At 62.8% G+C, this 44,140-nt stretch carries 39 protein-coding genes and 1 pseudogene; 25 read left to right on the forward strand and 15 right to left on the reverse strand.

Translation table 11 applies throughout. From position 1 onward, the window contains the following. Nucleotides 1–317: 317 nt before the first annotated feature. The 4 genes from AC1RJY_RS14560 to AC1RJY_RS14575 form a co-directional block, all read right to left on the reverse strand. Nucleotides 318–1,112 carry an amino acid ABC transporter ATP-binding protein gene (locus AC1RJY_RS14560; RefSeq protein WP_014922492.1) on the reverse strand — a complete coding sequence of 265 codons (795 nt, stop codon included), beginning with the start codon at nucleotides 1,110–1,112 and terminating at the stop codon, nucleotides 318–320. Nucleotides 1,113–1,123: 11 nt separating this feature from the next. Beyond that, nucleotides 1,124–1,915 (reverse strand): amino acid ABC transporter permease, encoded by a 792-nt coding sequence (locus tag AC1RJY_RS14565; protein ID WP_011775740.1) that lies wholly within the window; start codon nucleotides 1,913–1,915, stop codon nucleotides 1,124–1,126. 104 nt (nucleotides 1,916–2,019) lie between these two features. Then, the gene (locus AC1RJY_RS14570) at nucleotides 2,020–2,817 is read right to left on the reverse strand and encodes an ABC transporter substrate-binding protein (RefSeq protein WP_011775739.1); all 798 of its coding nucleotides are present in this window, start codon (nucleotides 2,815–2,817) and stop codon (nucleotides 2,020–2,022) included. A gap of 158 nt (nucleotides 2,818–2,975) precedes the next feature. Further along, nucleotides 2,976–4,331 carry an isochorismate synthase gene (locus AC1RJY_RS14575; RefSeq protein WP_011775738.1) on the reverse strand — a complete coding sequence of 452 codons (1,356 nt, stop codon included), beginning with the start codon at nucleotides 4,329–4,331 and terminating at the stop codon, nucleotides 2,976–2,978. Nucleotides 4,332–4,422: 91 nt separating this feature from the next. Between AC1RJY_RS14575 and AC1RJY_RS14580 the strand changes: the two genes are divergently transcribed. The 5 genes and pseudogenes from AC1RJY_RS14580 to AC1RJY_RS14600 all read left to right on the forward strand — a co-directional run bounded on the left by AC1RJY_RS14580 (nucleotide 4,423) and on the right by AC1RJY_RS14600 (nucleotide 8,998). Continuing rightward, nucleotides 4,423–5,184 (forward strand): demethylmenaquinone methyltransferase, encoded by a 762-nt coding sequence (locus AC1RJY_RS14580; protein WP_011775737.1) that lies wholly within the window; start codon nucleotides 4,423–4,425, stop codon nucleotides 5,182–5,184. A 29-nt stretch (nucleotides 5,185–5,213) separates the two neighbouring features. Continuing rightward, the gene (locus tag AC1RJY_RS14585; RefSeq protein WP_210063477.1) at nucleotides 5,214–6,557 is read left to right on the forward strand and encodes a geranylgeranyl reductase family protein; all 1,344 of its coding nucleotides are present in this window, start codon (nucleotides 5,214–5,216) and stop codon (nucleotides 6,555–6,557) included. Between the two features lie 9 nt (nucleotides 6,558–6,566). Then, nucleotides 6,567–7,670, forward strand: coding sequence for a polyprenyl synthetase family protein (locus AC1RJY_RS14590; RefSeq protein ID WP_011775735.1), 1,104 nt, complete (start codon nucleotides 6,567–6,569; stop codon nucleotides 7,668–7,670). Nucleotides 7,671–8,116: 446 nt separating this feature from the next. Continuing rightward, nucleotides 8,117–8,260 (forward strand): annotated as a pseudogene (locus AC1RJY_RS14595) (hypothetical protein); the annotation flags it as partial. Between the two features lie 276 nt (nucleotides 8,261–8,536). Beyond that, nucleotides 8,537–8,998, forward strand: coding sequence for an endonuclease domain-containing protein (locus AC1RJY_RS14600; RefSeq protein WP_498602684.1), 462 nt, complete (start codon nucleotides 8,537–8,539; stop codon nucleotides 8,996–8,998). 77 nt (nucleotides 8,999–9,075) lie between these two features. Here the strand turns inward: AC1RJY_RS14600 and AC1RJY_RS14605 are convergent, their stop codons facing one another. Both AC1RJY_RS14605 and AC1RJY_RS14610 read right to left on the reverse strand, forming a co-directional pair. Beyond that, nucleotides 9,076–9,498, reverse strand: a complete 423-nt coding sequence (locus AC1RJY_RS14605) for a hypothetical protein (RefSeq protein ID WP_210063478.1) — start codon at nucleotides 9,496–9,498, stop codon at nucleotides 9,076–9,078. A gap of 13 nt (nucleotides 9,499–9,511) precedes the next feature. Continuing rightward, nucleotides 9,512–10,183: a trimeric intracellular cation channel family protein gene (locus AC1RJY_RS14610; RefSeq protein ID WP_011775732.1), complete on the reverse strand. Its 672-nt coding sequence runs from the start codon at nucleotides 10,181–10,183 to the stop codon at nucleotides 9,512–9,514. Between AC1RJY_RS14610 and AC1RJY_RS14615 the strand changes: the two genes are divergently transcribed. Continuing rightward, complete coding sequence (locus tag AC1RJY_RS14615) at nucleotides 10,184–10,948, forward strand: sirohydrochlorin chelatase (RefSeq protein WP_210063480.1); 765 nt, start codon at nucleotides 10,184–10,186, stop codon at nucleotides 10,946–10,948. A 9-nt stretch (nucleotides 10,949–10,957) separates the two neighbouring features. On the opposite strand, the gene AC1RJY_RS14620 is transcribed toward AC1RJY_RS14615, so the two are convergent. From AC1RJY_RS14620 to AC1RJY_RS14635, 4 genes are all read right to left on the reverse strand, one after another. Beyond that, nucleotides 10,958–11,434, reverse strand: a complete 477-nt coding sequence (locus AC1RJY_RS14620) for a hypothetical protein (protein WP_498602606.1) — start codon at nucleotides 11,432–11,434, stop codon at nucleotides 10,958–10,960. 10 nt (nucleotides 11,435–11,444) lie between these two features. Beyond that, the gene (locus tag AC1RJY_RS14625) at nucleotides 11,445–11,921 is read right to left on the reverse strand and encodes a hypothetical protein (RefSeq protein ID WP_043470544.1); all 477 of its coding nucleotides are present in this window, start codon (nucleotides 11,919–11,921) and stop codon (nucleotides 11,445–11,447) included. Continuing rightward, nucleotides 11,918–14,029, reverse strand: a complete 2,112-nt coding sequence (locus AC1RJY_RS14630) for a DNA/RNA non-specific endonuclease (RefSeq protein WP_498602607.1) — start codon at nucleotides 14,027–14,029, stop codon at nucleotides 11,918–11,920. The genes AC1RJY_RS14625 and AC1RJY_RS14630 overlap by 4 nt, the downstream gene beginning before the upstream one ends. Nucleotides 14,030–14,109: 80 nt before the next feature. Then, nucleotides 14,110–14,502, reverse strand: coding sequence for a DUF6507 family protein (locus tag AC1RJY_RS14635; RefSeq protein WP_498602608.1), 393 nt, complete (start codon nucleotides 14,500–14,502; stop codon nucleotides 14,110–14,112). 253 nt (nucleotides 14,503–14,755) lie between these two features. On the opposite strand from AC1RJY_RS14635, the gene AC1RJY_RS14640 reads away from it, so the two are divergent. From AC1RJY_RS14640 to AC1RJY_RS14680, 9 genes are all read left to right on the forward strand, one after another. Beyond that, a complete protein-coding gene (locus tag AC1RJY_RS14640) occupies nucleotides 14,756–16,492 on the forward strand; it encodes a nitrite/sulfite reductase (protein WP_498602609.1) in 1,737 nt (578 codons plus the stop codon). After that, the gene (locus AC1RJY_RS14645) at nucleotides 16,489–17,241 is read left to right on the forward strand and encodes a phosphoadenylyl-sulfate reductase (RefSeq protein WP_498602610.1); all 753 of its coding nucleotides are present in this window, start codon (nucleotides 16,489–16,491) and stop codon (nucleotides 17,239–17,241) included. Before AC1RJY_RS14640 ends, AC1RJY_RS14645 begins: the two co-directional genes overlap by 4 nt. Next, nucleotides 17,238–18,197 carry a sulfate adenylyltransferase subunit CysD gene (gene cysD / locus AC1RJY_RS14650; RefSeq protein WP_014922478.1) on the forward strand — a complete coding sequence of 320 codons (960 nt, stop codon included), beginning with the start codon at nucleotides 17,238–17,240 and terminating at the stop codon, nucleotides 18,195–18,197. Before AC1RJY_RS14645 ends, cysD begins: the two co-directional genes overlap by 4 nt. After that, the gene (locus AC1RJY_RS14655; protein ID WP_011775726.1) at nucleotides 18,198–19,601 is read left to right on the forward strand and encodes a sulfate adenylyltransferase subunit 1; all 1,404 of its coding nucleotides are present in this window, start codon (nucleotides 18,198–18,200) and stop codon (nucleotides 19,599–19,601) included. A gap of 99 nt (nucleotides 19,602–19,700) precedes the next feature. Continuing rightward, nucleotides 19,701–20,654, forward strand: coding sequence for a homocysteine S-methyltransferase (gene mmuM, locus AC1RJY_RS14660; RefSeq protein ID WP_498602611.1), 954 nt, complete (start codon nucleotides 19,701–19,703; stop codon nucleotides 20,652–20,654). 154 nt (nucleotides 20,655–20,808) lie between these two features. Continuing rightward, entirely contained in the window at nucleotides 20,809–21,960 is a 1,152-nt protein-coding gene (locus AC1RJY_RS14665; protein WP_498602612.1) for an ABC transporter substrate-binding protein, read from the forward strand. Nucleotides 21,961–22,056: 96 nt separating this feature from the next. Next, nucleotides 22,057–22,788, forward strand: a complete 732-nt coding sequence (locus tag AC1RJY_RS14670) for an ABC transporter ATP-binding protein (protein WP_014922475.1) — start codon at nucleotides 22,057–22,059, stop codon at nucleotides 22,786–22,788. After that, nucleotides 22,778–23,722 (forward strand): ABC transporter permease, encoded by a 945-nt coding sequence (locus AC1RJY_RS14675; protein WP_011775722.1) that lies wholly within the window; start codon nucleotides 22,778–22,780, stop codon nucleotides 23,720–23,722. Before AC1RJY_RS14670 ends, AC1RJY_RS14675 begins: the two co-directional genes overlap by 11 nt. Before the next feature lie 286 nt (nucleotides 23,723–24,008). Then, entirely contained in the window at nucleotides 24,009–24,575 is a 567-nt protein-coding gene (locus tag AC1RJY_RS14680; protein ID WP_498602613.1) for a hypothetical protein, read from the forward strand. A gap of 156 nt (nucleotides 24,576–24,731) precedes the next feature. Here the strand turns inward: AC1RJY_RS14680 and AC1RJY_RS14685 are convergent, their stop codons facing one another. Then, entirely contained in the window at nucleotides 24,732–25,334 is a 603-nt protein-coding gene (locus AC1RJY_RS14685; RefSeq protein WP_286176132.1) for a DUF305 domain-containing protein, read from the reverse strand. 714 nt (nucleotides 25,335–26,048) lie between these two features. Here AC1RJY_RS14685 and AC1RJY_RS14690 point away from each other — a divergent pair. From AC1RJY_RS14690 to AC1RJY_RS14725, 8 genes are all read left to right on the forward strand, one after another. Then, entirely contained in the window at nucleotides 26,049–26,606 is a 558-nt protein-coding gene (locus AC1RJY_RS14690; RefSeq protein WP_498602614.1) for a dihydrofolate reductase family protein, read from the forward strand. 35 nt (nucleotides 26,607–26,641) lie between these two features. Next, a complete protein-coding gene (locus AC1RJY_RS14695; protein WP_014922471.1) occupies nucleotides 26,642–27,706 on the forward strand; it encodes an LLM class flavin-dependent oxidoreductase in 1,065 nt (354 codons plus the stop codon). Nucleotides 27,707–28,025: 319 nt separating this feature from the next. Next, the gene (locus tag AC1RJY_RS14700; RefSeq protein WP_498602615.1) at nucleotides 28,026–28,607 is read left to right on the forward strand and encodes a GIY-YIG nuclease family protein; all 582 of its coding nucleotides are present in this window, start codon (nucleotides 28,026–28,028) and stop codon (nucleotides 28,605–28,607) included. A gap of 214 nt (nucleotides 28,608–28,821) precedes the next feature. Then, nucleotides 28,822–29,733, forward strand: coding sequence for a glutaminase (locus AC1RJY_RS14705; protein ID WP_043471420.1), 912 nt, complete (start codon nucleotides 28,822–28,824; stop codon nucleotides 29,731–29,733). Nucleotides 29,734–29,748: 15 nt separating this feature from the next. Next, nucleotides 29,749–30,582, forward strand: a complete 834-nt coding sequence (locus AC1RJY_RS14710) for a DNA alkylation repair protein (RefSeq protein ID WP_210063492.1) — start codon at nucleotides 29,749–29,751, stop codon at nucleotides 30,580–30,582. 90 nt (nucleotides 30,583–30,672) lie between these two features. Next, a complete protein-coding gene (cobA, locus tag AC1RJY_RS14715; protein WP_498602616.1) occupies nucleotides 30,673–31,950 on the forward strand; it encodes a uroporphyrinogen-III C-methyltransferase in 1,278 nt (425 codons plus the stop codon). 20 nt (nucleotides 31,951–31,970) lie between these two features. After that, entirely contained in the window at nucleotides 31,971–33,437 is a 1,467-nt protein-coding gene (locus AC1RJY_RS14720; protein WP_011775711.1) for an FAD-dependent oxidoreductase, read from the forward strand. A gap of 87 nt (nucleotides 33,438–33,524) precedes the next feature. Beyond that, nucleotides 33,525–34,904 (forward strand): rhodanese-like domain-containing protein, encoded by a 1,380-nt coding sequence (locus AC1RJY_RS14725; protein ID WP_498602617.1) that lies wholly within the window; start codon nucleotides 33,525–33,527, stop codon nucleotides 34,902–34,904. Nucleotides 34,905–34,979: 75 nt separating this feature from the next. Here AC1RJY_RS14725 and AC1RJY_RS14730 read toward each other — a convergent pair whose 3' ends face one another. From AC1RJY_RS14730 to AC1RJY_RS14740, 3 genes are all read right to left on the reverse strand, one after another. Beyond that, complete coding sequence (locus AC1RJY_RS14730; RefSeq protein WP_011775709.1) at nucleotides 34,980–35,660, reverse strand: FadR/GntR family transcriptional regulator; 681 nt, start codon at nucleotides 35,658–35,660, stop codon at nucleotides 34,980–34,982. Continuing rightward, nucleotides 35,657–36,943, reverse strand: coding sequence for an MFS transporter (locus AC1RJY_RS14735; protein ID WP_498602618.1), 1,287 nt, complete (start codon nucleotides 36,941–36,943; stop codon nucleotides 35,657–35,659). Before AC1RJY_RS14735 ends, AC1RJY_RS14730 begins: the two co-directional genes overlap by 4 nt. A 76-nt stretch (nucleotides 36,944–37,019) precedes the next feature. After that, a complete protein-coding gene (locus tag AC1RJY_RS14740; RefSeq protein WP_043806246.1) occupies nucleotides 37,020–38,462 on the reverse strand; it encodes a PucR family transcriptional regulator in 1,443 nt (480 codons plus the stop codon). Nucleotides 38,463–38,605: 143 nt separating this feature from the next. On the opposite strand from AC1RJY_RS14740, the gene AC1RJY_RS14745 reads away from it, so the two are divergent. Together AC1RJY_RS14745 and gabT are read left to right on the forward strand one after the other, a co-directional pair. After that, nucleotides 38,606–40,036, forward strand: a complete 1,431-nt coding sequence (locus tag AC1RJY_RS14745) for a gamma-aminobutyraldehyde dehydrogenase (RefSeq protein WP_043471414.1) — start codon at nucleotides 38,606–38,608, stop codon at nucleotides 40,034–40,036. 59 nt (nucleotides 40,037–40,095) lie between these two features. Continuing rightward, nucleotides 40,096–41,466, forward strand: a complete 1,371-nt coding sequence (gene gabT / locus AC1RJY_RS14750; protein ID WP_011775705.1) for a 4-aminobutyrate--2-oxoglutarate transaminase — start codon at nucleotides 40,096–40,098, stop codon at nucleotides 41,464–41,466. Between the two features lie 148 nt (nucleotides 41,467–41,614). Here gabT and AC1RJY_RS14755 read toward each other — a convergent pair whose 3' ends face one another. Then, complete coding sequence (locus AC1RJY_RS14755) at nucleotides 41,615–44,032, reverse strand: polysaccharide lyase 8 family protein (RefSeq protein ID WP_498602619.1); 2,418 nt, start codon at nucleotides 44,030–44,032, stop codon at nucleotides 41,615–41,617. Between the last annotated feature and the right edge of the window lie 108 nt (nucleotides 44,033–44,140).

The raw sequence follows: 44,140 nt of genomic DNA on the forward strand, positions 1-44,140 counted from the left end.
TTGCCGCTGTTTGCACCCGTTCCCGCTGGTGCGAATGGCGCGAAGGGGTGCGCCGTGGTTGAACGAGGGGTGCGCCGGGCGTGTGCGGGTGCGGGGTGGTGCGGGGCGTGTGTTGTGTGTTGGTCGCACCCGTTGCCGCTGTTCGCACCCGTTGCCGCTGGTGCGAATGGCGCGAAGGGGTGCGCCGGGCGCGAAAGGGTGCGCCGGGCGCGCGAAAGGGCGTCGAACGCAAAAACGGGAGGGTGACACCCCCATATGGGTGTCACCCTCCCGTTTCGGTGGCGCTAACGACTGTGCGCGGCTAGTGCCACAAAGGGTTACTCGTCCACCACGTCGATGTGCGTGGGGTCGAGGACGCGGCGCAGGAATTCCTTGGTGCGCGGCTGGGTGGGAGCGCTGATGACGTTCTCCGCAGGCCCTTCTTCCACCACAACGCCGGCGTCCATGAACACCACGCGGTCGGCAACTTCGCGGGCGAAGCCCATCTCGTGCGTGACCACCAACATGGTCATGCCTTCCTGGGCCAGCTTGCGCATGACGGCGAGGACATCGCCCACGGTTTCGGGGTCGAGGGCAGACGTCGGCTCATCGAAGAGCATGAGCTGCGGGTCCATGGACAGTGCCCGGGCAATGGCGACGCGCTGCTGCTGGCCACCGGAGAGCTGGTCCGGGTAACGGTCTGCCAAATGGCCCAGGCCGACGCGTTCCAGGTTGCGGCGCGCGACGTCCCCGGCCTCTGACTTGGACCGCTTGAGCACCTTCATCTGGGAGATGGTGCAGTTGTCCAGGACGCTGAGGTGCGGGAAAAGGTTGAAGTGCTGGAACACCATGCCGACGCTCTGGCGCATCCGGTTGAGGTCCACATCGGGGTCAGTGGCCTCGAACTTGCCCACGTTGATGGTTCCTGCGTTGGGCTGCTCCAGCAGATTGACGCAGCGCAGGAGGGTGGACTTGCCCGAACCCGAAGGTCCGATCAAGCAAACAACCTGGCCCGGTTCGACCGTCAGCGAGATGCCTTTGAGAACTTCGTTGCTGCCGTAGGACTTGCGCAGATCCTTGATATTGACGCCGGCGGCGCGAACGGTGGCCGTGCTCCCATTGGAGTTATTCATGACTGTCCTGCCTATCGCTTGGTCCGCGCGGAGCGGCTTTCGAACTTCCGTGCCAGGAGGCTCAAGGGGATGGTGATGACCAGGTAGAAGGCACCGGCCACAAGCAGCGGCGTGAGGCCTGCGCCGAGGCTGGAGATGCCGTCGCGGCCAAACTTGGTGAGCTCGTACTGGGAGGCGGTGAGGCCCAGGACGTAGATCAGCGAGGAGTCCTTGGTGAGCAGGATGATCTCGTTGGTCAGTGGGGGAAGAACGATCTTGAACGCCTGGGGGATGACGATTGACACCATTGCCCGCCAGTGAGGCATGCCCAGCGAACGCGCGGCTTCCATCTGGCCCTTGGGCACGGCCTGGAGGCCGGCGCGCAGGGTTTCAGCGATGTAAGCGGCGGCAACCATACCCAGTGAAACCATCACGATGATGTTGACGTCCCACTGGATTCCGAAGGCCAAGGGAACACCGTAGCCGAACGCGATGAAGACCAGCAGTGCCGGAACGCCGCGGAAGAACTCGATGTAGCCCGTGGCAAGCCAGCGGTACAGCGGGAAGGAGGAAAGCTTCATCAGGGCGAGCAGGAGGCCGCCGGAGAGGCCCACCACAAAGCCCAGGAAAGTGTAGATAAGGGTGTTCTTGAGGCCCACCAGGAAGATATCCGGGAACATGGGGCCGATCTTGGCGAAGTTGAAGACGCTGGTGCCAACCGTCTTCCAGTCCACGGCAATAATCACGGCGGCCACGGCCACAACAAAGATTCCGGCCTGGACGTACAAACTGACTTTGGCTCGTTGACGTGCAGTCATTGCCATGGGGTTCTCACATTCATGTTGCGCAGGTGGGGCCCCGAAAGGACCGTTTCAACAGATCGTTTCGGGGCCCGCCTGCGTGGATCTTGGAGGAGCCGGGGCTCGGACTACTTGGTGGCTTCGCCGAACCAGGTGGTCTCGAATTTCTTCAGCGTGCCGTCGTCGGTGATGCGCTTCAGCGTGGCGTTCACGGCATCCGCCATGGCGGTGTTGCCCTTCTTGATGGAGATGCCCAGCTTCTCGCCCGTTGCGTAGTCTTCAACGCGCTTGAGGTTGGAGTCGTCCTTGATGGCGTAGCCAAGTACGGACTGGTTGCCGACGGCGGCGTCAATGGTGCCAGCCTTGAGGGCCTGGACCAGGAGGCCGGAGTCTTCGAACTGCTGGGCGTCGATTCCCTTGTCCTTGGCGTACTGGGCGCCGGTGGTGGCCTGCTGGACGCCAACCTTCTTGCCCTTTGCGCCATCGAGGTTGTCGATGCCGGAGGCGGACGTGGCCACGAGGGTCAGGTCGTCGTCCAAGTACGGGGTGGAGAAGTCCATGACGTTCTTGCGGACGTCCGTGATGGAGATCGAGGAGATGGAGACGTCGCAACCGGTCAGTGCGGTGCCGGTCTCGATTGCTTCGAAGGAGCTGTCCACTACGTTGAGTTCGGCCTTGACGTCCTTGGCGAGCTCGGCGGCGATGTCCATGTCGAAGCCAACGATCTTGCCGTCCTTCTGGAATTCGAAGGGCTCGTAGGGAACGTCCGAGCATACGGTGAGCTTGCCGGCGTTGATGAGCTTGAGGCCCGACTCAGAGGACGCGGCCGGGGTGGAGGAACCACCACAGGCGGTCAGGGCCAGTGCGCCTGCTGCGAGCACGGCGGCAATCTTGGTGCCGGACAGAACCGAACGGGAGATCTGCATGTTGTTTACCTTTTGTTGCGGTGGATGCTGAACTGAGTCGGTTTTAGTGTAGCGCCGAACGTGAGATGTGCATCACAGGAAACGAAGTTTCACTATTGGATAACAAGTTTACCCACTTATCAACCCCGCAAGCAGCGGCCCTGTCTGGAATCCCAGATTCAGCGCTTGATGCCCAGCGCTTCAAGCATCGGCCTGAATTTGGCCCACGTTTCGGCCAATTCCGCCTCGGGCTGTGAGCCCTCAACGATGCCGCAACCTGCGTACAGGCGCACCGTGTTGGCGTCTTCGATGACCGCGCCACGCAGTGCGATGCCCCATTCGCCGTTCCCCGCAGCATCGAGCCAGCCGACTGGCCCGGCGTAGGGTCCGCGATCCAGATGTTCCAGTTTGCGGATCAAAGCCCCGGCCACCAAGGTGGGCGTTCCGCAGACCGCCGCGGTGGGATGCAAAGCATTGATCAAGGCCAGGCACGTGGGCACGTGACCCTCGATGTCCGCGAGCTCAGCCTTCACATCGGAGGCCAGATGCCACACATTGGGCAGCTCAAGGATGAAGGGCTCGCTATGGGAATTCATCGCTTCGGAGAAAGGAGCCAGTTGCCGCGTCAGAGAATCAATGGCGATCTCATGTTCGTGCCGCTGCTTCTCCGAACCGGCCAGGACTCGTTCCGCATATTCCATGGGGGAGCCGTCCATACCGTCCGCATCACGGCGATCCAAGGTTCCTGCCAACACACGCGCTTGTGCGGTGCGCCCCTCCACCTGAATCAGCATTTCCGGTGTGGCACCCACCAGTCCGTCGACGCCGTAGGTCCAGCATTCGCGGTACCTTGCGGCGAGCTGACGAAGCACCTCCGCGGCGTTGACGCCCTCGGGAAGGTTGGCCACGACGTCCCGCGCCAACACGAGCTTCTCCAGCTTCCCGGCGCGGATTTCCTCCACACCGTTGGACACGGCCTGCATCCAAGCGGCCTCACTCAAGGAGCCACGGCTGAGGTGACCGGCGGAACCGTCCGCCGCAATAGCGTCCGGTGAGAGTCCGACGTCGGGCCCTCCGCTCGCTGAACCGTCGCCGTTAGGCTCGGGCTCGGTCAGCCAGCGGTCCACCGAGGCGAGAACGCTTGCCTCGGTGAGGGGGCCGTCGTCGAACGTTAGCTGGGTGGCCCAGGCGCGGCCGTCGCGGATGCCAACCACAAGCTCGGGGAGGATCAGGCGGGAAACGTGGGGGGAGGTTTTGGAGAAGGCGAACGAGCCGAAAGCCACCGGACCAGTGCCTGGAACATCCACATGATCCGTGATTTCCGCCTCAAGAATGAGGTGCCGCCACCAAATGTCGGCTTCAAGGAATCGTTCGGGGCCTGTGGTGTTGAAGCGGGTCAGTTCGCCATAGCCCACCAGGCCGGCCTCGCGGCGGGACCAGCAGAGGACGTCGTCCCGCACCAGAAACGACGGCAGCCCCCCGGAGGATGATTCGACATCGAGGGGGACTGTCAAGGTACGGAGCGTGCTCGTCATGATGGAACAACAGTACTCCCGCGCGCAGCCAGAATCTGAGCCGACTTCTACAGCGCAGCAAAGTCGGCTGAATGTCTGAGACAATTACAGGGTGAACCGAGCATCCTTGGAAAAGCGTCCGGACGAAGTTGCGACGATGTTTGATGATGTCGCCCCAAAATACGATGTCGTCAATGATGTCCTGTCCATGGGGCAGACGCGGCGTTGGCGCCGGATCGTGGTTGATGCCATGGATGTGAAGGTAGGCCAGAAGGTCCTGGACCTCGCCGCCGGAACGGGAACTTCCAGCGAACCCTACGCCGACGCGGGCGTGGACGTAGTGGCCTGCGACTTCTCCCTGGGCATGCTCAAGGTGGGCAAGCGCCGCCGCCCGGACATCGACTTCATTGCCGGTGACGCAACCAACCTGCCGTTCGCTGACAACAGCTTCGACGCTTCCACCATTTCCTTCGGCCTCCGCAACGTGGTGGAACCCCGCAAGGCCCTTGAGGAAATGCTGCGCGTCACCAAGCCCGGCGGCCGCCTGGTCATTGCCGAGTTCTCGCACCCCGTGGTTCCCCTGTGGCGCAACCTCTACACCGAGTACCTGATGCGCGCCCTCCCCGCCATCGCCACCAAGGTGTCCTCCAACCCGGACGCCTACGTGTACCTTGCCGAGTCCATCCGCGCCTGGCCGGACCAGGACCACCTGGCCCAGTGGCTCAGCGATGCCGGCTGGACGGACATCACTTACCGCAATCTCAGTGGCGGCATCGTTGCCGTGCACCGTGCGCAGAAGCCCGACGAGCACCGCGAAAGTGTTCCAGTGGCAAAGCTTCGCCGCCAGATCAAGCCGCGCCACCAGGCCGGCTGACCTCGTACTGCCTGCTTATTTAGGACGACGTGAAAGTACTGATTGTTGGCGCGGGCCCGGCAGGGTCCACCGCCGCGTATTACCTCGCCCAAGCGGGCGTCGATGTCACGGTGCTGGAAAAGACCTCTTTTCCCCGTGAAAAAGTCTGTGGCGATGGGCTTACTCCGCGCGCTGTCCGCGAAATTCAGAAGCTCGGACTGCCCCACGCTGTTTCGGAAGGGTGGAGGCGCAACAAGGGCCTTCGCCTCATTGCCGGTGGTCGCACCATCGAGCTGCCCTGGCCCGAGGTAGCCGACTTTCCCACGTACGGACTGATCCGGACCCGCCTCGGTTTCGACGAGGATCTGGCCCGTCACGCCCAGTCCGCGGGCGCCGTCGTGCTTGAACGCCACAGTGTCACCTCCGCGTTGACTGCGGACGACGGCCGCGTCATTGGCGCCCGGGCTTCCATCCTGGACGAGTCCGGGCGAAAGACGGGCGAAACGCGCGACTTCCACGCCGACGTCGTGCTCGCTGCGGACGGCAATTCGACGCGAACCGCTGTGTCGCTGGGCATGCACAAGCGCGACGACCGTCCGTTGGGCGTCGCCGTCCGTACTTACTTCACGTCGCCGCGTCACGACGACGACTGGATGGAAGGCTGGCTGGAACTTCCCGGCAAGTCCGGTAAGCCGCTGCCCGGATACGGGTGGGTGTTCGGCGTCGGTGACGGCACGTCCAATGTTGGCCTGGGCATCCTGAACTCGTCCAAGGAGTTCGGCAAGCTCGACTACAAGCAGGTCCTGCGCGAATGGACCGCCGGCATGCCTGCCGAGTGGGGATTCACGCCGGAAAACCAGGTGGGGGAGATCCGCGGCGCCGCGCTGCCCATGGGCTTCAACCGCACGCCGCACTACTCGCCCGGACTGCTCCTGCTGGGCGACGCCGGCGGCATGGTGTCCCCGTTCAACGGCGAGGGCATTTCCTACGCTATGGAATCGGCCCGGTTCGCGGCCGAGTTCCTGATTGACGCTTCGTCGCGCTCGGCTTCCGCCGGTTGGTCCACGCACGACGCCGATGCCCACCTTTCGCGGTATGCGGACTATGTTCGGGACCAGTGGGGATCGCACTTCACGCTTGGCCGTCTATTCGCTTCCTTGATTGGGAAGCCCGCCGTGATGAAACTGGCACTGCGCACGGGTATGCCCATTCCTGTCCTTATGCGTTTTGTGGTTCGAATGCTCGCGAACCTCACGGATCCGTCCGCGAAAGGCTTCGAAGACCGCGTGATCCGGGTCCTCGAGATGCTGGTTCCGGCCACCTCCAACACTTCCCCTGCCAGCGCCCTTACGCCGGTAGGCACCGACTCCGCGGTTTCCGCAACAACTAGTTAGGGTTAACCCGTGACGAACTCTGCCGAACACAGCTGGACGCATGCCGGACACGGCTTGCCGCAGACTGTTGAGCCTGCTCCCAACACCACTGCGATCGCAACGGGGCTCCAGCTGCCCGCCGGTTTTGCCGCCATTGCCGGTGATGCCGAGCTCGGCCCTGCCATCACCACCAACCTTGCCCGGGTGGAAAAGAAGCTCCGCGAAGCCATCTCCAACTCGGACCCCCTGGCTGACGCGACGTCGCGCCACCTGGTGGAAGCTGGTGGTAAGCGCATCCGTCCGCTGCTCACCCTGCTGTGCGCCCACCTTGGTGATGCTTCACGCCCCGAAGTTGTTCAGGCCGCTGTTGTAGTGGAACTGACACACCTTGCCACGCTGTACCACGACGATGTGATGGACTCCGCTCCGTTCCGCCGCGGCGCTCCCACTGCCCACGAAGTATGGGGCAACTCGGTGGCCATCCTTACCGGCGACCTCATCTTTGCCCGCGCCTCTATCCTGGTGTCAGAGCTCGGTTCCCGTGCTCTGGGTATTCAGGCGCGTACCTTCGAGCGCCTGTGCCTTGGCCAACTCCACGAAACTGTTGGACCGCGGGAAGACGAAGATCCCGTAGAGCACTACCTGTCCGTCATCGCAGACAAGACCGGCTCGCTGGTAGCAGCATCCGGTCAGTTGGGTGCGATCTTCGCCGGTGCCGACGAGTCCTACGAGGACCTGCTGGTGGAATACGGCGAGAAGGTTGGCGTGGCGTTCCAGCTTGCCGACGACGTCATCGATGTGACCGGCGTCAAGGTCAAATCCGGCAAGTCCCCGGGCACCGACCTCCGCGAAGGTGTTCCTACGCTGCCTGTCCTGCTACTCCGCCGCGATGCTGCTGCAGGGGATGCCTCCGCGATTGCTTTGCTGGAACTCGTTGACGGCGACTTGAGCTCCGACGAGGCCCTGGCTGAAGTTGTTGCCGGTCTGCGCGAACACCCCGTCACCGAGGAATCGTGGAAGATCGCCCGCCAGTGGTCCGCCGAGGCCGTTGCGGCTCTGGAGCCGCTGCCCGAGGGCGTTGTGAAGGCGTCCCTGACCAACTTCGCCCACGCGGTGGTAGACCGCAGCAGCTAGTTTTCTCTTTGCTGTGCCGCAGGCGTCCGGCCCTTGAGGGGCTGGGCGCCTGTTTTTGTTGGCTACTCGTGCACCGCTGCTACCTACTTTGGGTGGAATGGGGACTGCATGGCCCTCGTTTTACGGCGTGTCCGGCTTTCTTGGCTTCAAAGTGGGTGGTGGCCGCACAGCCGTTTCGGCGCCACCCTGGTTTAAAAAGGAATGGCCCCGGTTCGTTGCAACGTTACGAGTCATACGCTGCACCGAACCGGGACCACAATCTCCGTTCGCATCAGACCCACCGGAGGCATTTAGTGGATCCGTGAAAAGCTTATGACAATCCTGTCATATATGCAACTTTCCACGTCAATGGTTTTTTCGTTCACGCAGCGTGATTTACAGGACGGCGTTGGTCCTCCATCACCTACTCAGACTTTGGGAAGCCCGGGACACGCCTGCCGCAGGGTGTGTCGCTGCATTCAAGACCTCAAAGTAGGTGGTGGCGGCCCGCGGGAGTTGTCCACATAAGGAACTTCTCAACAACTGCAGGCTTTACTCGCCGCATGCTCACGAATGCAGTCAGGGACGGCCGAGTGACCCGCCTTCATCGTGGCGTCTACACGTCAAGAAGAGCGGACCCCGACGTCGTTGCCGCCTTTCGAGCCGATGGCCTACTTACCTGCGTTTCAGCAGCTCGCTTCTATCGGCTTTGGACCCTTGGCGACCCCGGCTCTCTCCATTTGAGCTGCAGTACGGGCCAAGCGAGACGTGGTGTAGTCCACCACGGAGCCTGCCTGCACCCGGCACACTCGTATCTACCAGTTGCAGGGGTAGCCGATGTCCTGATCCACTCCCTCAGGTGCCTACCGGAACTTGAAGCACTGGTCATGGTGCAGAGCGCAGTTAGCCAAGCACTCCTGTCTACGGATTTCCTGAGATCGAAGCTTCCCGGCAACCGGAATGGCAAGGTCCGCGAGATCGTGGGTTGGGTTCTCCCTCGTGCCGACTCCCTCTTGGAGGTGTTGGCCCATACACACTTCACCCGGGCAGGTCTCAGAGTCCGTATGCATGTGGACGTACCAGGTGTGGGAGAAGTGGACTGTCTGATCGAAGACTGCCTGATTGTAGAACTCGACGGCGGCACCCACCTGGAGGGGAAACAGGTCAAGAAGGACCAATACCGGAACAATGCAGGCATCCTCGGCGGAATCATGACCCTGCACTACTACTATGCAGACGTAGTGCATCACCCTCAGCGGATGGTGGACGAAGTCCTGGTGGTTCTGCGCAACCGGGAGACCGGCCGTTTCGGCCCGTTCCGATACATAGCCGGCCGACCGCCGTCGTAATCCTTCGCGAGAGGGGAACAAAAACAGCCCCTTCCCAACCCGGAATGGGTGAGAAGAGGCTGCTCGAACCTGGAAAGTTAGTCTTCGTCGTTAAATGCCCACTCGAACATGTCGAACACGAACTCGGAGAACGTGCCCTCTTCGCTCTTCCACTGGCCGCGGGCGTTGTTGCGGCGCCAGACGATGGGGTCCGGGATGCTGAGATCGGCGGTGCGGAAGCCCCACGTGAATTGCTCGTCCTCGTCTTCGAGGAACATGAGGAAGCCTTCGTCATCAACTTCGAGTTCCTCAGGGTCCCAGAAGTAGTGGTAAGCCTCCATGAGGTCCTCGCAGCCACCGATTGCAAGGTAGAACTCGCGCAGAACCAGCGGGATGGTGAAGGAGTGATCGGCCAGGGCGTCGTCCAGCTCGGCCGGCGTGAGGCCGTCTTCTTCCTGCCATTCATCCTCGAGATACTTTGGGACCAGCGCGCGGAACTTCTCGAGGAACATGTCAGTCATGCTCTTATCCTAGCTAATCCCGGGCACCCGAAATTGCGCCCCCACCTGTGCCTGCGCGATGCCATCCGCGCACAGCCAGGGGGACATACCAGCCGCGGCGCCAGGCGGTCACCCGGAAAGTGAAGACAACACCGGCAATGACACAGGCCGTAAGCCCGCTGAACAGGCCAAGGTGCCACAGCAACGTGGTCAGCCCCGCGCCCACGAAGGCGGGCAGCGCATAGATATCGCGGTTGTTGAACAGGGTGGGAATCTCGTTGGCCGTGATGTCACGGAGCAGACCGCCGCCCACTCCCGTGGTGACGCCCAACAGGATTGCGGCCACCGGGTTCATGCCCGCACTGATGGCCTTCAGGGTGCCGGTGATGCAGAACAACGCCAAGCCGCCGGCGTCGAACAGCGTCAAAAGGGATGTGAAACGCTGCACCGACGAGAAAAGGTAATAAACCAGCAGCGCAGCCAGCAACGGCGGGGCCAAGTACGCGGGGTTGGTGAAAGCGATAGGAGGACCGGCGTTGATCACGATGTCACGGATCACGCCACCGCCCAGCGCCGCGATGGACGCGAGAAGTATGGAACCCACGAAGTCGAACTGCTTCCGGGCGGCCAACAACGAGCCCGACACTGCAAAAAAGAACACGCCGATGAGGTCAAGCCAAAGAAGAACAATGTCAAAGGAAATCAAGTGGACTGGTTCTTTCTTAACGTGCTTAACAACAGGTGCTGGCTCAACGTTACGCTAGCTCCCATGAACAGCCCTGTTTTGATCGCTTGCGCCCACGGAACCCGCAATGCCGAAGGCCAAGCTGCCATCCGCCGTGTGATGGCAGAAATTGAGACCCTCCGCCCCGGCTTGCGCGTGGTTGAGGCGTACGTTGACGTGCAGGAACCGGAGCTGGGCGGAGTGGTGGAGGGCCTGCCGGAGGGGACTGCCGCCGTCGTCGTGCCGCTTTTGCTCTCTACCGGCTTCCACATCAAGGTGGACGTGCCCAAAGCGATCAAGACCCGGCCCGAGGTAGTGGCCGCAAGGCCGTTGGGCCCTGACCCGCGGCTGGCTGAGCTGTTGGCCACGCATTTGCGGGCGGCTGGACTGACCGAGAACGACGGCGTGCTGCTGGCTGCCGCTGGATCCTCGCTTCCGGACGGCTCGGTGGATTCAGAAGAGCAGGCGCGACTCCTCGCCGAGCTGCTGCCGAACAAGGTGCGCGTCGCCTATGGCGCCAGTGCCCAGCCAACAGTGCCCGACGGCGTCGCCTCCTTGCGTGCCGAACTCGCCGAAGACGGTGGGACAGGCAGGGTTTTCATTGCCTCCTACCTGCTGGCAACCGGCTATTTCCACGACCAGTTGGCCAAAGCGGGCGCGGACATTGTGGCTGCACCGCTTTTGCCGTCTCCTGTGTTGGCGGAGATCGCGCTGGAACGGTACGACGCAGTGTTGGCTAGCCGCTGACCACAGCGGTTAGGCATCCTCCGGGGTCCAAGTGGCCTTCTTGACTTCTTCGCGGAACCAGTCGGGGATGTGCTCCTCGTCGCGGGGGAAGAGGTATAGCTCTTGGGCGTACGTGTCGTTGACCGGTTCGCCGAGTTCCCAAACGGGCTTTTCTGTGTAGTTATAGTCGGCTTCCCAGCCATTTCCGGCTGGCGTGACGGTCAGGGTCATGGAAAGCCAAGAGCCCTTGCCAGGCTTGTACATTGCTTCTCGAAGATCGTCGACTGTGAATGCGACTTCTTTGACGATGCTCCTACGATCGATCACGGCTCCCTGATGGAAGATCTTGGTGATGGAGCTGCCCAGCCCACCTATTTGATTGTGGACATATACCAGTGAATCCCAGGACACATCTGTCGGACGAATAGACCACATCGTCTCGGCAATGGTTCTCTCGAGTTCTCGAGTCGATTCGAAAGTGTCCTGTGAAGTGGTTCCTTGCGTCATTCTGGAAGCCCTAGTCGGAATCCGGGGTCCAGGTGGCACCCTTCATTTCTTCTTTGAACCAGTCAGGGATGTGTTCCTCGTCGCGGGGGAAGAGGTACAGCTCCTGGGCAAAAGTGTCGTTGACGGGATCACCTAGCTCCCAGAGGGGCTTCTCCGTGTAGTTGTAACTGGCTTCCCAGCCATCGCCGGCTGGCGTGATGCTCAGAGTCATAGAAAACCAGGTGCCTTTGCCTGGCCTGTACATCAACTCCCGTAGCGTCCGCGCCGCGATGACAACGCTCTTGTCGATGTGCTTGCGCTTTATCTCGGCGCCATCCAAGTAGGCCTTAGCGATGGCACTTGCTGTTCCGCCTACTTCTGAGCGGACGTATGCGAAGGTGTCCCACTCAATGTCCAAAGGCCGTGCCGTCCAAAGTCCTTCCGCAATGGTTCTCTCGAGTGCTCGAGTTGTTTCGAAATCTTTTTGGCTCTCTCTCCCTGCCGTCATGATCGCTTCTTTCCTATCAGGTTGGGGAATTCCCTGCTTATCAGGCCTTCCCCGTTTTCCCATGCATTGACTTCAAACAGTGAGGGAGTCTTCAGTCCCGGTGTGCGAATAATGTCTATTTCCAAATCGATCTTAGGCGGCGGTACTTCGAGCAACTTGTCGCGGAGCTGCATCTCTATCCTGTAGAAGTTCTTCCGGTTAACGGAGCTTCGGTTCAGTTCCTTTAGCATGCCAACGGTGTTGATGCGTTCGCCGATTCCGTCGAAGAGTCGCGCGATGAGGTGGCCGCCGTCGTAGCCGGGTGGAACGACGTCGGGATCCCAGTCGCCTAGCTCGGCCATTGATTCCCTGCCGACCTGTCCTTGGATGTATGGGGACCTTTGGCCGTCCCCGAGTTCGAGCCCCTCCACCTTGACGTGTTCCGTATGTCCTTCTCCATTGGTCTTGAACGTCACGTCACCTTTGAGGCCCTCCACCTTGTACGTCATGTCCGGCAGCGGGTTGTTCAGGTCAGGGTTCAGTTTGTCCTTGACCTTGGTGATGACAGCTTCTTTGATGGTCCCGTTCGCATCCGTAATGAAGGTACCGCGGCCGGGCACCCGGTATTCGGTGTTGGGTGCGAAGCCTTCGGTGACTTTGGTCCAGGGAGTCCTGGGTCCGGGAACCATGGAATCGGGGACACGAACCACTTGCTGCACTGCAGGGTTCGAGGCATCGTGGAGCGGCGAAGGTTTGAGTTGGGCGATGACTTCGTGATGCTCCGCGGCTCTGCCGAGGGTGCCCATCGCCGGGGGACGGTAGGCGGCCTGGTCCAGGCGGTCGATGCCGTGAAGAACCTCCTCTGCCAGACCGCCCAAAGGACCACGGCCCACCCCGGAGATGCCATCCGCTACACGGATTGCGCCAGCACCGTCGTCGAGGTGGTTGAGGAGGTTCGCGGATCCCTGCAACGGTGGTTTGATCAGGCTCTCCCAGGTGACAACCTTGACCGTAGTCATCACGTCAGTGATTTTTGCTACCGTCACTGAACGGAGTTCTCCTACTTTGGCAAGGCCTGGCAGTGTGCCGGGCAGACTTGCTAGGTTACCCGCACTGGCGAGACGCAGACCCAGTCGTTCAGCGAGGGATCCGGCTTTCAGGACGCCAGCCGTACCGAAGGAGACAACGAAGGCGCCAACATCCGCTGAGTTGCGGGTCAGGGCATATTCCCATTCGCCCTTTGACCATGCGTCCGCCTGGAATAAGTCCGGAAGGACCTTTCCCAACTGCTCAGCCGCAGCGTCCTGCTCCTCCTGCTTCCCTGTGATTGCCCGGTCCAGCCAGATGCCAGGGGCTACAAACATGCCCACGTTCCAGAGCATGCTGCCCACACCACTCCAGGCGTCACCGAAATTTTGGGTGGTGAGGCCCAATTCCTTAATCTCGGGTTTCCACGCCAGCGACAACGGAGTCAATGAGTAGGCGCCGCCCACCAACTCCCACCCCGAGTCCAACAGGCCCTGCCCAGCACCCATCAAGCCCCGAAGTCTGGCCCGATCCACGGGTGCGCCCCAGGGGAGATCACCTTGTGCGCCCAATGCATCCAAAGTCCCGGCATCAACAGCATGAACATTGGATCCATCCGGCTTCGCCTGCGAATCGTTGATGTTCACATAATGTGTTCCGCCGTACTGGGCCGTAATTTTATTAGCACAGTCCTGCTCGGCTTCCATCAACCGAGCCTTGATGTTGTTAAGTTCAGCGAGCAGCCGGTTCTGCTCACTAACGAGCTCAGGAGCGGTGGCCCACTCGTCGCCCTTGAGCTCAATGCGTGAACTGAGGTTTCCGGAATCGCTCCTCAGGGCGTCGCTTCTCGTTTTGATGTCGCGGCAAGCGGAAGCGAAAACCGACAGGGCAGAAGCGACCATTGAAACGCCGCTATTGAGATCATCCGCCATGGTGGTAACTGGGGAAAAGGCCGCCAGAAGCTGTGGCTTCTCGGGTGTATCGAATGTCCCGGCCAAGGCGTTCCAGCCCGAGGCAGTGACCTGAACTGATGCCTCATACTTCGCCCCGGCAGTTGAAAGGGCAGCAGCTTGTGCGTCCAAAGCTTCCGGGTTGGGTATCACGGGCAACGCTGTGAGGTCGAGGCCCGGGACCCCACCCCTGGTGCTACACAAATCTCGTTGAAGGTAGTCATGTTGTCCCTTTAGCCAAGCTCCGCCGGGCGGTGACCTGCCCGCAGTGGCATGGCGCCGCCGTCGGACGCGCTGTTACCGGACGCGCTGTTGCCGGCCGCGATGGCCGAGGCCTGGGCCTGCTGCGCCATGACGCCGTCTGCCTGAACGTACGCCATGAGGGCGTCGTTGGTTCCTTGGACGATTGCTGCGGACCTGCCGGCAATGAACTTGACCTTGAGTGCCAGTGACTGCTCTACGAATTTGAGCGCCTGAGCTACGAGACCGGTGCCGAGTGTGGCCCCAGCATCGGAAATGGCGGTCCCCACTGCCCTAGCCGCTTCGTTCTGCGCGTCGATATTAGAAGCCGCCGTGGTGAGCACAGCGTGGGTGCCTGCGGTGTCAATATTCCAGTTGAGCGTCATCGTTCCCCCAAATAGCGTCCTCGGACTCGGCCGGTACCTCAATGACGCTACAACGATTGGACGAATCCGTCTTGTCACACGTTCAATCCCACAGAGGAGCGTCACGAAAGGGGCCACAAAGCCACAATAAGAACCTGCACAAGAAGCCCGCTGCAACAAGGCCGATGAAGCCTTCGTGACGAAATGTTTCCCTAGGTGACTTCGCGTTTCCGGACCTTTGCTGGCGAAAACTGGCCAGACCTACAGTCGATGTATGACAGATACAGCTGTAGCCGGTGCGTCGGCTGAGACCACCAAGCGTCCGGCACGCACCCGCCCTGCCGCCAAGCCCCACGGCCAGTGGAAGGTTGACGGCACCGCGCCCCTCAATGCCAACGAGACCTGGAAACAGGAAGACAACGGGCTGAACGTCCGTGAGCGGATTGAGTCTGTCTACTCCAAAGAGGGCTTCGATTCGATCGACGGCACAGACCTTCATGGCCGCTTCCGGTGGTGGGGTCTCTACACCCAGCGCAAGCCCGGGATCGACGGCGGCAAGACCGCAACGCTTGAACCGCACGAGCTCGAAGACAAGTACTTCATGCTGCGTGTGCGCATCGACGGCGGTGCGCTGACCACCGAGCAGCTTCGCGTTATTGGCCAGATCTCCGTGGACTTCGCCCGCGGCTCGGCCGACCTCACGGACCGCCAGAACATCCAGCTGCACTGGATCCGTGTTGAGGACGTGCCGGAAATCTGGCGCCGCCTCGAAGGCATCGGACTGTCTACTACTGAGGCTTGCGGCGACGTTCCCCGCGTCATCCTCGGATCCCCGGTCGCGGGCATCGCCAAGGACGAGATCATCGATCCCACGCCGCTGATCCACGAGCTGGCCGAGCGTTTCATCGGCGACCCCGAGCTGGCTAACCTGCCGCGCAAATACAAGACCGCCATCACGGGCCACCCGTCCCAGGACGTGGTGCACGAGATCAACGACTTCGCCTTGGTTGGCGTCGTCCACCCCGAACTCGGCGCGGGCTACGACCTCTGGGTTGGCGGCGGCCTGTCCACCAACCCCCGCTTGGCCGAACGCCTGGGTGTGTTCGTCTCCGCTGACGTTGCCGCTGAAGTATGGCTGGGCGTCACCAGCATCTTCCGCGACTACGGTTACCGCCGTATGCGCACCAAGGCCCGCCTGAAGTTCCTCATGAACGATTGGGGTCCTGCCAAGTTCCGCCAGATCCTTGAAGACGAATACCTCGGATTCAAGCTTCCCGATGGCCCTGCAGCTCCCAAGCCCACGGCTCCCGGTGACCACATCGGCGTTCATGAGCAGAAGGACGGCAAGTTCTTCATCGGCGTGACCCCGACTGTGGGTCGCACCTCCGGCGAGGCACTGGTTACGCTGGCTGACACGCTGGAGAAGCACGGAAGCTACCGCCTCCGTACCACTCCTCACCAGAAGCTGGTCATCCTGGACGTGGCCAAGGAGCAGGTGGAGCCGCTCATCGCCGAACTGGATACCTTGGGCCTCTCGGCTCGTCCGTCCGTGTTCCGCCGCGGCACCATCGCCTGCACGGGCATCGAGTTCTGCAAGTTGGCCATCGTGGAAACCAAGGTCACGGCGGCTACGGCCATCGCTGAGCTGGAGCGCCGCTTGGCCGACCTCGTGGAGACCAAGCAGCTGCCGTCGGCACTGTCCCTCCACATCAACGGTTGCCCGAACTCCTGCGCACGTATCCAGACGGCTGATATCGGCCTGAAGGGCATGATACTGCCAACGCCCGACGGCGATCCCACCCCGGGTTTCCAGGTCCACCTCGGTGGCGGGCTGGCTAACAACGAGCGCGAGGAAGCCGGTTTGGGACGCACCGTCCGCGGCCTCAAAGTCACGGTGGAAGACCTGCCCGATTATGTGGAGCGCGTGGTCCGGAAGTTCGTCGCCGTGGGCGCAGAGGGCCAGACCTTTGCAGAGTGGGCACACTCGGCAGATGAAGGAGATCTCCAATGACAGATCCCGTCACCATTACCAACCTCGCCAGCGCAGCAGCCCGTCCGTTGCTGCGCTCCCATGAAGAGCTCAAGGCCTTAGCTGAATCAGGTGCTGCTGAGCTGGGCTGGAACGCGCCGGCTCGGGACGTCATCGCCTGGGTGGCCCGCAACTTCGAACTGCCCACGGTGACAGTCGCCTGCTCCATGGCCGATGCCGTCCTGCCGGCTTTGGTCGCGGACCAGCTTCCCGGCGTCGACGTCTTGTTCCTGGAAACCGGCTACCACTTCAAGGAAACGCACCAGACCCGCGACGAAGTTGCGGCCAACCTGCGCGTCAACGTGGTGGACGTCCTTCCGGAAAGCACCGTGGAACAGCAGGACCGCCTTCTGGGCAAGGACCTGTTCGCCCGGGACCCCGCCCAGTGCTGCGCGCTGCGCAAGGTTCAGCCGCTGCGCCGCTCGCTTGCCGGCTACGAGGTGTGGTTCACCGGTGTCCGACGCGATGAAGCCCCCACCCGCACGAATACTCCCGTGGTCACCTGGGATGAAGGCTTCGGCCTGGTCAAGGTGAACCCGATGGTCGACTGGACCTTCGATCAGCTGATCGAGTACTCCGAGGACAACATCCTTCCCGTCAACCCCCTCCTGAGCCAGGGCTACCCCTCCATCGGCTGCCAGCCCTGCACCCGCAAAGTGGCCCCGGGTGAAGACCCCCGCGCCGGCCGCTGGGCAGGATCCGACAAGACAGAATGCGGACTACACACATGAGCACGTACACAACAGAGGAGTCCACGGTGGAAGTTGCAGCGGCAGTTGACGCCCCCTCAGCCGAGCGCCTCTCCAGCTTGGACACCCTCGAGTCCGAAGCCATTCACATCATCCGCGAGGTTGTTGCCGAGTTCGAGAAGCCCGCGCTGCTGTTCTCCGGCGGCAAGGATTCCGTGGTCATGCTGCACCTGGCCACCAAGGCGTTCTGGCCGGGCAAGGTTCCCTTCCCCGTCCTTCACGTGGACACGGGCCACAACTTCCCGGAGGTCATCGACTTCCGCGACCGCACCGTTGAGCGCCTGGGCCTGAAGTTGGTTGTTGGCTCCGTGCAGGAGTTCATCGACCGCGGCGAGCTTGCCGAGCGCGCCGACGGCACTCGCAACCCGCTGCAGACCGTTCCGCTGTTGGACGCCATCCAGCGCAACAAGTTCGACGCCGTGTTCGGCGGCGGCCGCCGTGACGAGGATAAGGCCCGTGCCAAGGAGCGCATCCTCAGCCTCCGCGACGAGTTCGGCCAGTGGGACCCGCGCAACCAGCGCCCCGAACTGTGGAACCTGTACAACGGCCGCCACACGGTGGGCCAGCACGTCCGCGCGTTCCCCATCAGCAACTGGACCGAGCTGGACATCTGGCGCTACATCGAGCGTGAGAACATCGAGCTCCCCAGCCTCTACTACGCTCACGAGCGCGAAGTTTTCGCCCGCGACGGCATGTGGCGTGCTGTGGGCGAGGTTTCCCAGCCGCTGCCCAACGAGGATGTCATCACCAAGCTGGTGCGCTACCGCACGGTGGGAGACATGTCCTGCACAGGTGCCGTCGAGTCAGACGCCCGCACTGTGGCCGACGTCGTTGTTGAAGTCGCTGCCTCCACCCTGACCGAACGTGGCGCCACCCGAGCAGATGACCGCATCTCCGAGGCAGCCATGGAAGACCGCAAGAAGGACGGCTACTTCTAAATGAGCACCGAAACATTGGCTGCCGGGCTGGAGACAGCCCTGCCCACAACCCTCTTCCGTTTCGCGACTGCCGGCTCGGTGGACGACGGCAAGTCCACTTTGGTGGGCCGCCTCCTTCACGATTCCAAGGCTATTCTTGCTGACACGCTCGACGCCGTTGCCCGCACCTCTGCGGACCGCGGCTTCGGCGGGGAAAAGGGCGGGATTGACCTGGCCCTCCTGACCGACGGCCTGCGTGCCGAGCGCGAGCAGGGCATCACCATCGATGTCGCCTACCGCTATTTCGCTACGGACCGCCGCAGCTTCATTCTGGCGGACTGCCCCGGCCACGTTCAGTACACCAAGAACACGGTGACCGGCGCGTCCACTGCGGATGCCGTCGTCGTACTCATTGACGCCCGTAAGGGTGTGCTGGAGCAGACCCGCCGGCACCTGTCCGTGCTGCAGTTGCTGCGTGTGGCCCACGTCATCGTGGCGGTGAACAAGATCGACCTGGTGGACTTCAGCGAGCAGGTGTTCCGCGACATCGAAACTGATGTTCAGAAGGTTGCCCGCGAGCTCGGCCTGGGTTCCGATGGCGTTGCTGATCTGCTGGTGGTTCCCGTTTCGGCGCTCGACGGCGACAACGTTGTGGATCGCTCCGAGCGCACCCCTTGGTACACCGGTCCTGCACTGCTGGAGGTCCTCGAAACCCTCCCTGCCGCTGATGAGCTTGAGGCAGAACTGGAAAGCTTCCGCTTCCCGGTCCAGCTGGTCATCCGGCCGCAGGGCGCCCTTGCTCCGGATGCTGTTGCTGCCGGGCTCGATGTAGAGGCGTACCGCGATTACCGTGCCTACGCCGGCCAAATCACCGAGGGCTCCGTGAAGCTCGGCGACGAAGTATCCGTCATCAGCCCAGGTCACGAGCCGCGCACCACCACGGTTGTTGGCATCGACTTTGCCGGCCAGTCGCTGGAAGAGGCCGCTGCCCCGCAATCGGTGGCTGTCCGTTTGGCCGACGAGATCGACATCGCCCGCGGCGACACCATCGCTGCAGCCGGGACGGTCCGCGAAAGCACCGCTGACCTGTACGCATCGCTGGCATGGCTCTCGCCGAAGCCGCTCCGCGAAGGCCAGAAGGTCCTGGTGAAGCACGGAACGCGCACCGTTCAGGCGCTGGTCCGGAACGTCACCGGCAAGCTGGACCTGGCTACGTTCAACGTGGAGCCGGCTTCCAACCTGGAGCTCAACGACATCGGACACGCGCAGCTTCGCTTGTCCGCTCCGTTGCCGCTGGAGAACTACCTTCACCACCGGCGCACAGGCGCCTTCCTGGTGATCGACCCCATCGACGGCAACACCCTTGCCGCTGGTTTGGTGAAGGACCACCCGGGCGACCACGAAGACGAACGTTACGTCATCTAGGGTCACACGTAGTCACAAAACCGCAGCTTGTTCGCGACTCCTAACGTTGTACGGCGGGATCAGCGAGCAAGCTGCGGTTTTCTTTTTGGGGAAGGACCCATGCCACAGAACACCACGCTCAGCACCCATCTGGCTACCGGCAAGGACCTGGTTTTGGACGGCGCACTTGCCACGGAACTGGAGGCCCACGGTTGCGATCTTGAGGATCCGTTGTGGTCGGCCAAGGTCCTGCTGGAGCAGCCGCACCTGATCAAACAGGTCCACAGGGACTACTTCGACGCCGGTGCCTCCGTTGCCATCACAGCCAGCTACCAGGCGACTCCGCAGGGTTTCGCACGGCGTGGGCTGGGCGCTGAAGAGTCGCTGGAGTTGGTGGCGTTGAGTGTCCGCTTGGCCGATGAAGCGCGCCGGGAAGCTTTGGCAGATGGCACCGCGAATGGGCCGCTTTTGGTGGCCGGATCCGTTGGCCCATACGGCGCTTACCTCGCTGACGGTTCAGAGTACCGCGGTGATTACACGCTTTCTGCCGCGGAATTCAGGGACTTCCACCGGCCTCGCATTGCTGCGCTGGTGGAAGCCGGCGCGGATTTCCTGGCATGTGAGACGCTGCCGTCATACGCCGAAGCGGAGGCGCTGGTGGCGCTCGTAGCGGAGTTCGACGTCGAATCCTGGTTTACGTTTACGCTGCGGGACAGCGGCCACATCAGCGACGGAACACCGATCGGCGACGTGGCTGTGCTGCTCAGCGCGGAACCGCGCGTGACCGCCGTCGGCGTTAACTGTGTGCCGCTGGAGCTCGTAACGGACGCGCTCGGCACTCTGCAGCGCTTCTCGAACAAGCCACTGGTCGCGTATCCGAATTCGGGGGAGAGCTACGATGCCGTGACCAAGACGTGGGCTCCATCGGCGGGCGTTCAGGGCAGTGGAACCTTGGCGGGCAACGCCCCGGATTGGCAGGATCGCGGCGCCCGTCTCATAGGTGGCTGCTGCCGCACAACTCCGCGCGACATTGAAGGCCTGGCAGCGAATATGACGCCACGTGAACCTGCGTGAACCTTGGTTTCTGCGGGATTGAAGCGGAAATATGACAGTCCCTACTGTGAATGCATGACCTCTCCGGAATGGTCCTTGCTTGCCCTCGACGGGCGATGTCACGGGGCCTGATCTTCGCCCCAACTCGCATCCAACATCTCCTTAGGACCCCCTCATGTCGAACACCCCCGAGTCACACAAACCTGATTCCGGTACCACTCGCATTGTCGCCGGTGAGACCGCACCCAAGCCCAAGCGCCGCCGCACCCTGGAAATCGGCTTGGCAGTCGGCCTGGTGCTGCTGATCGGTGCAGGCGCCGCAGTCGCTTCCGCTGTTTCGCAGAACAACCAAGCTGCACCGGCTCCCACCACCACGCCCGCGGCTGAGCTCAAGCTCGGCTACTTCAGCAACGTCACCCACGGCCCGGCGCTGGTAGGCACCAGTAAGGGCCTGATCGCCAAGGAACTGGGCGACACCAAGCTCAGCACCCAGGTCTTCAACGCTGGCCCCGCCGCGATCGAAGCCCTGAACGCCGGCGCCATCGACGCCACGTACATTGGCCCGAACCCGGCCATCAACTCCTTCGTCAAGAGCAAGGGCGAGTCCATCAGCATCATCGCCGGCGCAGCATCGGGCGGCGCCCAGCTGGTGGTCAAGCCGGAGATCAACTCCGCGGCCGACCTCAAGGGCAAGATCCTCAGCTCCCCGCAGCTTGGCGGAACCCAGGACGTGGCCCTCCGCGCTTGGTTGGGCGACCAAGGATTCAAGACCAACACCGATGGCAGCGGCGATGTGAACATCAACCCCACCGAAAACGCCCAGTCGCTGAAGCTCTTCCAGGACGGAAAGCTCGACGGCGCGTGGTTGCCTGAGCCTTGGGCCTCCCGCCTGGTGCTCGAAGCCGGGGCGAAGGTCCTGGTTGATGAGAAGGACTTGTGGGAGAACGGTGACTTCACCACCACCATCCTGATCGTGAACAAGAAGTTCGCCGCCGAACACCCCGAGACCGTAAAGGCTCTTCTGAAGGGTCACGTTGAATCCGTGAACTGGCTCAACTCGGCTTCTGCTGAGGAGAAGGCAACCACCATCAACGCGGTTCTCAAGGACACGGCAGGCAAGCCGCTGCCGGCCAACGTGATTGAACGCGCTCTGCAGAACATCAAGTTCACCACCGACCCGCTGGCCGGAACGTACAACAAGCTGCTGGAAGACGGTGTGAAAGCCGGAACCACCCAGCAGGCTGACATCAACGGCATCTTCGATCTCCGCACCTTGAACGAGGTTGAAGGCAAGAAGACCTCAGCTGCAGGTCTTGGCCAAGACTAAGCAGTAACGGGCTGGTCCGCTTCCCCTCTTCTTCATGGGGGAGCGGGCCGGCCTTTGGCCACATCAGCTCTACCAATCAACACGAAGGACGGGACCATGCCAGTCGTACTCGAGAACCTGGGCAAGCGCTTCGGCGATGGCGCCCCGGTGCTGGACGACGTCAACGCCACCATCGCTCAAGGCGAATTCGTCGCCCTCCTCGGTGCGTCCGGCTGCGGTAAGTCCACCCTGCTGAACATCATGGCGGGACTGGAACCGCCGACGTCGGGCGCTCTTGAAGTGCCCAGCGACGGCGCAGCCTTCATGTTCCAGGACGCGGCCCTGTTCCCTTGGCTGACGGCGCGGGGCAACATCGAGTTGGCTTTGCAGCTGGCGGACAAGTCCAGCACCAAGGCGAGCCGGCGTGCCCGCGCAACCGAACTGCTGGAACTGGTGCACTTGGGCGGCGCGGGGGACAAGCGTCCCCACGAGCTGTCAGGCGGCATGCGGCAACGCGTGGCTTTGGCCCGTTCCTTGGCACAGGACCGGCAACTGCTGTTGATGGACGAGCCGTTCGCCGCCCTCGACGCCATCACCCGCGACCTCCTCCACGACGAGCTTGAGCGGATCTGGAAGGAAACCGGCCGGACCATCGTGTTCGTTACCCACAACGTGCGCGAGGCCGTCCGTCTCGGCCAGCGGGTGTTGCTGCTGTCCTCGCGTCCCGGCCGCGTTGTGGCCGAATGGGACGTCACCGAGGAGCATCGCACTGATCCGGGACGTGCTGGGGAGCTCACCGGAACCATCACGCGCCGCCTTCGCGAGGAGATCCGCCGCCATGCCAAGTAACCCCATCACCACCGAAGAGCGGACCCTTCCCGTGACAGATTCCAAAGAGCACATCACCTCGCCGTCGCTGAAGGGCAACGCCTCGGAACTACGCGACCTCGAAGCCGGCCTGGACAACCTCCAGTCGGATAGCGGGCGCAAGGCCGGCATCGAATGGAAGCGGGTGCTGCTGCCCGTTGCCGCCCTGGTGGTCCTCATCCTGGCGTGGCAGTTCTACGTTTCGCTCGAATTCAAGCGGCGCGACCTCGTTCCCGGACCCTTGGACGTCCTCACCCAGTTCGTCACGATGTGGGGCGAAGGTAAAGTCCAGGAAGCAGTGTGGACGTCTCTGCAGCGTGGTGTGATCGGCTTCCTGATTTCGGTGGTCATCGCGACGCCTGTAGGGCTGATCCTGGCTCAGGTGGCTCCTTTGCGCCGTGCGTTCGGGCCGCTGATTTCCGGTTTGCAGGTTCTACCGTCTGTGGCTTGGGTTCCTGCTGCGATCATCTGGTTCGGCCTCACCGACGCCACCGTATACTTCGTTGTTTTCATGGGCGCCATCCCGTCCATCATCAACGGGCTCATCTCCGGTGTGGACCAGATCCCGCCGCAGTACCGCAGCGTGGGCACGGTCCTTGGGGCCAACCGTCTCCAGATGGCGCTGCAGATTGTCCTGCCGGCCGCACTTCCCGGTTACATCGGCGGTCTGAAGCAGGGCTGGGCTTTCTCTTGGCGATCCCTCATGGCCGCTGAAATCATCGCGGTGGGCGGCACCATCGGCTTTGGGCTGGGCTCGTTGTTGGATCAAGGCCGACTCTTGTCCGACATGACCATTGTGATGTCCGCGATCCTTCTGATCCTGTTCGTGGGAATCTTGATCGAGCTCCTGGTGTTCGGACCGATCGAAAAGCGCTTGCTGCAGCGCCGGGGTTTGCTGGCGGGCAGCAGCCGCTAGACCTTGGCGGGTTCCACCCCTTCGCGCCACCAGCACTCCTTCGCGCCGGGCGCACCCTTTCGGCGTCGGGTCCGCGTGCTTTCGCGCCGTTTGCACCAGTGGTTACAGGTGCGCTTGGCGGAACCCGTAGCGAGCGGCATGGGGCGCGACTCAAACGTCCGACGGCGACCTCCCGCCGTCGAGCCTTTTCTTACCGAGGTCTGGTGCTCCTGAGGGCGGGCTGTTACTTTTCGGAGAGCCTTCAATTGGGGGAGGCGGTTTTAGGGTTCATGTGAGAGGCGGCCTGATGCTCGTGTCCCGGAGGCTCCTGGTAACAAGCGCAGCAGTTGGCCTCATGGCGGTCTCCGCGTGCGGGAGTCCGTCCGCGAAACCGGATCCCGAATCCGTGGCCTCCATACAGGCCGTCATCGAGCAAGCCATCGATCGTAGGAATCATCAGATTGTTTCCGGGCTGGCGCCAAGCACCGACGAGATTGACCACTACTTCGCCCCGTCTGCCGTGGCTGCAACGGAACAGGAATATCTGAAGCTTCGCAGGAAGGCCGAAGACCTTCTTCGCCATGGGGTTGCCTTCACGGACAGCAGATCGGAAGTAACCATCACGGAGTTGACGCTCGTTGATGGTGGGGCGCACGCCATCGCGTCGGAGCTGACTCATTTGTCGCATGCACCTGTGGCTGGGGTGACGGGACCTGACGAGGGTTACGTCTACGAGCAGAAGTTTGAGTTAGTGAGGGTGGGAAGCGAGTGGAGAATCGAGAGCGCGGGACCAACCAACCCGGAGCCAATGCCTCCCACCACAGTCGTTGATCCACGAAGTGAAGCAGCAGCGGGCGAGGCCCACGCGAAGTAGCGCACCCTTTCGGCGTCGGGTCCGCGTGCTTTCGCGCCGTTCGCACCAGTGGTTACGGGGGCGTTTGGCGGGAAACGCTGCGAGTCACGCAAACGCAACGCAAAAGCCCGACGGCGACCTCCCGCCGTCGGGCTTTTGCGTCACGGTACCGCGGCGCTAGAGACCGGCCAGGAGGTCCTTCATTTCCTGGATCTCCTGCTCCTGTGAGGTCACGATGTCCTTGCTGAGCTGGACGGCGTCGGGGTTCTTGCCTTGGCTTGTCTCGGTCTTGGCCATGGTGACGGCGCCTTCATGGTGGGCGATCATTTGGCTCAGGAAGAGCTTGGCCGCCTCCATGCCTTGGGAGCCATCGAGTTTCAGCAGCTCGGCGTCGCTCAGCATGCCGTCCATGCTGTGACCACCGTGGCCGGACATGGTGGACGACTCGTTCCAGCTCTTGAGCCAAGCCGTCATCTTGTCTATTTCCGGTGCCTGCGCTGCTTTGATCTTTGTTGCCAGAGCGATGACAGACGCAGGGATGTCCTTCTTGGCCAGCATCGCGTCGGACATTTCCACTGCTTGGGCGTGGTGGGGAATCATCATTTGGGCGAACATTGTGTCCGCCGCATTGTGCTCGGAGGTGCTGCTGTTGGCAGACGCGGTGGTGTTGCCGTGATCCATGCCCGGCATCGAATCGGAAGCGGGATTCGAAGCACAGCTGGCCAATGCGATCAGGCCTGCAAGAGCGGCCCCTGGGACAATGAAGCGCTTTTTGTTCATCAGTGAATGGTCCTTTGCCAATTCAGGCGGCACGGTGGTCGGCCGCCAAGGGTAAGCAGATGGGCCCCGAAAACGTGGGACCAGGTATGGCGAAGTCGGGCCTGCATGCCGTTGGCCCGTTCCAATGCTTACGTCCTGCTGATGCTGAGTTGCCCGGGTGTGGGCGCGTCTGGCCGATAGGACCAGAAAGGCGGGGGTTCTTGGTGTCCCTGGGTTGCGGAGATGATGGCAACGGCGGTACCTGGAGGCGGCGCAGCCAAGGAGCCGGTTTTCAAGGAAGGGATGCAGTTGGCGTTGTCGGCTTGGACGCAGGAGCAGCTTCCAGACGTGCACCTGTCCGTTTCCGCAGGCGAAGGCCCATGGAGAAGCTGCGAAGAGGCGTGCGCGTGAGGTGATGAATCAGGGGCTACTTCCGGAGACACAGAGTCGGCCGAGTGAACGCCATGGGATCCGCTGACCACATGCATGCCAAAAATGCCCGCAATCACAGCTGCCACCAGAAGCAGGAGCGAGACCCGTCCGGAGATGGTGGAAAGAGCTCGAGGGAACACTAGCCTGTTCACGATGCTCTTCCACCTCCTTTTCGTCCAACAGCAGCATACCCCCGGAGGGTATAGCCATCAAGGATTCGGCTTTTCGGCTGCACCATTTCGCCCGTCTGTATGCCCTCGTCCATACGCTGCGCTATTGCCCTCGGCGGCCTAGAATCGTCGAATGGGCCGTCTAACGTTCAGCATCAACGTCACTTTGGATGGTTGTGTTGACCACCAGGAGGGCATCGCCGATGACGAGACGCACGCCCACTTCACACGACTCCTGGACCAGAACGGCGCAATGCTCTGGGGCCGCACCACCTACGAAATGATGGAAGTCTACTGGCCCTTGGTGGCCCGCGGGGAAGTGGACGCGCCCCAGGCGTTGCGCGAGTGGGCGGTCAAACTCGAAGCCAAGCCGAAGTACGTCGTCTCGGCGACGCGGAGCGACTTCCCTTGGACCAACAGTCATCATGTCGCCGAGGAGCTGCGCACGGCGGTGCAGGAACTCAAGGACAGGACTCCCAACGGGGTGCTCGTGGGCAGCGGCAAACTCGCCACAGAGTTGGACCGATTGGATCTGATCGACGACTACAAATTCCTTATCCACCCCATGATCACCGGCCACGGCCCCACCCTGTACCAAGGCGGACTGCCCGGCACCCGGCACCTCGATCTGATCTCTGCGACGCCGCTCAGCAACGGCGTGGTGGCAATGCACTATCGACGCGCTGATTGAGGAATGAGCCGGCACGGGTCAGCGTTGTTCCGGACATGCACAAGAAACGGATCGGCTTCCTGTCCTTCGGCCACTGGGCGCGGGTCCCTGGCTCGCTCGTCCCAACGGCTGGCGAAGCGCTCAAGCAAGGAATCGAGCTAGCAGTTGCCGCGGAGGAGCTGGGCATAGATGGCGCCTTCTTCCGTGTCCACCACTTCGCCCGGCAACAGGCCTCGCCCTTCCCGCTCTTGAGCGCGATCGCCGCGCGGACCAGCCGCATCGAAATGGGTACCGGCGTGATCGACATGCGCTACGAGAACCCGCTCTACATGGCCGAGGAAGCCGCGGCTACGGACCTCATCAGTGACGGCAGGCTCCAGCTTGGCGTGAGCCGTGGTTCACCCGAGCCCGCCCGGAATGGTGCCGCGAACTTCGGGTACGTCCCAGCCGACGGCGAGGACGGCGGCGACATGGCCCGCCGCCACACCGCCCTGTTCCGCAAAGCCATCGCAGGGCACGGTGTCGCCGAGGCGGATCCCCATTACGCCGGAGGGGCCACAGGTTTGCTGCCTATCCAGCCCCAGTCACCAGGCCTGCCACAGCGGATCTGGTGGGGCGCCGGAACCCGGAAGACGGCCGTCTGGGCAGCCGAGCAAGGCATGAACCTCATGAGCTCCACTCTTCTCACGGAGGACACGGGTGTGCCCTTTGACGAGCTGCAGGCCGAGCAGATCCATATGTTCCGCGAGGCCTGGGCCGCTGCCGGGCATGACTTCGAACCGCGAATCTCTGTGAGCCGCAGCGTGATCCCCATCGTGGACGACATCGACAACCACTACTTCGGCCTCCGTGCCCAGGCAGACAGCCAGGACCAGGTAGGCATTCTCGACGGCGCGTTGTCCCGTTTCGGGAAAAGCTACATCGGCGAGCCGGACGCTTTGGCCGAGGAGCTGGCCAAAGACGCGGCAGTCCAGGCAGCCGACACTATCCTGCTCACAGTGCCGAACCAGCTGGGCGTGGACTACAACGCCAAGCTGTTGGGGAACGTCGCGAAACACGTTGCCCCGGCTTTCGGGTGGAGCGCCAACGACCAAAAGTCGCTTCAGGTCCCGTTCGATTAGGCTCGGGGCTAAAGTGCGGCTCAACCGACGTGCCGTACCGATGTTTACCGCACCATGACGGACCAAAGGACGAGCAATGACGCTTCACGAGGCCATTCGGGCGATCCTCCTCGAGTGTGGCCAGCCAATGACAACCACCGCGATTGCAACACAGGTCAACGCAGGCAAGTCGTACGTGAAACGGGACCGTTCTCCGGTCACCCCATTCCAAGTTCACGGACGAACCAAGAACTACCCGAAACTGTTCATTCAGTCGGGAAGCACTATCAGTCTTGCGGAATGGCTCGGATCGTCCGGGGACCTAAGGAACGAGCCGAGATTGTCAATTTTGGAGCCCTCGGTTGATGCGTCCGTGGTTTCTTCCGCGATCGAAGAAGAACTACTCAGTTCCGATGGCTTCAAGCCGGCCGGGGAAATTGACCCTAAGGTCCCCGATCGTGCTGGGCTGTATGCCATCCGAATCCGGGATAGATCAGCACTCCCCGCGCCATTTGCAGGTCTGAGCGAGCGTAGCGCCCATGACTTGCTGTATGTCGGAATCGCTCGGACGAGCCTGAAGACTCGTCTCCTTGGCCAGGAACTTCGGGCGAAGGGGCACGGTACGTTCTTCCGAAGCGTTGGTGCGGTCCTTGGCTATCGTCCTGTAGCCGGCAGCCTTATGGGGAAAGCGAACACCCGGAACTACACTTTCGCCCCCGTCGACGAAGTGGCGATCATCGCCTGGATGAATCAGAACCTTCTCGTGAACTGGATCGTGTTGACCCGCGACCATAAGGCAGAGGAGCGGGCTCTTCTTCGTAAGCACCTGCCACTCTTCAACATTTTGGGTAACCCGGCAGCCCTCCCAGAACTGTCGGCCTTACGGGCCGACTGCGTCCGGATCGCCAACTCGCCGGTGTGAAGACCCGAAGACGAAGAGTGCCGGGTGGTCCGATGCCCGCCCCGAGCAAGGCAGATGAGCCACACTCGACGCCTGGTCCAGTTTCATGCAGCGAACACGGAGCCTCAGTAGGGCAGGTAATGTTGCTGGCTGTGCGTGATTACGCGCAGGAGACAGGAACACTTGCGGAGTCCCTTCAACGAGGACGGGACTCACGCCGAAACAGGGGTTGACCGTGGACATTCAGAACCTACTTGAGGACATTGTCGGAGCAGTTCAACCCCACATCGGCCAAGGATCCGTGGCTAATTACATTCCCCAGCTCGGGGCGGTGGACGCTCACCAGTTCGGGATCTCGGTAGTCACCCGGGATGGCGACGTGTTTTCGGCCGGGGACGCCCACGTGGAGTTCTCCATCCAAAGCATCTCCAAGGTCTTCGCCCTCGCCTTGGTGCTGGCTTCCGATGGCGACCGCATCTGGAAGCGGGTGTTCCGCGAACCCTCGGGTAATCCGTTCAATTCCTTGGTCCAGTTGGAGAGTGAGGAAGGCATACCCCGCAACCCGTTCATCAACGCCGGTGCGATCGTGGTGACGGACCGGCTCCTTAGCCTGACAGGCAACGCCGCCCATGCCGTGCGGGACTTGATGCGCCAAGAGACAGGCAACGCAGGCGTTGACACTGATCACCACGTTGCCGGCTCGGAGCTGGCCAACGGTCACCGCAATGCCTCGCTGGCGCATTTCCTGGCAAGTTGCGGCAACCTGGAAAATCCGGTGGACGACGTTCTGGACTCCTACGCAAAGCAGTGCGCCCTGGCCATGACCTGTGAAGACCTGGCGCTCGCAACCCGGTTCCTGGCCTCCAACGGTTTGGGGGGAGACGGAACCCTGTTGCTGTCACCGGCGCAGACCAAGCGGATCAACGCCGTGATGCTCACCTGCGGAACGTACGATGCCGCGGGAGAATTCGCGTATCGCGTGGGCCTTCCGGGCAAGAGCGGCGTGGGCGGGGGGATCGTGGCCGTGGTTCCCAACAAGTGCGCCATCAGCGTGTGGAGCCCTGGCCTGGGAAGGTCCGGGAATTCCGTGGCAGGCGTGGCCGCGCTGGACGAATTCACTACGCGTACTGGCTGGTCGGTCTTTTAGGCGCATTATTGAGGGATGACCCCCAAGGTTGGAAAGACACCAAAGCCGGACAAGCCAGCGAAGGCGCCTAAACCGGACAAGACAGCCAAGGCACCCAAAGCCGCGCTGGCACCGGGAACCCAGCCCACCGCCGTCGAGTTCCTGGCACGGCTCCACGTGCGGCAGTCGGACGTCGAGCAGGCCAAGTACCAGCGGTACTTCAAGACCGGCCAAGGCGACTACGCCGAGGGTGACTTCTTTTTGGGCGTCCGCATGGGCGAGGTTTTCACTCTCGGCAAGGAGTTCGCGGCCATGCCCCTGGATGAGATCGAGAAGCTCCTGGAGCAGGACATCCACGAGGCAAGGGCTGGTGCCGTAAAGATCATGGCCCTTCAAGCGCAGAAAAAGAAGACCACGGAAGATCGCCGCAGGGAACTGTACGAGCTCTATCTGCGCAGGCACGACCGCATCAACAATTGGGACCTGGTGGATTTGGGTGCGGGGCGCGTGGTGGGCGGTTGGCTGATGGATAAGCCGCGAGACCCGCTGTATGACCTGGCCCGGTCGGAGAACATGTGGGAGCGCCGGACAGCCATCGTCGCGACGTCGGCGTTCATCCGAGAGGGCCAGCTGGACGACACCTTCGCTATTGCCGAGATCCTGCTGCACGACAAAGAAGACCTCATCCACAAAGCGGTGGGCGGTTGGGTCCGCGATGCAGGGCGCAGCAGCCGCGAACGTTTGCTGGCTTTCTTGGACGAACACGCCGCCACCATGCCGCGGACGGCGCTTCGTTACGCGATTGAGCACTTGGGCAAGGAGCAGCGGGCCTATTACCTGAGGCTTAGGGACAGTGTTTCTCCGAAGTAATCGGGGAATTATGTGACGTTGGATTACCCAGCGTTACCGGGTGTTTCCGAGCCTTTGAAGCATGTTACGGAGCCGCCCTACAGTTTTTTCATGGCAATACAGGACATTTACCCCACCGCACTGCGCCTTCTCGGCCGCCCGGTGCTGGTTGTGGGCGGCGGGCCCGTCGCGGAGCGCCGCGCCAAGGGACTGCTCGACGCCGGGGCGAAAGTCACCGTGGTCGCTCCCGTTGCCACTGAGGCACTTCGCGGACTCGCCGCCTCCGGCCTCCTCACGTGGGAGCAGCGCGAGTACCGCACGTCAGACGTCGACGGCGTCTGGTTCGTTCAGACCGCCACAGGCACTGCCGCTGTGGATACCCAGGTAGCGGCCGACGCCGAGGCCCAGCGTATCTGGTGCGTCAACGCCTCGGATCACGAAGCATCAGCCGCCTGGACACCCGCCGTGGCCGTGGTGGACGACGTGAAGATCGCCATCAACGCCGGAGGAGACCCGCGCCGTGCCATGGCCCTTCGCAACGCCGTCGCCACGGCCCTCGAAACCGGGGACCTTCCGCTCCGCCGCCACCGCAAGCCGGATGCTGCCGGCAAGACGCCCGCAGGCTCTGTCGCTTTGGTAGGTGGAGGCCCTGGCGACTCGGGACTCATCACAGTTCGTGGCCGACGCCTGCTGGGCCAGGCCGACGTCGTGGTTGCTGACCGTCTTGGCCCGCGTGAGCTGCTGAAAGAGCTTGCCCCGGACGTCCGCGTCATTGAGGTGGGCAAGACACCCGGCCACCACCCGGTGCCGCAGCTGGAGATCAACCAAATCCTCGTGGACGAAGCCCTGAAGGGTAACCGCGTGGTGCGCCTCAAAGGCGGCGACCCCTACGTTCTGGGTCGCGGTGGCGAGGAAGCAGAATTCTGCCGGCAGAACGGCGTCGAGGTTGAAGTCGTGTCCGGTGTGACATCGGCAATCTCGGTTCCTGCCGCTGCGGGCATCCCGGTGACGCACCGCGGGCTGGCCAAAGGCTTCAGCGTAGTGACCGGCCACGAAGAGCTGTCCGAAGTCCCCGCACGCCCTGATCACACTGTGGTGTTGCTCATGGGAGTGGCGCAATTGCGCGATTCCGCGGCTGAGCTGGCAGGCTCCGGTCTGCCTTTGGACACACCAGTAGGTATCGTAGAGAACGGGTATTTGCCGGATCAGCGCGTCACCATCGGCACACTGGGAACCATCGCGGACCAGGCGGAAGCCGTCGGCGTGGCCAACCCGGCGGTCATCGTGATCGGCGATGTGGTCCGTGTCAGCCCCTTTGCCCCGCAACACTTCAAGACCGCTGACTACAGCACTATTACCCCAAATCGTCCCCGCGTCCGCAGTAACTGAGAAGAAGAAGGAACACAGCCGTGTCAATTAGCACCCCCGTAGGTTCTGCGGACCGTCCGCTTCGCGTCGCCGTCATCGGCTCCGGCCCGGCCGGCGTGTACGCAGCGGACATCTTGACCAAGAGCGAGGCCGTCAAGAGCGGCGAACTCACCGTCAGCATCGACCTCTTTGACCGTTACCCGGCACCGTACGGCCTCATCCGCTACGGCGTTGCTCCGGACCACCCCCGCATCAAGGGCATCGTCAACGCCCTGCACAAGGTCCTGGACCGCGGCGACATCCGCTTCTTCGGCAACGTGGACTACGGCACGGACATCTCCATCGAGGACCTCCGCAAGCACTACGACGCCATCATCTTCGCCACCGGCGCCATCAAGGACGCGGACCTGAACATCCCGGGCATCGAACTCGAGGGCTCCTTCGGCGGTGCCGACTTCGTCTCCTGGTTCGACGGACACCCGGACGTTCCCCGCGAATGGCCGCTGGAGGCCACCGAAATCGCTGTCCTCGGCAACGGCAACGTAGCCCTGGACGTAGCCCGTGTTCTCTCCAAGCACGCCGATGACCTGCTGGTCACCGAAATCCCGGACAACGTTTACGCCGGGCTCAAGAGCTCACCGGTCACTGACGTGCACGTTTTCGGTCGCCGCGGTCCGGCCCAGGTGAAGTTCACCCCGTTGGAACTCCGCGAACTCTCGCACTCCAAGGACGTAGACATCATCCTCTACGCCGAGGACTTCGAGTTCGACGAAGAGTCCGACCGCCAGGTCCAGACGAACAACCAGATCAAGACCATGGTTGGCACGCTTACCAACTGGATCGCCGAACAGCCCGAGGACCTCTCCGAGCTCAAGGCATCCCGTCGCCTGCACCTGCACTTCCTGCACAGCCCTGTGGAGATCGTTGACTCCGCCGAAACCCCGGGCAAGGTTGCGGGCATCAAGTTCGAGCGCACTGAACTGGACGGCACGGGCAACGCCCGCGGCACCGGCGAGTTCATCGACTACCCGGTCCAGGCCGTGTACCGCGCCATCGGCTACTTCGGCTCGGCCCTGCCGGACGTCGAGTTCGACCACAAGAAGGGCGTTATCACCAACGACGGCGGCCGCGTCCTGGACGCCGACGGCCAGCACGTGCCGGGCCTCTACGCAACGGGCTGGATCAAGCGTGGTCCGGTTGGCCTCATCGGCCACACCAAGGGCGATGCCTTGGAAACCGTCACCTACCTCCTGGAAGACCGCGAGAACCTGCCGGTTGCCGAGGTTCCCGCAGCCGACGCAGTAGTTGAACTCCTTGACTCCCGCGGCGTGAAGTTCACCAGCTGGGAAGGCTGGCTGGCACTGGACGCCCACGAGCTCGCACTCGGCGCAGCAGCAACCGAGGCCGGCACCTCCCATGGTGTTGAGGTCAAGCGTGAGCGCATCAAGGTTGTGCCGCGCGAGGACATGGTCAACATTTCCCGTGATGGCGTAGCCGCGCAGGTCTAGTCGTTCCCTTGCAGGGCGGGGTCACTCATTAGAGTGGCCCCGCTGTGCTTTAACCCCTGGGTTTAGCGCCCGGCGGTACCCTGAAGCATGGATGTCGTCGTCATCGAAACGCCCCAGTTGGGGGACCGGAGCTACTTGGTGCACGACGGCAGCGTTGCGTTGGTAATCGACCCCCAACGTGACATCGACCGTGTAGAGGGCGCGGCATTGAAGGCCGGTGTCCGGATCACACATGTGGCAGAAACGCACCTTCATAATGACTACGTCACCGGCGGGCTCATTCTGGCGGAAAAGCACGGTGCTGAGTATCTGGTGAACGCTGCCGACGAGGTTTCGTTTGCCCGAGTCCCCGTTTCCGATGGCCAGGTCCTCCGCGTCGGCCGCCTCTTGGTCAGCGTGGTGGCCACTCCGGGCCACACCCACACGCACCTCTCATATGTGGTGCGGGATGACACTCACGACGGCGGCACGGAAGCTGTGTTTTCCGGCGGCAGCTTGCTCTACGGTTCAGTGGGGCGCACGGACCTGGTCTCGCCCCACGACACGGCGACGTTGGCCCATGATCAATACTCGTCGGTCCGGCGACTGGTGGACTCGGCGCATCCTGAAGCGGCCCTCTACCCGACCCACGGCTTCGGATCATTTTGTTCCATCGGCCCCGCGAGCCATCAGGAATCATCGACGATCGGCGAGCAAGCAAAGTCCAACCACGCCCTGACGGATCCCAACGAGGACCATTTCGTTTCTGAGTTGCTGGCGAACATCACCGCCTACCCGGCGTACTACGCCCACATGAGCCCACTCAATGCGGCGGGTGTTGGCCCGGCAGCCTTGCAGGTTCCGGACTCCGTGGACGCGGAAGAGCTGGGCCGGCGCTTGAGGTCAGGGGAGTGGGTGGTGGATCTGAGGCATCGCGTGGCGTTCGCAGACAGCCACCTCCAGGGCAGCGTGAGTTTCGAGTACGGCCATGGGGAGAATTTCACCAGCTACCTCGGCTGGGTGATCCCCTGGGACCAGCCGCTCACGCTACTGGGCCCGCTCAGCGAGGTTGAAAAGGCGATCCGTGACCTGGCGAGGATCGGAATCGACAGCCCGGATGCCGCCGTCGGGCCTGAATCCACGGTTCTGAACGTTGGCGCGTTGGCCCCCGACCATCCGCGGGCAAGCTACGGGCACGGGGACTGGAGCTTGTTGCTCAGGGAACGGGAACCGGCAGACGTGGTGCTGGATGTTCGCCGACCGGACGAATACATGGCCTCCCATATCAAGGGAGCGCTTAACATTCCGGTTTACGAGCTGCTCGGCAGGATCACTGAGCTGCCGGACACCAGGATCTGGGTGCACTGTGCCACGGGATACAGGGCGAGCGTGGCAGCGAGTCTCCTGAACCGGGCAGGGCGCAAGGTGGTGCTGATCAATGCGAGATTCAGGGATGCGGCCGGGACCGGAATTGAAACGGTGCCGTAAGACGTTGCCGCCCCGCTGAACCGTGGTGGGGCAACAACGGTGTTGCGGGTTTGCAACGTCATAGCCCAGCAGACGTTACCGCGGGCCCTGGTCCGAGCAGTAGTCCAGATTCCGGTACACGCTGGCCACGGCGGCATCGGGATCATGGGCCTCCAGGGCGTCCACCAGTTCGTCGTGGCCTTCACGGGGGATGCCGTTGAAGCCGCCCTTGCGCTGCTGCCGCAGGAGGTCGTTGTGGAAGACGCCGCCGAAGGAAACATACAGCTGGTGCAGCAGCGGATTCCCTGACGCCAAGGCAACGCGTTCGTGGAACTCCCAGTCGGCGCTGGCCCACGTGGGGTAGTCCTCGGCCTGCCAGGCGTCGTGCCTTAGGGCAAGGAGTCGGCGCATTTCGGCGAGGTCATCCACTGTGGCGTGCTTGGTGGCCAGGCGGGCCGCCTGGGTGTCCAGGCCGAGCCGTACTTCCACGATGTGCTCTTGGGTGTGCTCCAGGTACATTCGCTGTGCAGCCCCGGACATCTCGCTGTTGGCCCTGACGTACGTGCCATCCCCGCGCCGGACCTCCAGCATGCCCGAGTGGGCCAGTGCTTTGATGGCTTCGCGCAGGGTTCCCCGCGAAACGCCCAGCGAGGACATGAGCTCGGGCTCGGCAGGAATTCGCTCCTGAAGCGGCCATTCACCGGACTTGATCATGTCCCGCAGCTTGGCGGTGATCTCCTCGGCAAGGGCCGGGCGATGCGAAGGGGTCAGGGTCATGCTGTCCTCGGTCCGGTTTTGGTGGCAGTGCGCTTACTCGTGAGCAGATGGCAAGTGACCATGAGCGCCACGGCCACGATGGACAGCAAGCTCAGGGGCAGCACCCAGCCGCCAGTGGCGCTGTGGAGAAGTCCCATGCCGAAGGGGCCAATTGCCGCAATCAAGTATCCCAGCGATTGGGCGATGGTGGAAAGCGCGGTGGTTTCCGCCGTCGAACGTCCGCTGCGGCTGATGATCACCAGGACCAGCGGGAAGATGCCCAATCCGAAGCCGAACAGCACGGCAGGCACAACCGCCAACGACGTCGGCAACCAGACCATCGCGGCGATGGCCAGCAAGGTGGAGCTGCTGGCGAGATACAGCGCGGGGCGGAGCATGCCGGGCCTTGAGCCGAAGGCGAGCAGGATCATGCCGGCAGCGACGGAAACCAGTTGCATCACGCCGAACTGCAGGCCGCTCTCGGAGGGACTGAGACCTTGAGACGTCAGGATGTAGGCGAACCAGCTCATCACGGCGTAGGCGAGAAAAGCCTGGAAGGTGAAGATCGCGGTGATCAGAAGGCCCAAGCGGGTGCGCAGGAGGGGCCACATGGAAACGCGGGGGCGGTCAGTTTTGGTGGTGTTCCGGTGCGTGTGCAGGACCACCGGCAGGAAGCCGAGAAGCGCAGCAACGCCCAACAGGCCCCACGCGGCCAGACCCATGGACGGCGAGCCGAGCTCCTGGGCCAGGGGTACGCTGACAACTGCCGCGAAGGTGGCTCCGCCGGACATGGTGAACGTGTACAGGCCGGTCATCATGGACGTGCGCTCGGAGTAGTGCTCACGGATGAACGACGGCATGGCAACGTTGCACACGGCCAGGCCGGACATGGCCAGGACGGTGCCTCCGAGGAGGGCGCCCGTCACCGGAACACCGCGCAGCAGCAGGCCGCCAGCAAGCAGTGCCAGTGCGATCGCGATTGCTTTCTCCACACCCACCAGGCGCGTCAGCCATGACGTTCCCATGCCCGCAACTGCAAAGCACAGCAGCGGGATGGAGGGCAGGATCGAGGCCACCAATGCTCCATAGCCGAGCACCTGCTGCAGCTCGTGGAAGAGGGCGGCGGCACTGGTGATGCCGGCGCGGAGATTCAGGCCGATGAGCACTACGGCAATAATGCCGACGACGGCTACGACGCGCGTCTTGGGGACTGCGGAACTTGCCGAAAGCGCAGGGGCAGCCTGGGCTGGGCTAACTGTAGGGATGTTTCCGGTGCTGGGGGTAAGAGGAGTCGTCGCGGCCATATCTAAAGGTTAGACGTTTGACGTCTAATGTCTAGAGTTTTGTGGCGAAGCTCTCCGCGCTCACTTCGGGAGGGGTTTACCGCGGGTTGCGGGAGCCCAGTCGCTGCACAGCCAGGGCGAGCCAAAGCTGCACGCGGTCCTGCGTTTGCGAGGGGTCGTAGCCCGTCAGTTCGGTGATCTGCGCCAAACGGTAACGCACCGTATTTCGGTGCAGGGTCAGTGCCTCGGCGACGGCGGCCACTGACCCGTTGTGGTTCAGGTAGCTTTCCAGCGTGGCCACCAGTTCGGCCCCGTGGGCGGCATCGAACTTCCGCAGCGGCGTGAGGGACTCGCTGGCCATGTCCGCCAAAGGAACATCCTCGCTGGCGAGCAACAGTGACGTCAGGCTCAGGCGTTCCGGCTCGTTGACCGGCAAGCCGTGCGCCACGGCGTCGCGCGCTTCAAAGTAGCTCCAACGCAAGCCGTTCGGCTTCGTGTAGGCGCCGCCGATACCAATGACGGCGTGGATGCCGGCCTCCTGCAGGTGGTCGCTGAGGCTCTTCGCCAAGGCGGTGGCCGAACTGCCGTCGTCGCTGATGACGGTGACCAGGTCCTTTCCGACGACGGCGCTGACGCCGGCTTCCAGCGCTTGGGGCAGAGAAATGCTGACCAGCTGCTTGTGGTGTGCCACGGACTCCGCAACGAGCACCACGTTCTTCCGGGTGCTGTTGATGCCGACGCCAGCCAAACGCCGGGCGGCTTCAATGGTTTCCAAGGTGCCGTGAATGACGTCGTCCAGCACCTGACCGGCCATGGCTCGCTGGGACTGGCGCTGCTTGACCATGTTGTTGAGCTCAACGCTGATGAGGTTTTGCGCGTAGCTCACGATTCCTGAGTCCACGAACGGTTGCCGGAGCCAGAGCGTGCAGGCGTCCCTGCGGCCGGTGGGAATCGGATACGAAGCCCAGCCCTCCGCCGTCGGAGCCGGTTTGCCGGCCACGCTGTTGTAGAGCTGCGCGCTGAACTGGGTGAGCACCACATCGGTACGGAGCATGCTGCCCAGTTGCTTGAGTAGTTCGTTCAGGCCGCCACCGGTGAGGAGGGAGCGAGCCAGGATCTGGTGTCCCGCGAGGAGCCGCTCCAAGTTGGAGTAATGGTCGGCGGAATGCGACTCTGCCACGAGTTTTCCGATGGCGATGAAGGGGATCTCGTAGGGGACTTCAACAAGCGGCAACCCCCAGCGGTTGGCTTCTGCGATGAGCGCTTCCGGAACGGACTCGTGGGTGAGGCCGATGCCGAAGCCGATCCCGACTGCTCCGGCGCGCTGGGCCTGGCGGACGAAACGGCGCTGGTCGGCAGCGCTCTTGAGGCGCAGCCCGGTGGTGAGGACCAGTTCTCCGCCGCTGAGGAAGCGCTGGGGATCTTCCAGCTCAGTCACGGCAACCCAGCTGATGTCCTGGTTCCATGTGGTCTCGGCGAGGCCGGATTGGCGGAGTTTCAGGGAGGGGACAGCGACGAGCGAAGCGAGGGACATTGCCATGCTTAAAGCGTAACCCGGCATTGGTCAAGCGCACTAAGTGGGGGGTCGTTGTGTGTGCAGCTGGCTATTCCTTGGACCCCCTCCCTGGCATAGGCTCTGATCAGCTAAATCCATGCCCAGACTCCGAAAGAGGGTTGCACACCGTGGTTCAAACCTTGCAGAACTTCATCAACGGCGAATTCGTTACGCCGGCAGGTACGGGTCTCCTGGACATCGTGAACCCCGCCACCGGGGAAATCGTTGCCAAGTCGCCCATTTCGGTGCAGGCCGATGTGGACGCCGCCATGACCGCGGCCAACCAGGCCTTCAAGTCGTGGAAAAAGGCCACCCCGGGCCAGCGCCAGCTGATGCTCCTCAAGCTCGCCGACGCCGTCGAGGCCAACAGCGACGAACTCGTGGAAGCCCAGCACCGCAACACCGGACAGGTCCGTTCCCTGATCGCCTCCGAGGAAGTTGCCGCGGGCGCCGACCAGCTCCGCTTCTTCGCCGGTGCAGCACGCATCATTGAAGGCAAGTCCGCCGGTGAATACTTCGAGGGCCACACATCCTACGTGCGCCGCGAACCGATCGGCGTCGTAGCCCAGGTTGCGCCGTGGAACTACCCGTTCCTCATGGCCATCTGGAAGATCGGCCCCGCCCTGGCAGCAGGCAACACCGTTGTCCTGAAGCCCTCTGACACCACCCCCGAATCCACCTTGGTCCTGGCCCGCCTTGCCGGCGAGATCTTCCCGGCCGGTGTCCTCAACGTTGTCCTCGGTACCGGCGAAACCGGCGCCATGATGGTTGACCACAAGGTTCCCGGCCTGGTTTCCATCACCGGCTCCGTCCGGGCAGGCATCGCCGTGGCCAGCGGTGCAGCCAAGGGCCTCAAGCGTGCACACCTGGAACTTGGCGGCAAGGCTCCGGCCATCGTCTTCAAGGACGCCGACATCAAGAAGAGCGCAGCGGCCATCGCCGAGTTCGCCTTCTTCAACGCCGGCCAGGACTGCACGGCCATCACCCGCGTGCTCATCGAGGACTCGGTCCACGACGACGTTGTGGCAGCCATGGTGGAGCACACCAAGACCCTGCAGACCGGTTCCCAGAACGACGAAGACAACTACTTCGGCCCGCTCAACAACGTGAACCACTTCAACGCCGTCACCTCCGTGGTGGAGAACCTCCCGGCGAACTGCAAGATCGAAACCGGTGGGCACCGCGCAGGCGAGAAGGGCTTCTTCTTCGAGCCCACCATCATCTCCGGCGCCAAGCAGAGCGACGACATTGTGCAGAAGGAAACCTTCGGTCCGGTCATCACCGTTCAGAAGTTCAGCACTGAAGAAGAAGCGCTCGAGCTGGCCAACGACGTCGAATACGCTTTGGCGTCCAGCGTCTGGACCACCGACCACGGCACGGCCATGCGCATGAGCCGCGACCTTGACTTCGGTGCGGTCTGGATCAACACCCACATCCTCCTGACGGCAGAGATGCCGCACGGTGGCTTCAAGCAGTCCGGCTACGGCAAGGACCTCTCCATGTACGGCGTCGAGGACTACACGCGCATCAAGCACGTGATGAGTGCATTGGATGCATAACTCAGTTGCATAACGCGTTCGCGTAACCCGTACGAATTTCCCAGAAAGGCAACCACCTCATGACCACCACCGCGAACGAACTCTCGTACCGCATCGAGCAGAAGCGCAACATCAACGGCGCCTTCCCCGGCCCCAAGTCGCAGGCACTGGCTGAGCGCCGCTCCGCCGTCGTTGCTGCCGGCGTCGCCTCGGGCGTCCCCGTCTACGTTGAAGACGCCGACGGCGGCATCATCCGCGACGTGGACGGCAACTCTTTCATCGACCTCGGCTCCGGCATCGCCGTGACCAGCGTCGGCGCGTCCGACCCCGCTGTCGTCGCCGCTGTCCAGGAAGCTGCTGCGCACTTCACGCACACCTGCTTCATGGTCACCCCGTACGAGGGCTATGTTGCAGTTGCCGAGCAGCTCAACCGCCTCACCCCGGGCGATCACGCCAAGCGCACCGTGCTGTTCAACTCCGGCGCTGAAGCCGTGGAGAACGCTGTCAAGGTTGCACGCCTGGCTACCGGCCGCGACGCCGTCGTAGCTTTCGACCACGCCTACCACGGCCGCACCAACCTGACCATGGCGCTGACTGCCAAGGCCATGCCGTACAAGACCAACTTCGGCCCGTTCGCGCCCGAGGTTTACCGCATGCCCATGAGCTACCCGTTCCGTGAAGAGAACCCGGAAATCACCGGTGCCGAGGCCGCCAAGCGTGCCATCACCATGATCGAGAAGCAGATCGGTGGCGACCAGGTTGCCGCGATCATCATCGAACCCATCCAGGGTGAGGGCGGCTTCATCGTTCCGGCCGAAGGCTTCCTCCCGGCACTGTCCGAGTGGGCCAAGGAGAAGGGCATCGTCTTCATCGCTGATGAGGTCCAGTCCGGCTTCTGCCGCACGGGCGAGTGGTTCGCCGTTGACCACGAAGGTGTTGTCCCGGACATCATCACCATGGCCAAGGGCATCGCCGGCGGCCTGCCGCTGTCCGCAATCACCGGCCGCGCCGACCTGCTCGACGCCGTCCACCCGGGCGGCCTTGGCGGCACCTACGGTGGCAACCCGGTTGCTTGCGCAGCAGCACTCGCAGCGATCGACACCATGGAGCAGCACGACCTTAACGGCCGCGCCCGCCACATCGAAGAGCTCGCCCTGGGCAAGCTCCGCGAATTGGCAGCCGAGCTTTCCGCAGGCGGGGGTTCCGTGGTTGGCGACATCCGCGGCCGCGGCGCAATGCTGGCCATCGAACTCGTTCAGCCCGGCTCCAAGGAACCGAACGCCGAGCTCACCAAGGCAGTTGCCGCCGCTTGCCTCAAGGAAGGCGTCATCATCCTGACCTGTGGCACCTACGGCAACGTGATCCGCCTGCTCCCGCCGCTGGTCATCAGCGACGAACTGCTCATCGATGGCCTCGAGGTCCTCGCCGCAGCCATCAAGGCCCACGCGTAACTCTCAACGCTGCAGACAAGGAGGGCCGGGTTCACTTGTGGACCCGGCCCTCCTTTTGTTTCCGCTGAGTTCGCGGGAACCCATCGAATTCGCCGGAGGTTTCCCTGCGATCTGGCAGTTTTCCCGCGATCTCGACGGCGGAACGCGCCTAGGTGCCCAGCGTCAGGTTCTTCTGGTGGCCGTGGCCGTCGAGCTGGACCTCAAGGACCAGGGGATTGGCGCTGACGAGGGCAACTCCAGGATCGGAGTCCACAAGCGTTGCCCACGAGCCGTCCACCGTAATGCGCACAGATGGCTGTGTCCGGGACGGATCAGCCACGGACAAGGTGAGTTTGTCCCCGGTCTGGTGCGCGGCCAAGGTACACGGCCCTGAGCTCGTGTATCCGCCCGCGGTACCGACTGCGAAGAAGTTGGCCATGACCAGCTTCTCCTTGGCTACCTCCACCATCTGGACCTCCGCCGAGTTGGCCAAGACCATCACGTCTGGGCTGGCGGACTGGGAGAACGTTGTTGAATGGCCGGCTGCCGGCAGGATCATGTACGCGTAGCCGGACCCCGCCGGATCTACGCCGTGGCGGTGGGTGACAGTCACATAGTCCCTTGTGGTCGCATCCGTGGTGCCGCCGGTATCTGCCCCTGAATTGATGTCGAACCAGCTGCCCGTGCGGCGGACCACCGAAACTTCAGCTGTCCCTGACACGCCTGGAGCGTCAAGGAAAACATAGCCCCCGTGCCCTTCAAGGTGCAGGGACCGCTTGAGCTGCACGGCCGCGTCCCCGGGTGCCATGCGGCGATTCCTGGAATCGGTCCGCAACGCAGGCACGGTTCCTGCCGCGAAGGATCTGTTCTCGACAGTTGTCAGGACTGCGGCGCCTCCCGTGCCGATGATTCCTGCGCCCAGGCAGACCACGGCGTCGTCCAGGAAGAACCACGACTTTCTTCCAGACAGTGTCTTGTTGTGGTTCAGATGGTCCATGCCAACAAGGCCCCAGCGACCATCGACGGTAAGCCCACCGGCGAAGGCTTGGAATGCGCGGGGGATGCCGGTTCCCGCGGCACCAGCCCCGCTGGCCCTGACCTGGTCAGTGACGGTAGTGCCAGGGAGAGCATAGGGATCCACGGTTGGCCAGAAGTCGGCACTGAACTGGGAGGGGTCCTGGCGGGTGTAGAGGAACGTCATGCCATCACCCTGGTACCAGCCCAGGTTGTTCTCGCTGTTGCCCCATTCGTAGCGGCCGATGCGCTTTGAGGAGAGGTTCACTGTGCAACCCCACTGAGGACGGTGGTGCACCAGGCGGTCTTGGTCGGCGAACATCCGGCTGTACACCGGCGCCGGGGCGGCAACCACGGCGGAATCGGAGAGAACCCCAAGGGACAGCAAGGACTTGGCCAGGCTCTGGGTTGGATGCCCCACGAGTTTTTGGTCCGCGCAGCGTTCCAGCCAGCCCTTGGCCAACGCCAAGAACCGGGAACGATACGGCTCCTCGCAGCCCGGCGCCAATAGCAGGACAGCTGAGATCAGCCCGAAGCCGCTGACATAGTCCGGTTCCCGCTGACGGGAGACGGCCCGGCCACGAATGGTGTCCATGATCCGCCCGTCCCACACGAACGGGGCGTAAGTGTCCTCCACCGCGTCCAGGAGTACAGTGCGCTTGGGGTCGTTGATCGCCCAGCTGCTCCCTCCGAGCATGGCGATGATCTCAGCGATGCCTGCTAAAGCCACCACGCCGTAAGTGCCCGCGTAGGGGAGGTATGAGTGCTGAACGTAGGAGCCGTCGGCGTAGAAACCGTCACCACTGCTCACGTAGGTGAAAACGCTGTTGGTCCCGCCGCGGACGGTGTCGCTCAGGGCGTCCCTGCCCAAGGCAATGTCACCAACATTGTTGTCCAGGATGCCCCGCATGCAGCACGCCAGGGACTTATCCACCCGGTTGGCCCCGGTCTCTGCAAGGGATGTAGCACGGCCACGCCAGTTCGGATTGGGAGCGAACCAGCGGACAGCTGCCAGCAAGGACGTCCGCAGGGCTTCGGGAACTTCAGCATGCAGGAGTGTCAGGATGTCCACGGTCTTGCGGGGGACGCCGATCTCCCAGAACCACCAGTTGCCCGCCGCCTTGGTGGAAGGCTTATACGCCGTGCTGCTCAGAAGTTGCAGGCCCGCCACAATGTCAGCCGCCAGTGCAGGATTGCCCGCAAAGGGATTGCCCGGTACTGCATATCCAAGCGCCATGTCGTAGAGCCGGTTGAAGTGGAGGCCCATGTTTCCGGTAGCGGCCGTGGACTGTCCGATGCCCGTCAGCGGAATATCGCTCCACAATGACGTCCTGGCCGTGGTCTTATCCATGGACGTCCACCATTTCTCGGCGGTCTTGCCCATTCCCTCAAGCTGGGCCGCCAGTTCCGGTATGTCCGCGGCGCTCCGGCCCCCGGTGAGAACCAACCGCCGTCGATCTATCAGTTCCTGCAAGCTGGCGTCGGTCGAGGCAAAGGATGGTCCTGCTTGGGAAAGCAGGACTCCGGCAAGGGCGGCAGCCCCTGTCGTGCGGAAAAGGGTCCTGCGGCTCATGGTGGGTCCAGTGAAGTTCAAAACTGCTCCGTTCGTGCAACCCAACTGGCTGGCAGTAGTGGGGGGGTGGGGGGGGGGGGGGGGAAGGCCCATCGCGTGGAGTGGGTG

Source organism: Arthrobacter sp. GW822-FHT05G07 (genome assembly GCF_058799755.1).

Coding starts and splice junctions, on each gene's coding strand:
- AC1RJY_RS14560 (WP_014922492.1), bottom strand. CDS start 1,112: ATGAATAACTCCAATGGGAGCACGGCCACCGTTCGCGCCGCCGGCGTC.
- AC1RJY_RS14565 (WP_011775740.1), bottom strand. CDS start 1,915: ATGGCAATGACTGCACGTCAACGAGCCAAAGTCAGTTTGTACGTCCAG.
- AC1RJY_RS14570 (WP_011775739.1), bottom strand. CDS start 2,817: ATGCAGATCTCCCGTTCGGTTCTGTCCGGCACCAAGATTGCCGCCGTG.
- AC1RJY_RS14575 (WP_011775738.1), bottom strand. CDS start 4,331: ATGACGAGCACGCTCCGTACCTTGACAGTCCCCCTCGATGTCGAATCA.
- AC1RJY_RS14600 (WP_498602684.1), top strand. CDS start 8,537: ATGGTGCAGAGCGCAGTTAGCCAAGCACTCCTGTCTACGGATTTCCTG.
- AC1RJY_RS14605 (WP_210063478.1), bottom strand. CDS start 9,498: ATGACTGACATGTTCCTCGAGAAGTTCCGCGCGCTGGTCCCAAAGTAT.
- AC1RJY_RS14620 (WP_498602606.1), bottom strand. CDS start 11,434: ATGACGCAAGGAACCACTTCACAGGACACTTTCGAATCGACTCGAGAA.
- AC1RJY_RS14625 (WP_043470544.1), bottom strand. CDS start 11,921: ATGACGGCAGGGAGAGAGAGCCAAAAAGATTTCGAAACAACTCGAGCA.
- AC1RJY_RS14635 (WP_498602608.1), bottom strand. CDS start 14,502: ATGACGCTCAACTGGAATATTGACACCGCAGGCACCCACGCTGTGCTC.
- AC1RJY_RS14640 (WP_498602609.1), top strand. CDS start 14,756: ATGACAGATACAGCTGTAGCCGGTGCGTCGGCTGAGACCACCAAGCGT.
- AC1RJY_RS14645 (WP_498602610.1), top strand. CDS start 16,489: ATGACAGATCCCGTCACCATTACCAACCTCGCCAGCGCAGCAGCCCGT.
- cysD (WP_014922478.1), top strand. CDS start 17,238: ATGAGCACGTACACAACAGAGGAGTCCACGGTGGAAGTTGCAGCGGCA.
- AC1RJY_RS14655 (WP_011775726.1), top strand. CDS start 18,198: ATGAGCACCGAAACATTGGCTGCCGGGCTGGAGACAGCCCTGCCCACA.
- mmuM (WP_498602611.1), top strand. CDS start 19,701: ATGCCACAGAACACCACGCTCAGCACCCATCTGGCTACCGGCAAGGAC.
- AC1RJY_RS14665 (WP_498602612.1), top strand. CDS start 20,809: ATGTCGAACACCCCCGAGTCACACAAACCTGATTCCGGTACCACTCGC.
- AC1RJY_RS14670 (WP_014922475.1), top strand. CDS start 22,057: ATGCCAGTCGTACTCGAGAACCTGGGCAAGCGCTTCGGCGATGGCGCC.
- AC1RJY_RS14675 (WP_011775722.1), top strand. CDS start 22,778: ATGCCAAGTAACCCCATCACCACCGAAGAGCGGACCCTTCCCGTGACA.
- AC1RJY_RS14680 (WP_498602613.1), top strand. CDS start 24,009: ATGCTCGTGTCCCGGAGGCTCCTGGTAACAAGCGCAGCAGTTGGCCTC.
- AC1RJY_RS14685 (WP_286176132.1), bottom strand. CDS start 25,334: ATGAACAAAAAGCGCTTCATTGTCCCAGGGGCCGCTCTTGCAGGCCTG.
- AC1RJY_RS14690 (WP_498602614.1), top strand. CDS start 26,049: ATGGGCCGTCTAACGTTCAGCATCAACGTCACTTTGGATGGTTGTGTT.
- AC1RJY_RS14695 (WP_014922471.1), top strand. CDS start 26,642: ATGCACAAGAAACGGATCGGCTTCCTGTCCTTCGGCCACTGGGCGCGG.
- AC1RJY_RS14710 (WP_210063492.1), top strand. CDS start 29,749: ATGACCCCCAAGGTTGGAAAGACACCAAAGCCGGACAAGCCAGCGAAG.
- cobA (WP_498602616.1), top strand. CDS start 30,673: ATGGCAATACAGGACATTTACCCCACCGCACTGCGCCTTCTCGGCCGC.
- AC1RJY_RS14725 (WP_498602617.1), top strand. CDS start 33,525: ATGGATGTCGTCGTCATCGAAACGCCCCAGTTGGGGGACCGGAGCTAC.
- AC1RJY_RS14730 (WP_011775709.1), bottom strand. CDS start 35,660: ATGACCCTGACCCCTTCGCATCGCCCGGCCCTTGCCGAGGAGATCACC.
- AC1RJY_RS14735 (WP_498602618.1), bottom strand. CDS start 36,943: ATGGCCGCGACGACTCCTCTTACCCCCAGCACCGGAAACATCCCTACA.
- AC1RJY_RS14740 (WP_043806246.1), bottom strand. CDS start 38,462: ATGGCAATGTCCCTCGCTTCGCTCGTCGCTGTCCCCTCCCTGAAACTC.
- gabT (WP_011775705.1), top strand. CDS start 40,096: ATGACCACCACCGCGAACGAACTCTCGTACCGCATCGAGCAGAAGCGC.
- AC1RJY_RS14755 (WP_498602619.1), bottom strand. CDS start 44,032: ATGAGCCGCAGGACCCTTTTCCGCACGACAGGGGCTGCCGCCCTTGCC.